Below are 47,184 nucleotides of genomic sequence, written 5' to 3' on the forward strand. Positions count from 1 at the left end.
CCCTCAACCATGAGGTCGAAGATCAGATCGACGTGCAGGTCACCGTCACGGACGCAGCGGGCACCTCGCACACGGAAGGATTCACCGTCGAGGTCACGGATACCAACGACGCCGTCACCGGCATGGATCTCTCTGGCACGCAGGTTTCGGAAAACGCGGGCGGCGCGGTTGTCGGCACCCTCTCGGCGCAGGACGAGGACGCAGAGGACACGCACAGCTATTCCGTCTCGGACGACCGGTTTGAGGTGGTCGACGGCCAGCTGCAGCTGAAGGATGGTGTCGCCCTCAACCATGAGGTCGAAGATCAGATCGACGTGCAGGTCACCGTCACGGACGCGGCGGGCACCTCGCACACGGAAGGGTTCACCGTCGAGGTCACGGATACCAACGACGCCGTCACCGGCATGGATCTCTCTGGCACGCAGGTTTCGGAAAACGCGGGCGGCGCGGTTGTCGGCACCCTCTCGGCGCAGGACGAGGACGCAGAGGACACGCACAGCTATTCCGTCTCGGACGACCGGTTTGAGGTGGTCGACGGCCAGCTGCAGCTGAAGGATGGTGTCGCCCTCAACCATGAGGTCGAAGATCAGATCGACGTGCAGGTCACCGTCACGGACGCAGCGGGCACCTCGCACACGGAAGGATTCACCGTCGAGGTCACGGATGAAAATGAAGGACCAAGTGGTCTGAGCCTGAGCTCAGAGGTCGATAACCTGGTCCAAAACGGGAGTTTTGAGAACTTTGACCTTGATACGGGGCGGTGGCGCGCCTTTCGGGAAGATGATTCCGGCGGCTGGGATACCGACACAAGCATCGAAGTGTGGGACCACATGGGGCGCACCACTGCCTCAGAAGGCGAGCAGCACATCGAGATGGATTCCGGTCGCGGGATCGACAGCATCAGTCAGACCATTCAGACCAACGAAGGTCAGGTCTACGATCTTGGCATGGATCTACGCGAGCGGCTTAGCAATGGCACGGACACCGTAGAAGTCTATTGGAACGACAACCTTGTGGGGGAGCTGAACCCCGACAGCAAGGAGTGGACCAACTTTGAGATGCAGGTGATCGGGACTGGCAATGACACGCTAGAGCTGCGGGAGGCCGCAGATCAGAATGACACCTATGGTGCGCTGGTCGACAATATTTCGGTCACTTCTGTTCAGAATGTTGTCGCCGAAAATGTCAGGGGGGCGATCATCAACCGCCTGAATTTCGAAGATCCCGACGAAGACGACACCCATATGTTTGAGGTTTCCGACGACCGGTTTGAGGTCGTAGACGGGGTTTTGCGGCTGAAAGAAACAGCGTCACTGGACTATGAAGAAGCCAGCGAAGTTGATGTGTCTGTAACGGTGATTGATTCCGGCGGTCTTAGTGCGTCAGAGACATTTACCATCGGTGTTGCCGATACAGCCGATCTTTCGGTGTCGACGGGATTTCAGGCCAGATATTTCGATGTCGATCATCACCTTGAGGAGCTTGATGACGTCGACTGGGACGCGGAGCCCACGCATCAAGAGCTTGTTTCTCAGATCGATTATGAAAACAGCGCGGATTCATTCTGGGAAGGCGGCGATACAGATACCTTTGGTGTAGAGATCAGCGGCGCAGTACAGGTCGACGAAGGCGGAACCTACAGGTTTGATCTGGGTGGCGATGACGGAGCTCAGTTGGTTGTGAACGGGCAGCCCGTCATCAAAAACGACGGGCTGCATTCCTACGAGACGAAATCGGGTGAGGTCGATTTGCCCCCGGGCACACACCACATCGAGATTAAATATTTCGAAAACTACGGCCACGCCGGGCTCAAACTCGAATGGGAAGGCCCTGGCATGGACGGGCCCGAATTGGTCACGGCGCCCGATATGTCAGAGGCACAAACCATTTCTGGCATGCCAATTGCGATGAACGTTGCTCATCCGGAAACCGAACTGAGCGATGCCACAAACCTGACAGTCGAGGGCTTGCCCGTTGGCACAGTTGTGGAGTCAAACGGACAAACCATCGTGGTAGAGGATGGTGGCAGCGCGGATCTGACTGGCTTTGACACTGAGTTGCTGACGATTACGCCGCCCTACGATTTTGTTGGGCAAGTCGATGCAACGCTCAACATGACGGACAGCACGGCCCCCGTTGGGACAACTGCGATCCAGCAGCCCATCACTCTCAACGTGAATGAGGCCCATATCACAGAGCCAAGTGCGGAACTTGTGACAGGTTTTCGTGCGGATTACCTCGATGTGGACCACAGGATCGAGACGCTGGACGATGTTGAATGGGATGCCACCCCAACCTATCAGGACCATAAGGGCGAAATTGACTATCAAAACAGCCACGACTCTTTTTGGGAAGACGGCTCAAACGACACATTTGCCACCCGGATTCAGGGCCAGGTAACGGTGGAAGAGGGTGGCAGCTATACGTTCTTCACCTCTGCAGATGATGGGGTCGTGGTCTACGCGAATGGCGAAGAAGTCGTGAAAGATGATGGCAACCATAGCTATCGCACGGACTCAGGTCAGATTGAGCTCGAACCAGGAACCCACGACATTGAAGTGCGGTATTTTGAAAACTACGGCCGCGCCGGGCTCAAACTTGAATGGGAAGGCCCGGATTCAGACGGGCGCGAGATACTGCAAGCCGATCAGGATGTCGCCGTCGACGTAAACGGCACTCTTGAGGTTGGTATTGATCTCAGCGCCGCCAGCAGTGGTGCTACAGTCGGGGTAGAGGGGTTGCCACCAGATACAATCGTCACAAGTGGCGACAAGGCAATCGTGACCGATGGGGGGTCGGTTGACCTGTCTGGGTGGAATATCAACGCTTTGGAAGTGTCTCCTCCACCTGGCTATGAAGGCGAGATTAACGGCGAGATCATTGTGAATGACACCGCGTTCAACGGCGCACCGGTGACATCCAGCAGCGACTTCTCTATCCCGGTTGGCGATACGACCTTGACTCCCGAGCCAGGTCTTCCGGACGCAGAAGTACCGGTTGCGATGTCAGATGGGGCCGCCGAAACAGCGTCAATGGACGCAGCATGGGACGAAGCACCAGATACAGATGACGGCGGTGACAGCGCCGAACCTGCAGCTGAACCCGATGTCATGGCGGAACCGGTTGTCGTCCCTGAGGCTCAAGAAGTCACACAAATCAACACGGAGACCTATGAGCGCACGGACTGGTAACGCACTCCGCTGGTGTTCATGCGTGGTGCGCCACTTTCGCATCTGCCTCGTCGCGCCCCATTAGCAGGCGCGACGGGTGCAAACGGCGCAGGCAGGCTCTTCCCGCTCTGCCTGTTACGTCTCATCCACTGAAGGCACATCAGCCGGATCAGGTCTACCGACCTGCTCAACAATATCGGGCTGATCTGCCTCCAGTTCTTCCTGATCTGCGGCCAGTGCCACGGTTTCCGGTGTGGAAATCCGCGCCAAAGGTGCCGCCTGGAACGCGCCTTTGTCATCGGGCGCCACAGCCGGTGCAAAGCGGATCCGCACAATGGCAAACAGGATCAGCAACACATGGGCAAAACCCGTGGTCAGAAACAGGCTGGACGTTCCGAAACTTGTCATCGCAAAACCAGCCACTGACGGCCCCACGATCGACCCAACCCCATAGACCAGCAGCAGCCCCCCGCTCACTTGAATGAAACTGCCGGGTTCTGCGTGATCGTTCGCATGGGCCACAATCACCGGATACATGGTGAAAACCGTCGCACCAAACAACGCCGCAAGACCCATTGCCACCAACGGCCCACCACCGCCAACGGTAATGAAAAGGACATCGGCGACCAGCGCCAGAACCGCAATGCCAAGCAAGACAACACGCCGGTCATAGCGGTCCGATGCAATGCCAACCGGCAGCTGCATAATGGCCCCCGCGAGGATCGGAATGCTGGCAAACAGCGCAATATCGGTCAGCGGCAGGCCAATCCGCGCGGCATAAACAGCGGCAAGCGTACCAAAAGACGCATTGGAAATGCCCACCATGAGAACTGCAAAAACCGCGATGGGGGAGTTTTTCCACAAGGCGGGTAGGTTCAGCGAGACCTGTGTCAGCGGGCGGGGTGTCGTTGTCGCGCTGATCGCTGTTGGCAAGAGGGCGAGACAATAAACCATTGCTGCCAAAACAAAAAAGAAGAAACCAGAGGCGTCCCCCAGGGTGAGAACCATCTGCCCGGCTGTCGTCGCCATCAAGTTGACCATAGTGTAGATGCCAAAGATGCGCCCGCGAGAAGCAGCATCGGCCCGTTCGTTCAGCCAGCTCTCGACAACCATCGCTGCGGCGGCAAAACAGAACCCGGACAAGGCGCGCACCGGCACCCACACCCAAGGTGTCACCAATAGAAGGGACATCAGAACGGCAATGGCAGCGATGGCACACATGGCACCAAAGGCACGGATATGGCCCACCTTCGCCACCAGGGCCGGCGTGCGCAGACAGCCCGCCACATAGCCGATGGCCCAACCCGTCCCCAGCAAACCAAGAGCCGCTGCACTGAAACCCTCTGCTTCACCGCGGATCGGCAGAATAAGACTGTTGACGCCTCCCGCAAAAAGCAGAAACGCGGATCCCATCAACAAGGCCGTCAAGGGCAGCAGACTTTTGACCATAAATTCCTCATCTCACTTCGTGGTCGGACGGCGCCCGCACCTCTTGAAGCAACAATACCCAATTGAAAAATCCACGCTGTTGGAAATCAAGCATATTTAACCCAGCATGGTTCTGTTTTGCCCCCTTTAAATGGCAAACCTTTGACAAGCATCAAAAAAAGCGGCGCGCCAAGGGTATGCCAGCCATGCAAAAATATCGGGGCTCGCGTAGCCGGTGCTATTCCGCTGCGGAATGATAAGATGACTGTCCCAGATATGGATCCAACAAGCTGCGCAGATCGACCCTTGCGCCGAGTTTGGTTGCAAGGAGCACGAGGCCACCCAATTTTCGCTGCACGAACAAAACGTCCATCGGAACTGCGGGTGGCGCCACCCGCTCCTCCATCAGGGCAAAGCCCTCAGCCTGAATTTCCTGGGCCAATGAGGTGTCGGCAAAGTCAAACGCCTCTCCGGTTGTCAGAGCATCGAAAACACGCGCCATCATAGCCAGGATGCGTGTTTTCTGATCCGCGCTCAGATCTATTGGCAGAAACCCCAACTGTCCCGCCGCTGTCTCCAGCGACACCTCTGAGGTCAGCCCCAGCCCCGCCCGCAGAAACTCGCGGTAGGCCATTGGCGTCTCGTCCGCGAGGGAACGGGTCGCTCCGAAATCAAGCAGGACAATACATCCGGTATCTTTCTGCCAGAGGTAGTTCGCGAAATTCGGATCACTCTGCATCACCGAGAATTCAAACAACTCGCGCAGAAACAGGGCGAAAAGGTCTCGCATGATCCCGTCGCGAACCGACTGGGCAGCGCTGGCAGCTTTTTCAATCGGCTGGCCTTGCATGAACCGCATCACAAGAACCGAGTCCGTAGACAGATGCGGACACTGTTCTGGCACAAGAAACCTGGGATCCGCCATCAGCTGCTCGCCGAACCATCCCAGTTGGTTGCCCTCGCGCTCATAGTCTACTTCTTCGTGCAACTGACGCCGCACTTCCTGCAGATACGGATCAAGATCAAAGCTGGCAGGGATCAATCGCGACGCCCGCAGCAGGCTCGCTATATTGGACAGGTCACTGTCAATGCTTTGGGCAATGCCGGGGTATTGGACCTTGACCGCAACATCACGGCCATCAGGAAGGATCGCGCGATGAACCTGCCCGATCGAGGCCGCCGCGATTGGCCGGACATCAAATCGTCGAAACCGCCTTTGCCAGCCTTCCCCCCAATTCTGATCGAGCACTTGTTTGAGTTGACGAGGCGGCATGAAGTCGGCCTCTGCCCGAAGACGCGAAAGGATAATAGCGAACTCCTGCGGAAGAATATCGCCAGCATCCATAGACAGCAGCTGGCCCAATTTCATCGCAGCGCCACGCATGGCGGCAAGCTCGGACGTGAGTTTACCAAGCGCTGCCGGTGTCAGGGCCAGCTCTCGCAGGGAGGGCCGCGCCCCGCGCAAGACCGCCTGCATGCCTCCCACGGCGACCTGGCCCGCCAGATGCGCCGCAACCCCGCCAACGCGAAACGCACGAGAAACGCGCCCTGTCGGAACCGATCTGGGCTGCATCTTGCCTGTTTTTGCTGACATACCTGCTGCTCCACCACTCAGCCTACACTGACATGCAGCTAAATCGGATAGCAGGGCCGTCAACTGGCAGAGCGCCCGAACCCAACGCACCCACAACAGCTGTTGCAGTATGTGCGCAGTCCGAACATGTAAGCACAGCTACAAATAACACAAACTTGCACCCGTCCACGGCGTTCATTTAACGCTAGATTCACCTTCTGACCTCAATACAGGAAGTCAGACTCTGTGACCGATAGGATTGATTTTGAACTTTAGTATTCTGCACCGGATCACTGCGTCTCTTTGGGCAGCCCTTGCTGTCATCTGCAGTATTCTCCCTGACTCCTCCCTGGCCCAGACGCGTCCGATCCGCGTCAGCTATAGTGAGTTCAATCCCTATTCCTACACCGACAACAACGGGACAGCGCGTGGCTACGCCATTGATCTCATCCGCCATATCGCAACAAAGGCGGGATATGATGTCAGCTTTGTCGCTGGTGGCCATCCGGCCGGGATGATGGCGGCGTTGAAAGATAGGCGCGCAGATCTGACGTCGCTTTTAGCGCTGACCCCCGCACGGCTTGAGGAGGCCATCGCAACCGACGAGATTGGCAGCTTTGACCTTACCGCGTTCGTCGCGACAGAGGGTCCGGTCGAGGATCTATCTGATCTGACGGGTGGGAACATCGGGGCGGTCACTGGCAGTTTTGCCCTCAAGGGGGCGGAAAAAGTACCCTTCGCCAATGTCGTGGAGTTTGACGAGAGCGACCACATGCTGATGCCGCTGCTCAATGGGGAAATCGATGCCATCGTGACATCGCGGGACAGCTATCTGAGACGCCTGCGCAGCGCCGGCCTTGACGGCGCGGTTGCGCCGCTTGAACCCGCACTCATTTCAAGCGCAGCCGCTCTCTACCTGCCTCCCGGCAACACCGCGCTTCAGGCAGATCTCAACCGGGTGATCCGCTCTGGCCTCGACAAGGCGCATATTCAGGACCTTCGTGAGAAATGGTTTGGGCGGGACAGTTCGCTATTCGACGATCCTATCATGATCTGGGCCGCGCGATTGGCGATATTGCTCACTGCTGTTGCAGGGTTTCTGGGGTATCGTGCGTTGGTTTATCGCGGGCGAGAGAAACAGCTGTTGCGCGCCCGCAAAGGAGACCAGCTTTTGATCAGCGCATTGGACGAGGTTGCCGCCGCGGTGGTCATTTTCGACAAAGATCTGCGGGCGGTCCACTGGAACCAGGGGATGGAGTTGATCTTTCCGCAGATGGTGCCGGGTCTGCGCTCAGGTGCGACACTGCGCAAACTGCTCACCCGATCGTACAGCGACGGGACCGTGCCACATGATATGGATGATGCCGCCATCGCCGACAGCGTGGAAACGATCATCGACGACATGCGAAATGGCCGAGATACCATTCGGATCATTCGACTCGGCGACGGGCGCGTTTTCCAAGGTCGCGATGTTCCCTTGGGCAAGGACCACTATGCCACCATCCGTGTGGAAATTACCGAACACCAGAAGCAGCAGGACACGATCAAGGACCAAGCAGATCGCTTGGTGCTTGCGAATGAACAATTGCGGACGTTCACGTCGATTGCCGCTCATGACCTCAAGACACCTCTGTTCAATCAGATCGCTCTGCTTGAATTCATCGGTGAAGACCTGACGGCCGCGGGCATCGAACTGCCGCCAGAGGTACGGGAAAATTGGGTGCAGCTCGAAAATGTCGCCCAACAGATGTTGCGGCTTGTTCAAGATCTCTCCATCTATGCCACAACCGACAGTGAGAACCAGACGGTTGAGCTGATCGCTCCCAGCGAGCGTCTGAAAGACGTGCTGCATCTGGCGCAGCCTCGCTCCGGCTTTCAGATCACGATCGACGATGACATGCCTGATCTTCTGGTCAATGCGACCGCCTTTGACATGGTTATGCGCAACCTGCTGACAAACGCGATCAAACATCACGACAAGGACTTCGGGCGCATCTCTGTGCGTGCGCGGAAAACTGACAGCGGGCTTACCCTTCTCGTGCAGGACGACGGACCCGGCATCGCCGCACCTTTCAGAGAAAAGATATTTGAGCCCTTCACACGCCTGTCGACGCAGACAGATGGGTCGGGTCTTGGACTTGCCTTTATCAAGAAAACAGTCACGAGCTGGGGCGGCACCGTGAGTGTCAAACCGGCAGAGCCGCGCGGCAGTGTATTTGAGGTGACATTTCCGCACCCAAAGGGCGGTGCACAGATCCTGCCGCTTCTTGATCCAAAGACCGCACAGGCCGGTCGGCAAGTTTCCAAAACCGGGTAAACGCTATCCTGCCAAAATTGATGCCCCGCTTTCCCCCGGAAGCGGGGTTTTTCTTGTGCCAGTCTGACAGATCCAGAAAATTTTCACCCCCGACACCCACCGAAATATCACGAAAACACGGGTGATTACGGAATAAGATCAACTTTTGTGATGACACCCTCACGATAAGTCTTTTGCAAAACAAGACAGATCTGTCCACTTTGATATCATCGAAACAAGGCAAGTCACAGTTTCTACTAAATCTGAAAAAGTGGCTACCTTTCATGATGTTAAAGGACACAAAATGAAACTGACATTCAAATCCACCGCGACCTCTGCCGTCTTGGCAGCAGCGAGCACCCTGTTTCCCACCGCGACCCTGGCAGGAGGAAGCCCGTTCTCTGTCTCCCTCAACACAACAGAAATTGATGGGTTGACCATCGCCTACCGTGAAGCAGGTGATCCCGAAAACCCAACCCTCTTGCTGCTGCATGGCTTTCCAACCTCGTCGCATATGTTCCGCAACCTGATCCCGGAGCTCGCAGACAGCTATCATGTGATCGCGCCCGACTATCCCGGTTTCGGTGCGTCAGATATGCCTGACGCGGCAAACTACGACTACAGCTTCGCAAATACCGCCGAGATCGTGACCAAGCTGATCGACAGCAAGGGCGTCGAAGACTACAGCGTCTATCTCATGGACTATGGTGCACCGGTCGGCTTCCGCATGTTTGCAGAGCATCCAGAGCGCGTGACCGGATTCATCATCCAGAACGGCAACGCCTATGATGAAGGCCTGCGGGAATTCTGGGATCCGATCAAGGCATATTGGAGCGAGCCGTCTGTCGCGAACGGCGATGCGTTGCGTGCCTTTCTGACCCTCGATGCAACGAAGTGGCAATTCACCCACGGGGTTGGGGACGTCTCCAAGGTAAGCCCCGACAACTTCTGGCATGTGCAGTATCTCCTCGATCGCCCTGGCAACCAAGAGGTCCAGTTGGAGATGTTCTTGGACTATGGCACCAACGTGCCGGAATACCCCAAATGGCAGGCTCTGTTTCGCGAGCATCAGCCCCCTGCTCTGATCGTCTGGGGCAAAAATGACTACATTTTCCCTGCCGAGGGTGCGCATCCCTACAAGGCGGATCTGAAAGACGTGGAGTTCCATCTGTTGGATACCGGCCATTTCGCGCTGGAAGAATACGGATCGGAAATTGCCAGTGAAATCCGCGACTTTCTGCAGCGCACCACGAATTGATCACAGACAACCCAGGCGTCCGCATCAGGGCGGGCGCCCACCTACAAATTTGTCCTGCTCTTACAGCTTGCAGGAAGAGGAACAAAAAGATGACCACCACTCATATCTCAACCGATCTTGGAAACCTTCGCCGCATTGCTGCCTTCTCCTCTGGTCACGAGGGGGGCAACCCAGCCGGAGTTTTAATCACGGATCACGCCCCCAACGATAGCGAGATGCAAGCCATCGCCGCAGAAGTCGGCTATTCCGAAACCGCATTTGCAAGCCCAGATGGCGACCACTGGCGCGTGCGTTATTTTTCCCCCGAAGGTGAAGTCGATTTCTGCGGCCATGCGACCATTGCGCTGGGGCGGGCCCTTAGCGATCTGAAGGGGCCGGCACGCTATGACCTGCGCATCAACGCCGGTGACATCAGCGTTGCAAGCCATACCGACGACAGCGGCAAAACTCTGATTGAGCTGCAATCCCCCCCAACACGAAGCGGCCCGGCTGAAGGGGCCGTGTTGGCCGAAGCGCTGGCGCTGTTTGACCTGTCCGAAGAGGATCTTGATCCTGCACTGCCTCCCGCCATTGCAAACGCAGGCAATGATCATCTTGTTCTCGCGCTGCGACAACGCGACCGGTTGGCCAGAATGGAATATGATCTCGCGGATGGTCGCCGCCTGATGGAACGTCACGGTCTGACCACCATCAATTTGATCGTGGCTGGAGAGCACGGGCTGTTTCTGTCGCGCAATGCCTTCGCTATTGGCGGAGTGCTTGAAGATCCTGCAACCGGGGCCGCAGCGGCCGCACTGGCGGGTTATCTGCGGGATATCGACTGGCCACTGGATTGGTCGCCAAAGGAAACCGCTGACGCTGCGCGGGCAGAGATCCGCATCGAGCAAGGCGACGATATGGGTGTTCCCTCGCGGTTGCGGGTCAGCATCAGCCCAGAGAAAGGCGCGCCCGTCGCAGTCTCAGGTCAGGCGCGCGATATCGCTTGATCTTGTGGATGGCCTGCTTGCCTGCCCGGCAGGCGGGCCACTCACGTCTTGGCGCTGCTGTCTTCCGCACGCCAAGTCAGAAACGCATTGAACAGCTGCTGTTGGGTGCTCACCCCAAGTTTGGCATAGGCATTGCGGCGGTGGGTCTTTACGGTTGGCACCGCGATGCCAAGTGTCAGGCTGATCGACAGGCTGGAATGTCCCTTCAGGATCAGCTGCATCACCTCCGCCTCGCGGGCAGAGAGCACATCCCGGCCAAACGCCTCAAGGCGGGCTGGCTCGGGCTTTGGCGCCCCGCCATGATCCTGCCCTTCCCAAAGCTGCTGAAATGCACATTCAAAAAGAGGCAAAAAGGGGCGCAGCCTGTTCAGGTGATCATCGCAAAACCCACCATCAACAGCCGGGCGCGCCATGCTCAGCTCGCCCATCGCGCCATCAGGCAGCCGCACCAAAAGGGCCAGTTCCTGCAAGCCGGCAGGCCACCCCGGTGTCCGGTACCCGATTTCTTCTTCGTTCTCGACCAGAACAGTCGCATCCGCTGAAGCAGGGTTCCAATTGTCTGGCGCAAGATCCGCCATGCGATGCAGGCCAGGCGAAACCCCGGACAGAAACGCATTATAGACGGGGTTCAGGAGGTACGTGCTCTCCACGTAAAGCTGCACAGCCGCCTTCGCAGCACCTGCCGGGTAAGTATCGGCCAGATATACCGGCTGATGGTTTTCTCGATTGATCACGCAGAAGGCCGCCGAAATCGGGATCAGCGAGGACGCTGCCGCAATCAAACCAGAGGCATCCGCGCGGCCCGAACACACCGCGGAAAAAGCGGTGTTTGCCGCATTGATATCACTGGAATCGAACAACATGCTGCGGGCTTACCTTATTGGCGTCAGGCGCTGAGGGACACGATATCATCCTTCGGGATGATAGGCAGTTTGGGATTTACTGGCGTAGGGTCTGCGAAACTTCAAGGATCCATACCATGTCCAATGCCCCTCTCGTTCTGGATGCCGCGACGGTCTCACAATATCTGCCGCATATCGACGTCCTGCAGGAAATGCGTCAGCTGTTTGTTGAACTCGGCCGCGCACAGGCAGTCCAACCTGCTCAAACACTCACCCTCTTTCCTGATGAGCGCGGTGATTTCATCACCTACCTCGGCGCCGCTGCCGGTGCGGGGGTCTTTGGTGCAAAACTCTCGCCCTATCTGGTGCAGGATGGGCCGCCGATCATCACCGCCTGGACGGTCCTGATGTCGATGGAAACCGGTCAACCCCTGATGCTATGCGATGCCGGTCAACTGACCACCGAACGAACCGCAGCGACAACGGCCCTGGCTGTGGATCATCTTGCGAAACAGGATGCCACTACGCTGGCAATTATCGGCACAGGCGCAGTTGCACAGGCCCATTGGCGGCAGGCACGCGCTCTGCGCCAGTGGGAGAAGGTGGTGGTTTACTCTCCGCGTCTAAGCCAGTCTGGCGACGTGCAGCAGATATGGAGAGACCTCTGCCCGCAGGTCACTTTTGCCAGCAGCGGAGAAGGCGCAGCCGAAGGTGCCGATGTGGTGATGCTGTGCACCTCCTCAGGCACACCTGTTGTCGACGCCGCTGTCATCGGCACAGGAACACTCGTCACGTCGATCAGCACCAATGTCGCCAGAGCGCATGAAATCGACCCCGCGTTTCTGAGTGCGGCAGACGTGTACTGCGACTACCGTCAGACCACACCAACCACAGCCGGTGAAATGCAGATCGCCGCGCAAGAGCACGGTTGGTCAGCTGACCGCGTTCAGGGCGATTTGCCGGGCCTTGCCATCGCGCAGTGCCCCACCCCGAGCGGCACGCGACCCATTTTCTTCCGCTCCATCGGCTTGGGGCTTGAGGATATTGCCGTTGCCCATGCACTCTTTCGCGCGGCGAGCGCCTGAACTCAACGAAAGGACACCCAATGCATATCGAACCGTTTGGCGTCGAAATCTGGATGAACGAGTGGGAAACCAAATGCGAATGGAATCTCGCTGAAACCTGCGTTGAAAGCATCACGATTGCCGAACTTCTTGATCTGTGCGGGCACAGCACAGAAGATCTCTCTGATCTGCTCGGCATGAAAATGACCTATGGCGCAATCGAAGGTTCTGACCGGCTTCGCAGTGCAATCGCAGATCTTTACCCCTCACAGACCGCTGAAAACGTGATCGTCACCCATGGCACCATCGGGGCGAACATGCTGGTGCACAAGGCACTGGTCAGCGCTGGCGACAGGGTCGTTGCGGTGGTTCCGACCTATCAGCAACACTACTCCATCCCTGCCAGCATCGGCGCGGATGTTCAGCAGCTAAAGCTCCGCGAAGAGGACGGTTTCCTGCCGGATCTTGATGCTCTGCGTGCCCTTGTCACAAAGGAAACCAAGCTGATTGCGATCAATAACCCCAACAATCCCACAGGTGCCCTGATGGACAGGGACATGCTGCATCAGATTGCCGAGATTGCACGCAGCGTTGGGGCTTGGGTTCTGTGCGACGAGGTGTATCGCGGCACGGATCAAGACGGCGATGGCATGACAGATTCGATTGCCGACATCTATGAGAAAGGCATTTCAACCGCCGGCATGTCCAAGGCCTACTCGCTCGCAGGACTGCGTCTGGGGTGGGTCACAGCCCCAAAAGACGTGATTGAAGCCGTCGCCATCCATCGTGACTATGACACCATTTCTGTTGGGATGATCGACGATCACTTTGCAGCGATGGCCTTGGAGAACCGCGACAAGATCCTCGCCCGCAGTCAGCTCATCACCCGCACGAACCTCGCCATTTTGGACGACTGGATCGCAGCGGAACCCAAGATCAGTTGGGTCAAACCACGTTCTGGCACCACGGCCTTGCTGAAATATGACCTGCCATGGACCTCACGGGACTTCTGCATCCGCTTGCTTCAGGAAACAGGCGTCATGTTCACTCCCGGCTCAGCGCTTGGCATGGAGGGTTATGTCCGGATCGGCTATGCCAACGGGTCCGATATCTTGCGTAGGGGCCTTGCGCTGGTGTCAGAGTTCTTGGCCCGCCACAAGTAAGCAACCGATTTGACCCGACATTTCGACGGCCTGACTGCTGCGACAGTCGGGCCGTTTTGTTTTGTGTTTTGGAACCAGCCATCGGGCTGAGGCGTTTGAACACCAAGACCTGATAACAGAAAGGCCGAAACAATGACCCATACTGCTGATCTGGGAGACCAGGCACGCGGCCACGCCGCAGATCTTGTAGGCAAAGCCAAGGAAACCGCCCATCGCTCTGTGCGCGATGCCACCGACCAGGCCCGCCAGCATGTCGCAGGCGAAGTGCACGGTGCGGCAGAAGCCGCCCAAGCAGCCGCAAATTCATTTGACAGCAACGGGATGCAGGCACAGGCGGCACAGGTGATTGCCTCGCACCTAGAGGATGCAGCCGAGCGGGTCCGGACGCTGGATGTAGAAAAAACTGTCTCAGACGTCAGCCAGTTCGCTCGCCGCAACCCCCTGCTGTTCCTGAGCGCCGCCGCGCTCGCCGGATTTGCGGCGACCCGTTTCCTCAAAGCGAGCGAACCTGACGCCGCAGCGCCGGATGGGCAGCCGATCCCAACCCCGCATATTCATGAAGGGACAGATCATGACCCGGCCTGATATCCGAAACGCCCCAGATCTGCTGTTGAACGTGCTGCGCCAGTTTTCCGATCTGTTGCGCAGCGAGGCGGAACTGGCGAAATCCGAGCTGAAGGAGAAAGCGTCGAACGCCCGCGACGGTGCAATCGCGCTGGTTGCCGCGGTCATCGTGGCATTGGTCGCCCTGCATGTTCTCGCGGCGGCATTGGTTGCTTGGATCGCAACACTGGGCATAGGTCCCGGCCTTGCTGCCCTGATTGTCGGAGGGGCACTGCTGGTCGTGTGTCTTGGCCTTCTGTTGTTTGCCAAGTCACGGCTCAGCAGCGAAGCCCTTACGCCGACACGAACCATCGAAAATGCCAAACGCGATGCCGCACGCATCAAGGAGGCTGCACATGTCCGATACTAAGAGACTTGAACAGGAACTTGAGATCAAACGCCAGAACCTGGCCCGATCCGTATCCGGTCTCAGCGATGTGATTGCGCCGCGCAATGTGGCCCATCAAATCAGCGAGACCGCCCAAGGCTATGGCGGCGAAGTCGCAGGCCAGGTGGTTCAGGCGGCTCGGCGCAATCCTGCGGGTCTCATGCTTGCTGGCGCGGGGCTTGCCCTGATGGCAACCGGCACCGGCAGCCGACCCGTCGCGACATCGCGCAAGACAATCGCCACCCCCCCGACGGAGGCATTTGTGGGATTTGATGCACGGGTCGCAAAAGCAGACGCAGCTATGAAGAAGGAGATGACAGGGATGACCGACGAAACCCTTCGCACGAACAAGATGCGCGACACATTGCAGGCAGGTCTGGACAAACTCCCGGCAAATGCCCGCAAACGCGTGCTGGATGCTCGCACCTCAGCGTTGAAAGCGCAGGAGAAAGTAGAGGCATACACCACGCGACAAGCCCGCGCAGGCAAGACGTTCTATTCCGAAAACCCCCTCGCAGTCGGCGCAATTGCCTTGGGTATGGGGGCGCTGATCGGGGCTCTCCTGCCCTCCACGAAACGGGAGGACGAACTGCTTGGCGCCCACCGCGATGCGCTAGCGGCCAAAGCAGAAGCAGCCCTGCAAGAAGAGATGGACAAGATCCATCGCCGGGCAGAGGCCAAAATTGACGAAGTTGCCTCGGCCTGATTTCTCAGGTGCTGTGAAAACGAATGCCCTCACCGCTGATCTCTGCAGCGGTGAGGCGCCCTGTTGCGTAGGCACCGGTATCAATTTCCACTCGGCCCCCGATCATTCGGGGCTCGGGAACGATCCAGTGCCCATGCACCACCCATAGACCATCAGTACGCTCGGTGCTGCGCGCTTCGGCCGCCCCCCACAACAGATCATCGCGAATCTGGTTGTCGAAACTGCGGGCAGGGTTGGCCCCTGCATGAGCCATGAAGACATTTCCACTGATCGCACCGCGCGGCAGCGCGCGCACCCAGTCTATCAGCTCCTCGCCCATTGCATCGCGCAACTGTGCCGCCGCGCGGTGGTAATCTTCAGGCGCAGAATGGGCCGTGACCCCACCGACCCCAAAACTCGCCAATGTCTGCAGACCGCCATTTTGCAGCCAAAATGCACCATTTGACGCGGGATCATCGAGAAAATCCAACAACATGGCTTCGTGGTTGCCCATGAGGGATGTGATATCCGGCCGCCCCATAAGTCGACGCAGCACTGCCGCGCTTTCTTCGCCCCGATCCACATAGTCGCCGATGCAGACAATCGGCACGCCTGGATCGAATTTTTCCATAAGAGCTGCCAGCAAACGATCACATCCGTGGATGTCGCCGATGACGTAAAACCGCAACTCAGGTGCAAAATCTGCAAATTCTTGTGGCTTCGCCCATAAATTAGTAAATAATTCCTTAATCATGAGCAGTGCTCCTTGGGGGTCTGACGCGCTGAACCGGCGAAGTGCCGGGCTAGTGTTAGGCAGGGTTGGGAGCCGTGTGAAGAACGCACTGCCAAAAAATGGCGGGCAACATTGAGGCTGGGCAGGGATGCGGGCAAGCGCATGTCTTCTATTTGGTTGTCTGAGCATGCTCGGCGGCCCACTCGTGGCGACCCGTGGTCCCGCGCAGACACTGACGACCTATGGGTCGCCCGGCCTGATCGACATGCCAACGGCAGAGGTCTTTCCTGACGGCACGCTGGCGCTGACCACCGCGAACTTTGAAAACACCAGCCGCAACACGCTCGCGTTTCAGTTTTTGCCGTCCGTTTACGGAACATTTCGCTACAGCTTTTTGCGTGACTTCGACTCCGGTGTCGGCCTCAGCCGATACGATCGCAGTTTTGACATACACTTTCAGCTTCGTGAAGAAACCGCCCGCGGACCAGCCATCGCACTCGGCCTACGCGATTTTGGCGGGACCGGCATCTATGCGAGCGAATATCTCGTCGCGACCAAACATCTGGCGCCGTCCGTTTCTGTGACGGGTGGTATCGGGTGGGGGCGTCTGGCCGGGCGCGGAGGCCAACGCAACCCCTTAAGCGTTCTTGATGGTCGCTTTGACACGCGCCCCGACTCCAACGCTGGTGGGATCGCGACAACGGGTCAACTGGATTTCGGCAACTGGTTCCGAGGCGATGCGGCCTTTTTTGGCGGGGTGAAGTGGGATGTGAATTCTCGCCTGACATTGACCGCCGAATATTCCTCTGATGATTACGCACCAGAAGCGCAGCGTGGTCTGATCGACGTTCGGTCTCCGATCAACCTTGGTGCAACTTATCGCTTCGACAACGGCGTATCTCTGGGGGGATCCTATCTGAACGGCTCCACCCTCGCCCTTCAGCTGAGCTATGCCTTCGATCCGCGCAAACCAAAGGCTCCGGGAGGACAAGGGGCAGCGGCTCCCGCTTTGCTCCCCAAGGAGCAGGTGGCACTGGCCTCCTGGAACCTGCCAGGAGATGGCACCAGCCCCGACAGCCAGGTCACGGCAGAACTGCGCCGCAACCTGAAAGGCCAGGGCCTGCGTCTGATCGGATTTTCGCAGAATAAGCACCGAACCGATGTGACAGTTGAAAACCTTCGGTATGGCGCAGGCGCTCAAGCGGTGGGGCGAACTGCCCGCGTTCTTGCCAATACGCTGCATCCTGAAATCGGGACCTTTGTCATCACGCTTGCCGAGGACGGGGTGCCGATCACCACAATCACCAGCCAGCGCGACGATCTTTATGCACTGGAAACGGATGTGGACGGCGCATGGCGCAGCCTGGCACGCAGCCAGATCACTGACGCCGCGCCGTCGATTTCAGGGCAGGATCAGGCTGCGGCTTTTCCCGCCTTCACCTACCGATTTGCGCCCTACACCCAGCTGTCGTTCTTTGATCCCGATGAACCGCTTAGATACGAACTTGGCGCGCAGCTTGAGGCAGATTTCCAACCTGCGCCCGGGTTCACTTTCTCCGGCCAGTTGCGCCAGCCTGTGATTGGCAATCTCGACAACGACACGCGCCCGTCCAATTCGGCACTGCCACGGGTTCGCTCCGATTGGGGGCGCTATGCTGCGGACTCCGATCTGCGGCTGAGCCACCTGACAGCAGATTATCAATGGCGCCCGCATGAGGATGTATTTGCCCGTGTGACCGGCGGCTATCTGGAGCAGATGTTCGGCGGGCTGTCAGCCGAGGTTTTGTGGTTCCCCGTCGGCAGCAGCCTCGCGCTAGGCGCAGAACTGAACTACGCCAAACAGCGTGATTTCGACGGCAAACTTGGTTTTCAGGACTACGACGTCATGACCGGTCACGCTTCGGTCTATTACAAAACGCGCGGGGATTATCACGTCCAGGTCGATATGGGCCGGTATCTTGCTGGCGACTGGGGAACAACCCTGACTGTGGACCGAGAGTTCAACAATGGCTTCAAGGTCGGAGCCTTTGCAACGATGACAGATGTCTCCTCTGCCGAGTTTGGCGAAGGATCTTTTGACAAGGGGATCCGGATTGAAGTTCCCGTTTCCTGGTTCACTGGCAAGCCATCCCGCAAGAAGGTGACGCAGGTCATCCGCCCTGTCCTGCGCGATGGCGGCGCGCGATTGAACGTTCGCAACAGGCTCTATGAAACGGTGCGTGACAACCGCGGCCGTGAACTCGCGGCAGGATGGGGGCGCTACGCACGATGATCTTGCCTCACCGCGCAATCCGAACCGGCTTTGTCGCCAGCGTCCTTGGCGTCTTGGCCGCCTGCACAAATGGCGAAGCAGAGGTTTTGCCGTTTCAGGCGCTGACCAGCCGGGAGGCGCCCAGCCACAAGGCCCATGTCACTGCGCTGGCGCAATCTGGACAGCCACAACTTCAGGTCAGCATCCCAAAGTCCAGCCGTGGTGGGCTCATGGTGAGAGAGACCCAGCGGAACGGGCTGACAACCTGGCTGTCCGCTGATGGCGCGAGCCTCCAGACGCGCAATGGCCTCCTGCAAGCGACCCGTGGGCTCGGCGCGGGGCTGATGGCAGTCGATGATGCGCAATCCGCTCGCCTCATTCACGCACGAGAGACCGGGCAAGCGCTACGGTTTCACAGCTTTTTGTCCGGAAACAACACGATCCAAACCCGCAGCTATCATTGCGAGATCACCGATCGTGGCGTGAGAGAGCTGACTATTGGGGATGAGACAGTCACAACTCGCCTGATGGCTGAAACCTGCGCCAACGGCGAACAACGTTTCTTGAATCTCTACTGGCTGGACGACGCAACGCATCAGTTGGTGCAAAGCCGCCAATGGTCTGGCCCATACCTCGGCAACTTAACCACACGTCTGCGGAGGGCCACATGACAGCGACCACCCCGTCCATAACGACAAGATCCGCTACCGGAGGAATACCAATGCGCCTGATGACCATGATCTGCTGCGCCGCGCTCGCTGTGGCGGGATGCTCGACAGTTTACCGCAGCTCAGACGTCATCCCCGGATCAACGGATGGCACCCAAGTGCGCGTTGTTCCCCTGACCGGTGAGACCGTCATCCAGGCCAACCGCGCGCCATATGCGCCCCAATCGCTGCCCTCTGCCTTTAGCCAAAGCGCAGGCACAGGTGCAGGGCTTGCAGGGCGCGGGGTCGGCGTTCTGCCGGATGCGCCATCCACACAGGCCGGTGCCCGCAATCAACAGCTGGTTCTGAACAGCCCTCCCCCGATTTCCCCTGGCGCCTACCGCATTGGCGTTGGTGATGTCGTGATGCTGGCGACCCCCTCGACCGGCAACACACTCGAAGCCATTTCAGGGCTTCTTGCCGCTCAGAACAGTCGCAGCGGCTATACCGTTCAGGATGATGGCTCCATCAATATCCCTGACGTTGGCCGGGTCAGAATTGCTGGCCTCACGATCGAAGACGCCGAAGAGCTGCTGTTCCAGCGGCTGGTCGAAGCACAATTCGATCCGACCTTCAGCCTTGAGATTGCTGAGTTCAACTCGCAGCGCGTCGCCATTGGTGGGGCGGTCGGCAAACCTGCGGTTCTGCCAATCACACTGACACCGCTTTACCTCAGCGAAGCGCTGGCCGCTGCCGGGAGCGTCGCTGCCGCAAATATCGATGTGACCTCGGTGCGGATTTACCGGGATGGTCAGTTGTATCAGATCCCGCTGGCTGATTTCTATTCCAGCCCCGATCTGCAGAATATCCGGCTGGTTGCCGGTGACTCGGTTTTTGTCGACAGCGATTTTGATCTCAATCGCGCCGAACGCTTCTTTGAACAGCAAATCCGGTTGAAGCAAACCACACTTGCAGCACGCGCTCAGGCTCTGAGCGAGCTGAACACAGCTGTCAGCCTGCGTCGCAACGACAACGCGGAACGGCGCGCCAATTTCGAAGCCCGCGAAGCGCTTGGTGCGAGCGACCGCGACTATGTCTACCTGACCGGAGAGGTCGACAAGCAGACACGCTATCCTCTGCCCTACGAACGGCAGGCCTCTCTGGCTGACGCGCTTTATGATGCGGGTGGCGGCATTGCTCGCGAAACCGGGGACGTGTCGCAGATCTACGTTTTGCGGGCGTCAAGCGATCCACGGGAGTTCGGCGCTGTCACAGCATGGCACCTCAATGCATCCAGTGCCGCCAATCTGACGCTGGCCACCCGGTTTGAACTGCGCCCGGATGACGTGATCTTTGTCGCCGAAAATCCCGTGACGAAATGGGGTCGAACGCTGCGCCAGATCACTCCGTCCCTCATCACGACGCCCGTCGCGGCTGCGGTCAACTAGACAAGAAGGCATCCGTCATGCGTGATCTCTTGGCTGTCACATTCGGTTTGGGCATCGCGTTAGCCGGGCTGCCCTGCCCCACGTCTGCAATTGCGCAGGAGCAGAGACAGGAAGAGCTGGATTGCGAGGATGAACGTAACGCGGAAGAAGAGGCATGCCTGTTTGTTCAGGGGTCGTCCTCGGCCGAGTTCGCCCCCTTGATTGCCCCGGTTGTTGGACTTCTGGGCCTGGCGCTGATTGCTGGCGCCGGGTCTTCTGGCTCCACCAGCACGGTGAGCACGGACTAACCGGCGATCCAGTCGGCAGCGCGCCGCAAATCTGCGAGCATATCAGCCCGCGCCTGTTTGACTGCCGCGGCATCAGACAAACGCAGAAGAAATGACGGATGCAAGGTGATCAGGACAGGCAGGCCATCGGCACGCCATTCTACCCGCCCACGTCTGTCGGTGATCGCTTTGCCTGATCCCAACAGGGCCTGCGCCGCGCTGGCGCCCATTGCAACGATGAGCCGTGGCTGAACTTGCGCGATCTCTGCGCGCAGCCAGGGATTGCAGGTGGCGATTTCATCCTGGCTTGGCTTTTGGTGCAAACGTTTGCGCCCGCGCGGCAAGAACTTGAAGTGTTTGACGGCATTGGTCACAAACGCCTCTTCCCGCTTGAGCCCCGCTTCGGCCATCAACAGATCAAACAACTGCCCCGCCGGGCCAACAAAGGGGCGGCCCACCAGATCCTCGTGATCACCGGGCTGTTCCCCAACAAACATCAGCTCAGCGGATTGTGGCCCCTCTCCCGCCACCGCCTGTGTCGCAGGCTTGTGCAGCGGACACCGGGTACAGGCGCTGATGGCAGAAGGCAGATCTCCGCCGGGGGCCTGCCAGTGGGGGTTTGCCTCTGGTAGATTTGCCTGGATCCGCTCCGCCCGCAGTGGCGGCAGGGTCGGCGCGGCCGCCGCCATTTCGCGGGCGCGTGCAGGTGCATTTGCGATCAGATCAGGAATCGCCGCCGCCTCAGGCATGTTTTTCCAATATTTCTTTGGCATCTCTGATTGCATGGCCTGAACCTTTAGCCGCGCAGGGTTAAAGATGTTGCGGAAATACGTGACCCAGAGCTGTTCGCTTGCATCGTCGGGCAACTCCGGACGGGGCTGCCCCGGTTCAAACCTCAGCTTACCGCCCTCGAAAATCGCGGACACATCCGGGGTGAGGATCCGCCAATCCATATCGGCAAATCGCCTGACAAAGAAATCAGCAGTGGGTTCGACGGTATGATGGCTTGGCTCGAACCACGCCGCAAAAGACCTGCGCGCTGCATCAGGCTCTCCAATCTCGCGGAAGCGCACGAAGGCTTTCATCTTGTGCTGGCAGCGGGACACGTTCTTTTCCATTCGCCGCAAGACGGACAGATCGGCATCACCGCGATCCTGCATGTGCGCACGGTCTGAACGCAGGCGCCACAGAAACGCATAAAGCCTTGCAAACCGGCTGGGATCACGGTGCCAAACCACCTTGTCAGCCATAGAGATAAAGCTGCGTGGCACTTTCACTTGTCCGCTTGGAGGTTTGGCCGCATCTGCCCCAAACAGATCTGGCGACGCACTGTCATCTCCCCACAGAATCTGATCGGGTGGGACGTTCTTTGCCAAAAACCCGCGCGCCGCCTCGCGCCAGGCTGTGGCGGCACCTATTTGAGGGATCTCTGCCCGATACATCAAAACAACGACAATTGCTGCGGCGGCGGCGCAAACCGCGCCCGCAGATCGACACTGTCGGTCAGCGCGCCGGGGCTCCAACCACCCGCCACCACAAAAGCACGCGCCTTTTTCATCGACGCCCCCATCCGCGCCAGATCCTCGTAGCGCAATGTCCGATGTCGACGGGTCGACAGAATGCGGGACACGGTTTTGACGCCGAACCCCGGAACCCGCAGCAGCATTTCTTTGCTGGCCCGGTTCACATCCAGTGGAAACACCGCGCGATGCGCCAGCGCCCAGGCCAGCTTTGGGTCGATATCAAGATCCAGATTGCCATCCGGCGTCACAGATGTGATTTCATCCAGCTGAAAATCATAGAACCGCAGCAACCAGTCGGCCTGATACAGGCGATGCTCCCGCTGCAAAGGCGGCGACACCAATGGCAGTTTGGCTGAACTGTCTGGAATGGGCGAAAACGCAGAATAGTAAACACGCTTCAGCTTGTAGCTGGAATAAAGGCGCGTCGACTGTCCCAACACTTTGGCATCGTTGGAACCATCCGCCCCGATAATCATTTGCGTGGACTGACCAGCCGGGGCAAACCGCGCTGGACGCTTGCCCGAGAATGACCTGTCTCCCGCAGCCTCCTTTCTCAGCCGCACATCACCCATCGCCTTGCGAATTTGGGATGGGTCTTTTTCCGGCGCATGCTCTCGCACGGCTGTATCGCTTGGCATTTCCACGTTGATGGACAGGCGATCGGCCAGCAGGCCCGCCTCCTCAATCAACTCCGGCGCTGCATCCGGGATCGTCTTGAGGTGGATATACCCACGAAAATTCTCTTCCTGCCGCAGCTTGCGGGCAATCTGCACCATGTCGGCCATCGTCGCGTCAGGAGAGCGGATAATCCCTGACGACAGGAACAGACCTTCAATGTAGTTGCGGCGGTAGAACTCAATAGTGAGCTTGACCACCTCATCCACCGTAAACCGGGCTCGCTGCACGTTCGAAGAGACGCGGTTCACGCAATAGGTACAGTCATATATGCAGAAATTCGTCATCAGGATCTTGAGCAGGCTGATACACCGCCCATCCGGCGCGTAGGCATGACAGATGCCTGTACCTTCGTTTGATCCCAGCCCCTTTCCATCCCGTGAATCCCGTTTCGTTGATCCGGAGGAGGCGCAAGATGCATCGTATTTCGCTGCATCGCTGAGGATGGCGAGTTTTTCTTCCAAAGATTGCCGAGTCATATGTTCTATATATGTTCACGCCAACGGGCGGGCAACTCAATTAGAACAAACCGGGATCAGAACCTGCTCTAACCTGCGATCTTCCCCCACAACCCTGTCCGCCTACAGGCCCAGAATGCGCCCGCGACGGCGCTGAAATTGGCCAGCACGGCAGCCGCAAGGATGCCGGAGTATCCCACCATCCAGACCCCGATCCAGGCGACTGGCACGTAAACTGCAAAGATCCGGAACAGACTAAGCCCCATTGACCACACGGCCTTGGACCTCGCATTCATCGCTGCATTGGCAGTCACCAGAATGCCATAGCCCAGAAAGCTCCAGCTCACGATTTCAAGATAGCGTGCGGTGTAACCCGCCGCCTCGCTGTCTGATGCGATAAAGCCCGCAATCGGGTCAGCAAACAGGGTGAGCAGAGCGGCCACCAGCACACCGTAGGCTGCGCAAAACATCCAACTCTGTCGCACCGCCTCACGCGCGCGATCTTCGCGCTCCGCTCCCCAGTTTTGGCCAACGACCGGTCCGATCCCCGCCGAAAGCGCAAGCAGCGGCACGATCGAGACGGACTGAACCCGCTGCGCAGCGCCAAGACCCGCCACAACCGTATCCCCAAGCATCGCCGCCGCAGCGGTCACCAGTGCCATGCCTGCAGGGTTGATCGCATTGGAAAAGGCCGCGGGCAGTCCGACCCGGATGACCTCTCGTACCGATTTGGCCAGATCACAGAACAAGTCTTCGGGCCACCAGAGCACACCTTTCTTGACTGCGTAGATATAGGCCCCGACAAGGGTAACTGACCGGGCAATCGCAGTCGCCTGCGCGGCGCCTGCCGTCGACATTTCGGGGATGGGGCCCAAGCCATAGATCAGAACCGGGTCCAACATGATATTCAGCGCCGCAGCGATGGACATCACGATGGCAGAGGTTGCACCGTCCCCATGGGCACGAAAGACCGAGTTCAAAAGGGCAGTTCCAACCAGAAACGGAAAGGACAGCGCCCAGAACGGAACGTAGGATTTGGCCTCGGCCAGGACATCGTCACTCGCCCCCATCAGGCCAAAAATCCATCCCGCACCGAACGCAAACAACACCGCGATGACCATCGCCAGCGCAACACCCAGAAGGATTGCATGCACTGACAGGCGGTTGGTCTCCGCCTCACTGTCATCGCGCCCGATGCTCTGGGAAATCGCGGCGTTCGCACCAGCGGACAGGCCGATCGACAAAGACGTCACTGCGGTGGTGATCGGGTAAATATAGCCGACCGCGGCCAATGGTGCCTCGCCCAGCTGGCCCAGGAAATATGCGTCGGCCAATCCAACGCTCAGCACTCCGAGGATACCCAGCGACATCGGGGCCGACACTGCTGCCAATGCACGCCATACCGGCCCTTGCCTGAGATCTTTGGATGCCAAACGCCTTCTCCTTTTCCTGCGCAGGCGCAGCCCTGCCGAGAGCGACGCCATAGAGAGCAGAACGCCCAAGGCACGGATTGGTTCCCCAACATTGCTGACTGGTGCTGCTTGCCTCTGTCGCTCGCATCTGTGGCTTGCCCACGTGGCAGGCGGCCTTACTTAAATCGAACAACGAAAGAATGAGACCCCCGTGCCCAGCCTGCCTGTCCGCTCTCCTCAGGAATTGCTCCATCCCCGGCCCGCCGGCCTTTACTGCCCGGCGGGAGATTTCTACATCGACCCGGTTCAACCAGTTGCGCGAGCCCTGATAACGCATGGCCACGCCGATCATGCGCGGGCCGGTCATGGCACCGTCTGGGCCAGCCGACAGACCCTCGACATCATGGCGATCCGCTACGGGGAAGATTTTTGCCAAACCCGCATACCGGTCGAAGACCGCGTGGATATCGCAGAGGTTCGGGCGACATTTACGCCGGCCGGACATGTGCTGGGGTCAATGCAAATCACGGTGGACGACGGCAACACAGCCATCACTGTTTCAGGCGACTACGCACGGGTCGACAACCCGGCCTGCGCTGCATTTGCGCTTGCGCCCTGCGATGTCTTTGTCACCGAAGCAACCTTTGGCCTGCCCGTCTTCAATCACCCCAGTCCCCAATCAGAGGTGGAAAAGCTCCTGCGTTCGGTAGCTGCTCAACCAGATCGCTGCCATCTCGTGGGGGCCTATGCGTTGGGAAAGGCGCAGCGTGTCATTGCCCTGCTACGGCAAGCGGGCTGGGATCGACCGATCTACATACATGGCGCCTTGCAGCGGTTGTGTGATTACCACATCGAACAGGGCATCGACCTGGGAGAGCTGCGCCCTGCAACAGTCAAACAAGGCAAGGACGCCTTTAAAGGGCAGATCATCCTTGGCCCCCCATCGGCCTTTGCAGCGACTTGGGCGCAGCGGTTTCCAGACCCGGTGATCTGCTTTGCCAGCGGTTGGATGCAGGTTCGGGCACGGGCAAGGCAACGCGGTGTTGAGCTGCCGCTGATCCTGAGCGACCATGTCGATTGGCCCGACCTGACCCGCACCATTCAAGACCTCTCTCCCCAAGAGGTTTGGGTGACACACGGACGCGAAGATGCGCTGGTACGCTGGTGCGAGCTGAACCAGATCAAGGCACGGCCCTTGCGTTTGGTCGGCTACGAAGAGGAGGCCGATTGATGCAGGAGTTTGCAGAGCTGCTCGAAAAACTGGCCTTCACCCCGTCGCGCAATGGCAAGATCGCCCATCTGAAACAGGCCTTCAAAACACTGCCCGACCCGGATCGCGGTCTGGCTCTTGCCGCGCTGACCGGGGATTTGGCTCTGCGCAATGTCACCCCGTCCCTGCTGCGCGGGCTTGTCGCAGACGAAACTGACCCGGAACTGTTTCGCCTTTCCTATGATTTCGTGGGGGATCTGGCGGAAACCGTGGCGTTGATCTGGCCGCACAGCACAGAACCCGAAGATCATTCGCTTAGCGAGGCAGTAGAGGAGCTGGGCAAAACCGCCAAGGCAGAATTGCCCGCACTTATCATGAGGCGGCTTTCGTCCATGACGCCAACGCAGCGCTACGCTTACCTGAAGCTTGCCACAGGCGGGTTGCGCGTGGGCGTGTCAGCTCGGCTCGCCCGGACGGCCTTGGCTCAGTTCGGCTCGGTCCCGGTCGAGGAGATCGAGGAGTTGTGGCATGGCCTTTCTGCCCCGTACCTTCCGCTTTTCCAATGGCTTGAGGGCGGGGATAAACCCGTCAACCTGGCAGCGGCCCCGTTCCGTCCGGTGATGCTGTCTACACCCACGGATCTGGACGATCTGTCAGATCATCCCCCAGTGCAATTCGTGGCGGAATGGAAATGGGATGGCATCCGGGTTCAGGCAACAAATGAAGGCGGCACGCGGCGGCTGTATTCCCGAACGGGCGAAGATATTTCCAACGCCTTTCCAGATGTTGTTGATGCGCTGAATTTCGAAGGCACGCTTGACGGCGAATTGCTCATCAAACGCGGTGACACGGTGGCCCCCTTTGGCGATCTGCAAAAACGCTTGGGTCGCAAGCGGGTAGGCAAAGCAATGTTGGACAGCCACCCAGCTGCACTGCGCGCATATGATCTGCTGCTTTGGGACGGCCGTGACATGCGCAGCCAACCGTTTGACGCGAGGCGCGCGGCCCTTGGCGACTGCATCGCAGCGCTGAATGATCCCCGCATCGACCTGTCTGCGCTGTTGTCTTTCTCCACCTGGGACGATCTGGCCCGCCTGCGGGAAAACCCGCCCGAAAGCGTCATCGAGGGTGTCATGATCAAACGGCGAGACAGCGCCTATATGGCGGGACGCAAGCGGGGGAATTGGTTCAAATGGAAGCGTGACCCAATGCTGGTGGACGCGGTCCTCCTTTACGCGCAACGCGGACACGGCAAGCGATCGGGGTATTATTCCGATTTCACATTCGGTGTCTGGCAAGAGGGTCAGCTGGTCCCCGTGGGCAAGGCCTATTTCGGCTTTACCGACGCGGAACTGAAGGAGCTGGATCGATTTGTCCGCAACAACACCACTGACCGTTTCGGCCCCGTGCGCGCGGTGAAACCTGAACTGGTTGTTGAAGTCGCCTTCGAAGGGCTGAACGCATCCAGCCGACATAAAAGCGGTGTCGCCATGCGATTTCCACGCATCAACCGGATCAGAACAGACAAACCCGCAGCAGAGGCGGGAACTTTGGAAGAGTTGAAAGCATTTCTATAGGAACCGCGCTCTGCCGCGCCGGACTGGATTGGATACCGTCATGAACTCTCGCCATCTTGCCTATCTGACATTGGTGCTCGCGATCTGTTTTGCCGCAGCGCCGCTGGTCACGTCCCCGTTCACCGGGTTCACGGCCGATCAACTGCCGAACTACCAACCGGACCCCGTAATCCAGCCAGCAGGTTGGGCATTTTCAATATGGGGTGTGATCTATCTGTGGCTGGTTGTCGGCTCAGTTTACGGGGCAATCCGGGCAAGCGATCATCCCCATTGGGATGACATGCGCAAACCCTTGGCGGTGAGCCTTCTTCTTGGCGTTTTCTGGCTCTGGGCTGCCAACACCTCCCCGATCCTGGCAACAGTGATGATCCTGGTAATGGCCGGAACCGCCATCATGGCCACCCTCCGCGCCCGTGACGAAGATCGTCTGTGGCGTCGCGGTCCCGTCGGGCTTTATGCAGGTTGGCTAACCGCCGCCTCGGCAGTCTCTGTCAGCATTGTGCTTCCGGGCTACGGCGTTGTTGCGCCCCTGACAGCGGGAGTCGTCGCGCTGTTGGTCGCATTGGGCGTTGCGCTTTGGGTGCAGGCGCGCAGTCCTGACGCCCTCAGCTATGCCGTGGCCGTATGCTGGGCGCTCGCCGGGATCTTCATCGACCAGTGGAACGGCGGTAACGTTCTTGTCCTTGGGCTGGCGGCGATCGGATTTATCATGATTGCACTACGGGCGCTGTTTGCGGCCCGTAGCTGAACCACAACACATCAGCCGCCGATCTCTTCGTGGTTTGTCAGGCATTCCGAATGATCGCGCAGAACTTCCAGAACGCGACAATCTGCGACCAGACCGCCCGCGCACTCCGAAATCATCCGTTCCAGCTCGGTCTGTAGCGCCTGGAGGCGGGCAATGCGCTCTGCAACTTGTTTCAACTGCCGCCGCGCGATGGAATCTGCATCAGAACAGGACTGACCGGGGCGGTCTGCCAGATCCAGCAGCTCGCGGATCGCCTCTAAGCCGAACCCCAACTGGCGGGCGTGACGGATAAATGACAGGCGGTCCAGGTCCGAAGCCGCATAGCGGCGCTGGCCCCCTGCTGTTCGGCCTGCCTCGGGCATGAGGCCGATCTGCTCGTAATACCGAATGGTCTGGACCTTTGTCCCGGTTCGTTTTGCCAAAGCGCCGATGCTGAACATTGCCCCTCACAAATCTACATATACTGTAGCTTTAACAGCCCCCTTCCCCCGACACCAGCCAAAGACCTTTGCCGCAATGGAAAAGGGCGACCCACGGGCCGCCCTCTGTTTCCTCGCATCTCAACCGGTGGCTAGGCCGCAGCGACCCCGGGACGTTTGCCAAGGATGATCATGCTCAGCAGGTCGTCGTCTGTCACATCGTCGATGTCGACGGTTCCAACCAGCTGGCCGTTTTTCATCACAGAGGCGCGGTCACACAGTTCCATAACCGCGTTGACATCGTGGTCGATCAGAAAGATCCCGATCCCCTGCGCCTTGAGCTGTTGGATCAACTCCGCCACCATTTGCGTCTCATGCGGGCCGAGCGCGGCTGTGGGCTCATCCATGATCAGGATCTTGGCGTTGAAATAAACCGCCCGCGCAATCGCCACCGACTGACGCTGACCACCCGACAAGGCAGAGACCGGCTCGGAGAACTTTTGAAAGTTCGGGTTGAGCCGATGCATGATCTTGCGGCACTCGGCCTCCATCGCGGAGTCGTCCACCAGCCCGAAGGGGGTGGTCAGCTCTCGTCCCAGAAACAGGTTCGAGGCTGCATCGAGGTTATCCGCCAAGGCAAGTGTTTGGTAGATCGTCTCGATGTTGTGGGCGCGCGCGTCGCGGGGGTTTGTGATTTCAACCTTGTTGCCGTTCACCCGGATCTCGCCGGTATCCATCTGATAGGCGCCCGACAGGATCTTGATAAGGGTGGATTTCCCGGCGCCGTTATGGCCCAGCAATCCGACGACCTCGCCGGGATAGAGATCGACACTGACGTGATCCACCGCCTTGATGCCTCCAAAGGAAATGGAGATGTCCTTCATTTCGACCAGCGGAGTGGCGCCAGAGGCGCGCAGTTCTTTTGCGTTGCTCATTACCGTGCCCCCAGACGTTTGCGATAGACGATGTCGATCCAGACCGCTGCAACCAACACGGTCCCAACCACGATGTTCTGGAACGGCGCGTCCACCCCGACCATGGCCATGCCCGACTGAAGGCTCTGCATGATGAGCGCGCCCAGAATGGCCCCATAGATTGTGCCAAAACCACCTGCCAATGCGGTGCCACCAATGACCGCAGCCGCAATGACGCGCAGTTCATCGAGTGTCCCGATATCATTGGAGTGATTGGCCAGACGAGCAGAGGCCACAACAGCGGACAACGCACAGAGGAACCCCATGAGGGCAAAGATCTTGACTGTCAGCATGCGGGTGTTGATGCCGGACAGTTCCGCTGCATCGGGATTGCCGCCAGTGGCAAAGATATAGCGGCCAAAACGGGTGCGACGCGCAACGATGGTCATGACCACTGCCGTGGCGATCAGGATCAGAACAGAAACGGGCAGACCATAGCCGACAACCAGACCCTCGGGCATGGTTTCCCCCTGGGCTTCCAGCATGCGCTTCAGGCGGCGAGCGGGGATCTGATAGGCGTTCAGGATCGCGACAAAGCCAAGGATGGACCCTGCGATAATCATCGCCATGACAGCCTCAGCCCAGGCGGGCTTCACCGGGAACCCATGCCCCTGCTTTGCCCGGCGGCTGTTCCAGAGCGCCGCAAGTGCAAGAACCGTCGCGACAATTCCAACAGCCCAGCTCAATGTGGTGCCAAGCGTGCCGGAGGTGCCCCCGAACACCAGAAAATTCGCGTCCAGTGGGCCAATTGTCTGACCATCGGTCAGGTACCAGGCGACGTTGCGCCAGACCAGAAAACCACCGAGGGTCACGATAAAGGCAGGGATTGTCAGAAATCCGACCATCCACCCCTGAAAGGCACCAATCGCCGTCCCAACTGCGAGACCAACGATGATGGTCAGGATCCAGGTCAGCGGGTGATTGAGCCCCATGCCAAGCATGTCGGGCAGGATCTCTGTCTGAACCACTGCCATCACTGCCGAACAGGTCGCCAGCAGGGCACCAACGCTCAGGTCGATGTTGCGTGTCACGATCACAAACACCATTCCCGTTGCCATGATGGCAACCGACACGGTTTGAATGGTCAGGTTAAAGATGTTGCGCGGCGTCAGAAAACGCCCGTCCGTCAGGATGTTGAATCCAATACAGAGGATGACAAAGGCACCGATCATACCCAATAGCCGCATGTCCAGTTCCAGCTGCTGGAACAGGCCACGTTTGCTTTGTGCGGGGATCGGCTGAGACGTGGTTTCGGTCATGTCCGAACTCCAGTGATCAGCAGTATCTTTCTAGCACGCAATGACCATAACACAGACAGGCCGATCACGCACCGGGTGGAGGATGTGGAGACCCCCAACCGGGGTCCCCACTGGAAGTATCAGTTACAGGGTGCCGGACCGTTGGTCACACCTTGGCAAAGCGCGTCCTTGGTGATCCAGCCTGCATCCACAACCACAGTCAGGTTGTCCGCGGTCACCGGGATCGGCTCCAGGAAACGGGCTGTCAGCTCGGTGCCAGAGGGAGACGTCCAGGCCGCGCCGCCGTCCACTGCGGACATGTCAGCACCTTCCGCCATTTGAACGGCAATTTCCGCAGCAGCCTTGCCGAGGTCACGGGCATCTTTCCAAACCGATACGGTCTGAGTGCCTTTTGCAACGCGGTTCAATGCGGCGTGGTCACCATCCTGGCCGGATACGGGGATGCCTTCCATGCCCTGTGCAGTCAGCGCTGCAACAACACCACCGGCAGTACCATCATTGGACGCGATGACCGCATCGACGGCATTGTCATTGGCGGTCAGGATCTGCTCCATGTTGCGCTGAGCATTCGCAGGCAGCCAGCCATCGGTATAGGCTTCGCCAACGATCTTGATGTCACCACTGTCAACGGCGGCCTGGATCACCTCCTGCTGACCGCCGCGCAGGAAGTCGGCGTTCGGATCAGTGGGCGAGCCCTTGATCATGACGTAGTTGCCACTGGGCTGGGCCTCAAGAACGGCGCGGGCCTGCATGCGACCAACTTCGATGTTGTCAAATGTCAGGTAGAACGCACGACCATCTTCGATCAGGCGGTCATAGGCGACAACCGGGATACCCTCGTCTGCAGCAGCCTCAACTGCCGGACCAATGGCCTGCGCGTCCTGCGCGAGGATGATCAGAGCGTCGACGCCCTGTGCGATCAGGCTTTCGACATCAGACAGCTGTTTGGCGGACGACGATTGCGCATCAGCCGAAACATAGGTCGCCCCCTTGGCGTCCAAAGCGGCCTTGATGGCGGCTTCGTCGGTCTTCCAGCGCTCTTCCTGAAAATTGGACCAGCTCACGCCTACGGTGATGCCGTCCGCAAATGCCATGCTGGCTGTTGCCGCAAAGGCGATGGCGGAAATTCCACTCAAAAGTTTCATTCTTAGTTCCTCCCTCGGATCTGGTTGGACTGCCTAGAGCTCCGTTCCTCTCTGAGCCTGTCCGCCTGATATCCCTAACATTATTTTTTTTGAAACTCAAATTAAATAATGTATCCTGATTGAAGGGAGCAGGTTACAGCGCATCGAAATTCGCGTAGGTAGCTGAAAAGGGAGGAAAACCGTGGCTAAGTCAGTCAAGCTGTCCCATTCGGACGAACTGCGTGAAAGCAGCCGCCAACAGGTGTTTGATGCCATTCGCGAGGCGGGGCAGATCGCTCGAATCGACATTGCGCAGGTAACACGGATCAGCCCGGCAACGGTGACAGCCATTACCGCAGACCTGATCGCAGCAGGGCTGATCGAAGAGGTAAGCCCGGACATTTCACGCGGAGCCAAACGCGGACGCCCCCGTGTCGCACTGAAAATCCGCGGCGATGCCCACACGATTGCCGGTATGAAACTGTCCCATCACGCGATTACGACGCTGATCACCGACTTTGAAGGGGCCGAGCTGGTCTGCCACGAAATCCCCCTTCCCGGCGGCCAGCTTGACCCGGATGCCCTGTGCGAAAAGATTGTCACCGCACTCGATGAAAGCTGCGCCCAGGGCGGCCTTGAGCGTCAACAGATCTCAGGCCTTGCGATCGGAATGGCTGGGGTGATGGATGCGGATCGCAATTTCGTCTACTGGTCCTCCTCGCTCAACGTGCGCAACATTGATTTCGGAAGTTACCTCGCCCGTTATCTTTCGATCCCTGTATTCATCGACAATGATGCAAACCTGGTCGCCAAGGCAGAGTTGTTGTTTGGCGAGGGGGACAAGCGCAGCAACTTCGTGGTTGTCACGGTAGAGCATGGCGTTGGTATGGGGATTGTCATCGACAATCAGATCTACCGAGGCGCGCGTGGCTGCGGCGCAGAATTTGGCCATACCAAGGTCCAACTGGAAGGAGCCCTGTGTCAGTGCGGACAGCGCGGCTGTCTTGAGGCCTATGTCGGCGACTACGCCCTTTTGCGCGAAGCCAATGTGACCAGCGGGGTAGAGCGCCACAAGGATCTTGCCTCTCTTTATGCCGCGCGTGAGGCTGGCGACATCATGGCCCAATCGACGCTTGACCGGGCCGGGCGCATGTTTGCGATGGGGCTGGCCAATGTGGTGAACATCTTTGACCCGCAGATGATCCTGCTTGCCGGTGCTCAACTGGCCTTTGGCTACCTGTCTTCAGACAAGGTCGTTCACGAAATGCGGCGATCTGTGCTGCAGGTAGACGGCCCCCTGCCAGAGGTCCGCGTCCATGGTTGGGGCAACAAGATGTGGGCCAAGGGCGCAGCCGCTCACGCAATCGAAGAAATTTCTGCCCTGCGCATCCGAGAGGTGTCTGGTCATGCGGTTTAATGCGACAACCTGGCTTTCGACTTGGGCTATCTCCGCCTCTTCGGTATTTGCCCAGGCCGCGCCCCAATTCACAGCACGTCCAGCGCCCGAACACATCTATGACGGCGGATGGGAGCATTTTGTCGGCGGGGGACTCGCATCGCTTGACTGCAACGGGGATGCCCTTCCTGATCTGGTCGCAGCAGGGGGCAGCAACTCTGCGCAACTGTTCGTCAACACAACGACCGGCCCTGGCGCCCCTCTTCAGTTTGAAAGCCAAACACCGGATACGCTGTCCCAGGTCGGACTGACCGGCGTATATCCGCTGGATATTGACGGCGATAGCCAACTGGATCTTGTCCTGTTGCGCGTCGGCCCGGATCAAATCCTGCGAGGTCTGGGGAATTGCCAGTTTGAACCGATGACAAACATCGGTTTTGACAGCGTCGACCATTGGACAACGGCGTTTTCCGCAACTTGGGAACCCGGCCAGTTTTTGCCAACATTGGCCTTTGGGACATATGTCGACAGAAACGACCCTATGGGCCCGTTTGAAAGCTGCGATGCCACGCTGCTCTACCGCCCTGACGGAGACCGCTATCGACCAGCCGAACAACTGACCCCCGGTTTTTGCGCCCTGTCCATGTTGTTCACCAACTGGCAGCGATCGGCCTCTGGCCGGGCAGACCTGAGGGTGAGCAACGACAGGCACTATTACGTCCGTGGCGGGCAGGAACAGATGTGGGAGATGACGACGCCGCCGCGTCTCTACCAGCCAGAAGACGGTTGGGCTTCTTACCACCTGTGGGGCATGGGCATTGCCTCACGCGATATGAACGGAGACGGCTTTTCCGACGTTTACCTGACATCGATGGGCGATCAGAAGTTTCAGCTGTTTGACCCGGCGGTCGGTGGCCCCGCCTATCGGGACGTCACCTACGACTACGGAACCACGGCCCATCGTCCTGCATCAGGCGGGGATGGCCGCCCGTCAACCGGGTGGCACGCGGATTTTGGCGATGTGAACAACGATGGGCGGGACGACATTTTTGTATCCAAGGGCAACGTCGAACAGATGCCGGATGCCGCAATGCGCGACCCCAATACCCTGTTGATGCAATCCGCAGACGGCCGGTTCACAGAGATCGCGGAAACCGCAGGAATTGCAACAATGCATCGCTCCCGCGGGGCCGTGCTGAGGGATCTGAATGGCGATGGACGATTGGATCTCGCGGTGGTGAACCGACGCGCTCCACTTGAGATCTTTGAAAACACAACAGCCGAGACAGGCAATTGGCTTGCGGTCGGACTGTCAGCCCAAGGCCCCAACACCCAAGCCATCGGCGCCTTTGTGGAGGTCGACGACGGCACCCGCCTGCACACCCGAGAAGTGACAGTTGGCGGTGGTCACGCAGGTGGCTCTGCAGGGGATCTCCATTTCGGCGTTGGTCTGGCGGATACGCTAAAGGTCAGGGTTATCTGGCCCAGTGGCAAAGCAACCAACTGGCAAAGCGTTGCGCCCAATCAGCGGATTGCGATAACGCCCTGATCCTGTTCGGGTCAGGGTTCTACCGGCAGGCCAGAGGGCACCTGATCCGGCACTCCTAGACGCCCTTTCGCTGCCTCTTCATCGGTCAACGCATGAAGAAACGCGACAAGCGCCGCAACCTCATCATCCCGCAGCGAAATCGGGGTAAGGTCATTTGCATCTGCAATTGCGGCCACCTCAGCCGGGTCATCCATCACGCGCCAATCAGACGCCCCTTCCAAAACCGGCAATATGGCCTGCGTCCGGTCGTAGGCACGCAACCCTGCAACCGGATCGAGATGATGGCGCACCACCCCCTCTAACGTGGCATATGCTCCGCTATGCCCATAAGGCGCCGTCAGCGACACATTGCGCAAACTCGGTGTGCGAAACCGATAGGCGTCCTCTTCTACCCCAGTCACCCGGAGCCGACCCACATCCCTTGCATGGCTCTCAAACCGTGCCGCCTTGCCCGGCCCCAATTGCGGGATCGCAATGGCATGAAATCCATTGTCCGTCTGCAACCAGCCTGAATGACAACTGCTGCACATCGCCTTACCGTAAAACAGGCCCTGCCCCATCGCCGCCTCTGCAGATAGGGTTGCCTCACCGGCCATCGCACGGTCAAAGGGGCTGTCCATCGCCCGAAATTCAAACCGGATGAAGGCCGCGAGCACATTGCCGATATCGGTAAAGCGGATTGGCGCCCCCTCCCCCAGGACCGTATCGAAACGTTGGCGATACTCCGGGATTGCCGCCACCCGACCCGCGATCAGATCCCACGCGCCACCCTCGTGGCTCAGCTGGCCCAGACGCACAGCTCGCGAAATCTCGTTCTCTCCGTAGTGCCCGGCCATTTCATCCGCCGACAGTACCGGGAACATGGCCTGCGCAGACAGGGCCGAGTCAAAGCCCGCAACCATATCGCCTTCCAGCGGGGTGCGGATGCCTGCGCCATAGTTCGGATCCGCTTCCAATCGCCCGTCATGGAACATCACATCCATGCCAGCTGCCCCAAGGTTCCACAGCGCCGGCGCATTTCGCGGAATGCGCTGTTCGGGCATGTTGTCAGGGTCGGCCTGCCTTTCCGGGCCAAGGCCCTGCCCCCCATCTCCAAGGGACAATGAAACCCCATCACCCGTCCCAAAGCGCGGATGATGACAGCTTGCACAGCTGACAGTCCGGTTGCCGGAAAGAATGGGGTCATAAAACAACAGCTGACCCAATTCCGCGACGTCCGGATCAACCGGTGAAAAAAACGGCGCAGGCCCAAGGTCCGGCACATGTGATCCGGCAAGGGCGGCATTGCTCAGAACGACGGCAACAAATGCAAAGCACGGGATTTGCCCGATCATCATGCTACCCCCGCCTTTCCGGTCTCAAAAACCAGTTCCAGTCGCTGTTGGTACGGGCTCTCTGGCGTTACCATGATCGAAGGGAAATGCGGATGATTGGGCGCATCAGGATAACCTTGCGGTTCAATGCAAAGGGCCGAAAACGGCCTGAGCTTCTGTCCGCCCCTCCCTGTTACGGCGCTTTCAAGGGAGCCCGCGGTATAGATTTGTGCGCCCGGCTGGTCAGATCGCAGGGTCAGCCCGATGTCCGACGGCGCTCTCAGCTGGGCGACATCTCTCAGACCCTGTTCTCTGTCCGCAAAAATCACATGTATGTCGCTCCCCCGCCGTTCAGGATCGAGCCTGGCAAAGCTGAGGCCGCGGCGAAAGTCGTAGCGGGTGCCTTCCACATCACAGATATGCCCCGTTGGCACACCATCGGCATCCAACTGCAGATATTGCCGCGCGTCCGATCGCAAGACGTGCTCCCAGATCCCAGCACCGTGGCCCAAGGTGTAATAATTGTGCTGAGCAAGATTGATGGGAGTCGGCCTGTCGACCGTCACGGTCATATCATAGGTCACGGTTCGCCCCTGTAGCGCAATGGTGACAACAAATTCGGCCTCGCCCGGATAGCCGTTTGCCCCATGGAGAGACACATGCCGCAGACGGGCAGACCGCGCCGTCACCTGATCCAGTTCCCAGAACACCCGGCCAAGCCCCTGAGCGCCGCCATGCAACTGGTTCTGTCCCTCATTTGGCTCCAGATGCACGACCTGCCCGCCCAGTTTCATCTGCGCGGCACCAACACGATTGGCCACCCGTCCAACAATGGCACCAAGATAGAAGGGATCGCCAAGGTAGGACTGCATGTCCTGATAGCCCAAAATCATCGGCACCCACTCCGCCCCCGACCACAGGTCGCAATGGGCCGTCACCGCGCCATAGTTCAGAACGCGGACGCGCAGGTCATCTGTCTGCAAGTCCACCCAGTTCAACAGATCCGGCGCATTTTCAGGTAGATGCGCATGCAGAGGTACAGGCATCTGGGTTTCCTGGTCGGACATACCGGGCATTTCTCCACATCGTCGCAGGCAAACTGCGCCATTTATTTTACTACTGAAATTAAATCAGCCGATCCGCTTCCTGTCAATCGCCGAGCTCGCAGCCCTGGCCCTCGGATCAGGGCTGATTCCAAGCGGACAGCCAGTTCGCAGGCCTGAATTCCCGGCTGCAATCGGAAGTTGCCGTGCCAAAAATCACAACGCGCGGAGGTGCGAATTTTGCCTCGATTTTCCACCCCAGCCGCAGCAACGCACTGATTTGGCCCAAATCTCGCCACGAATTTTAATCAAATCTTAGGAAGCGGAAGAGGTCACAGCCTAAACGGCGACAGGATCCGATCAGTCCCCGCACTGATGCCGCCGAATAGAATGATGGGGTGCAAAATGAGCAAATTCGCCGATCCAGTGCAGCTGGCGCCAGTCCAGACAGCCGCCATGCCGACCCGGCAGCGGGCTCGTAGTTTCTATGGAATCTTTGGAAAGCGACTGGTCGACGTCATGCTGGCGCTTGCGCTTCTGCCCATGATTGCCCCAGTGATAATCGGTCTGTGGCTGCTAAGCCGGCGGGACGGTGGGCCCGGTTTTTTCGGGCACACCAGGATCGGGCGAAATGGCCGAGCCTTCACATGCTGGAAAATCCGCACGATGGTTCACGGTGCAGAAGAGATTTTGGCCGACCATCTGAAAACTGACGCAAAGGCTGCACAGGAATGGGCCAGAGACCGCAAATTGACGAACGATCCCCGCATCACACGGTTTGGCGACTTTCTGCGCCGCAGCAGCCTTGATGAATTGCCCCAGATCTGGAACGTCCTGCGCGGAGAAATGAGCTTTGTCGGGCCACGGCCAATCGTGCGTTGCGAGTTGAGCCGATATGGTGCCTCTGCTGCTGCATACCTGAACCAACGGCCCGGGATCACCGGCCTTTGGCAGGTGTCCGGCCGCAATGATGTCAGCTACCAGGAACGTGTATCCCTTGATGTGGACTATCTGCACAAACGCACCTTTGGTCTTGATCTGAAACTGATCATGATGACCGGTCGTTGTGTCTTGGCCCGCACCGGACGCTGATCTTGGCGCTAAAGCGGCGTTAAGGGTTGTGTGATAGGCTCCCTGACACAGGATAAGGGCAAAGCCCTGGGCAAACCGGTTGCCCGCTGCACAGAAACAGGATCCGCGACGATGCAGAAAGGCGAAACCACAGCTGAGCTACATACCCATGTATCGCAGGGCCGTGGACGGCTGGCCCTTGCAGGGGTGTTCTGGTCATTTGTGAACATCATGGTCAGCAATGGGCTGACGGTCGTGGTTTTCCTTGTGACCTCCATGCTGCTGCAACCTGCGGATTTCGGCGCGGTCGCGCTGGCGACCTCTATCGTCGTCTGGGTGATGACACTGGTGCCCCTGCCCCTTGGCGATGCGATCATCCAGCGAAAAGACCTGCGCCCGCAACATCTTGATAGCGCGTTCTGGTTGACCATGACGATTGCAGTGGGGTTCTTTTTCGCGCTGGTTGCCATTGCACCCTTCGCGGCTGAATGGACGAACCTTCAAATCCTCGAACTTATCCTGCCCGTCCTTGCCTTGCGTATCTTGTTCGTTTCCCTTGGAAACATCCCCGCAGCGCTGATCAATCGCAAGATGGCTTTCAAACAGGTCGCGTTGCGCACAACGCTGGGGAACGGTTTGGGCGCAATCAGCTGTCTTGTGCTGGTTCTGCAGGGCTATGCGATCTGGGCGCTGATCTGGGCGCAGGTTGTCACCGCTCTTGTTGGGTGCTGCGTTGCATATTGGTCGGCGGGTTGGCGACCGGGCTTCGCGATTTCACGCAGGGCCATCACGGATTTGCGCGGCTTTACGCTCTACACGATGGGCGGTCGGTTGATCGAGCCTACCAAGATCAATCAGATTCTTCTTGGCATTCTTGCAGGGCCTGCTGTCTTGGGGATTTTCTTTTTTGCCCGCAGGATCTGCGAGATCCTTCAGGAAGTGACAATCGGAACGCTCCTTCCGGTTACGCGGGTCCTGTTTGCCAGCATGCAAACAGAGGAAGAGCGACGCCGCGACGCCTTTTTGCTAAGCAGCTTTGCCGCCGCGAGCGCAGCACTGCCGCTATTTGTGGGTTTCATCATGGTTGCCCCAACCGCCATCCCCTATGTCTTTGGCGCCAAATGGATCGCTGCCATCTACCCGCTTCAGTGCTTTGCTTTGCTGAGCCTGATGATGAGCATTGGGGTCATGCAGGCGTCCTTGGTGCGGTTTTCCGGCCATGCCGGGTGGTGGTTCTGGTTTGAACTTTCCGTCAGCCTGTCCGGATTCATCGCCATTCTCTATTTTGCAAATGAGGGGCTGAACAGCATCATGACGGCTCTTGTCATTCTCTCTGCCTGCCTGTGGCCTGTCGCGACGGCAAAAACGCTGCGCGTGTTGAACATGCCTTTGCGTACCTATGTGTTTGAGGCGCTGCGGCCCGCACTGATTTCCGCGTCAATGATGGCGATTTCCCTCTTCGCTCTGCGAGAAATGGGGCCGCCGATGTATGGCTACACGCTGCTGCTCGCACAGTTTGCTGTCGCAGTCCCGACCTATGTCGGCATGATGTTTCTTGTGGGCGGGGATCGGCTGGATCTGATCCGAGAGGTCGTCCGCCGCCGCATCGCCACCACAGCATGACGCAAGGGCCACCGGGGCTGCAAATCCCACTCATGCCCTGAACCACCAGGATATTGCGCTGACTGCGCTTTGCAAACGCCCTGTCTGTGCTCACCCTATGCAGTTGCCTCACCCAGCACAAAGCGGGCGCGAGACGGAAAGCGCACAACCATCGACCCGCAAAGGTTACCGCAAAAAGAAACGCCACCCTTTGGGGGTGGCGCCAAAATCATTCACGGCATCAATCCTGAGATCGCTCAGCCGGGCTGCGAAGCCTGTCACGCAGCTTGTGCAAGGTCACCACCTCACTGCCGGCTTCAAGATTTATTCCCCCGGTTTCGGCTGTCAGCCGCCCGACCTCGCCATAGAACTTCCCCATTGCTGCGAGGGTCTGGATCACCAGATCAAAATCCTGAAGCGACTGACGTTCTTCACGTGTTGGCGCACCGCCACGTTCAACCATCGTCAGCACGATGTCCTCGAGCTGCTGGACCTGGCCAACCAGGCGCAGCATTTCAGCATGCGACACATCGCAAAGGTCAGCAATGCTGTGACCTTTGGGCGGTGGTGTCGTTTGCATGTTCATAGACGGCCCACCACTTGTTCAATGGCCTGTTTCATGGTCGCGACCGTGAACGGTTTGCGAATGATGTTGTTCATCGCAAGACGGCGGCCAACTTCCACGATTTCAGGCGTGGGTTTGCCTGTCACCAGGATAAAACCAACCCGCTGGGTCACGCGATGCTCTCGCAGCGCTTTCAGCAGTCCAAGGCCATCCATACCCGGCATGTTGTAGTCCGACAAAACCAAGTGCACAGGGTTGGTTGTGAGCGTCTGAAAGGCAGATTGCCCGTTGTTTTCAACCATGTAGTTTTTGATGCCTAGCTCATCCAGACACTGGGTCAGGATGCCGCGGCTGGTGGACATGTCATCCACAACCATCACGCGCAGGGAGTCTTTCAAGCTCATTTTTAGTTCCTCGTTTTCTCTTTTGTTGCCGGACTACTCAAGCATTCCCACCGGCATGAGAATTCACATAAGTGGTGATCCCGGCCGTCTGCAGCGCCGCCGCAGCGGGGCCGGACATGCGCTCGGAATGACCGATAAACAGGTATCCACCAGGGTTCAGACTGCGCTGAAACGCGTGCCAGACCTTCTGCTGCGTCGGCGTGTCGAAATAGATCGCCACGTTTCGGCAGAAGATGGCATCGAACTTTCCCTTGAACGGAAAAGGTTCGATCAGGTTCAGCACGCCAAAGGTCAACAGCCCGCGCAGGTCTTCGCGAATGGTGCCGTCCTGGCCCTGAAGGGTGTAGTAGGCACTGTATTCGCGCGGGATCTGCGACAGCTCCTCGGCCGAATAGCGCGCAGATGACGCTTTTCTCACCACAACCGGGTCGATGTCTGTCCCCAGGATTTTCACATCCAGTTTCTCGACATCTGGACAGAGCTCCTTGAGCACCATGGCAATGGTGTAGGGTTCCTGCCCGTTGGAACAGCCCGCTGACCACAATCGAACCCGATCACCACGACGTGCACGTTCCAACAGGGGCGGCAGCACATCATTGCGCAGCGTGTCGAAATGATGCGGTTCCCGAAAGAACTGCGTGACATTCGTGGTCAGCAGCGACAGCAGCTCGCTGCGTTCACTGTCTGCATTCGGGCCATTCAATTCCTGCAGGTAGGATTTGAAATCCGTGAAGTTCAGCTTGCGCAGGCGACGGGCGAGCCGCGAAGACACCAGTGGCTTCTTGCTGCTCGACATCGCCAGCCCAAAATGCTTGTGGGCAAACTCGGCGATGGATTCAAAGTCCTGATCGGACAGTGTGAACCCGTCGCCGCGTGTTTCAATTGGGCTGGCAATCGTCACGAGAGCACCTGCTCTGGCACAGAGATGACGGCATCCAGGTTGATGATCCGCACCATGGTATCATCATGAGAAATGATGCCCTGGATGTAGTCCATCGTGTTCCGGCTATCGACCGGCGGGGTGTCCTGGATGTCATCTGGATTGATCGAGATAATCTCAGAGACCGACTCTGCCAGAAGACCAACGGGTTTTCCGTGGACAGAGACAACGATCACGACATTGCGCTCGCTGGCTTCGGTCTGCTGCAGACCAAAGCGCGCGGACAGATCGTAGATCGGGATCACCGCACCACGCAGGTTCATCACCCCCAAGACATCTGCCGGCGCATGCGGCAGGATGGTCACGGGCGACCAGCGGCGGATCTCGCGGATCTGCGTGATTTTCAGGCAGAACGCCTGGCCTGCGACGGTGAAGCTGACAAACTCGCTATGCTGGGCGTGCTTGATTTCAGCGTCGTCGTGTTTTGCTTCAGCTTGCGATTGCATTGTTCAGTCTCCGCTCGGTATCGAAAGCGGCTGCCGAGGGCGAAGCCGCAAGAATGCTTTCAGGGTCCAGGATCATCGCGATCTTGCCATCCCCAAGGATTGTGGCTGCTGCCACCCCGGGAATATTGCCGCAAACGCCGTCGAGGCTCTTGATGACGACCTGGCGCTGGTCATGGATATCATCCACAGCCAGAGCGCTGCGCTGCCCGGTTTCGGTTTCCACCAGAAGGTAGACGCCGGGAGGCTGATCATGATCAGGCTTATCAAGGCCCAAGGCCGCGCCGACATCACAGACCGGGACAAAATTGCCGCGGATCGACAGCAGCGTGCCGTCTGCACCAAGGTTGTTCACCATGTCATCGCTGCCGCGCATGGTTTCCACGATCGAGGTGATCGGAACCACCATCGTCTGATCGGCAACCGACACGACCATCCCGTCCATGACCGCGAGGGTCAGCGGCAGAATGATGGTAAAGGTCGACCCTTTCCCAGGGGTGGAACTAATGTTGATCCGGCCGCCGAGTGCGGTGACCGCATTTTTCACGACATCCATGCCAACCCCGCGGCCCGAGAGATTGGAGATCTCTTTGGCGGTGGAAAAGCCCGGCAAGAACAACAGGTTGTCGATCTCGCTGTCGGTCAGATCCGCGTTCTCCGGGATCAGGCCCTTGTCGATGGCAATCTGTTTGACCCGCGGACGGTTCACACCAGCGCCATCATCCTTGATTTCGATGCAGACACTGCCGGACCGATGAGACGCCGTCAGGCGGATCTCACCTGATCGCGCCTTGCCGGCGGCCTCACGGTCTTCGGGCTTTTCAACACCATGATCGACCGCGTTGCGCAGGATATGCGTCAGCGGATCGGACAGACGTTCGATGACCGTCTTGTCGACTTCGGTGTTTTCGCCCTCGGTGACCAGTTTACAGGTCTTTCCGGTCGCGGCAGAGGCTTCGCGCACGATCCGGGCCATCCGCTGAAACAGCGGCTTTACCGGCTGGGCGCGAATGGACATGACACCTTCCTGAATGTCCCGTGCGAGGTTTTTGAAGCCTTCCAGCTCCGTTTCGACATCGCGCAGATCAGCCACATCAAGATTGGCAATCTGCTGGGCCAGCATGGAGTGGTTGATGATCAGCTCGCCAACTGCGTTGATGAGGCGATCAACCCGTTCCAGGTCGACACGCAGGGTCGGGTTTGGTCCGGTTTTCGCGGTCTCAGCCTTGGGAGCTGCCGTTTTGGCAGCCGCCGGAGCAGGAGCCGGATCCGCAGCTTCCGCTACAGGCTCCGAGGCTGGGACCGGCGCCTCAAAAGGGGCCGCCACCTGATCTGCGCCTTCCTCGGGCATGACCCCGAATGCGGCATCCAGAGCCGCCAGCGCATTGGCCTCATCTTCTGCGTCGCTGTCAGATTCAATCGACAATTCACACAGCCCTTCAACAAATTCAAAGACCGATTCCACAGCCGATTTGGATTCCGTGCTGGTCAGGGTCAGTTTCCAGGTCAGATAGCTCTCGTCGGTGTCGAGCGCATCGAAACCGGGCAGTTCGCTATCATCAAGCTGCACCTCGAGTGTGCCGAGATCTGCAAGGGTCTGGAACAGGAAATACGGTTCGTTTCCAGTGCCATACATATCCTTGAGCGGGTGGAAACGAATCTTGTAGATCCGTTCCTTTTCCATCTCGATCGGGGCCGCATCAAAGGCACCGCCAAGACCCATCGGCTGGAAGACGAGTTCCTCTTCTTCCTCTTCGATGTATTCCTCAAGCGCAGAGATCAGCACATCATGATGCGCCTCATCGGTGCTGCCACCGTCACGGGCGACAGCCACCAGATCGCTGAGATGATCGCTCGAACGCAACAGGAGTTGGATCAGCTTGGTGTCCAGCTCCAACCGGTTGGCGCGCACCTCGTCAAAGACCGTTTCAAACTTGTGGGCAAAGGCAACCAGCTCGTCCAGGCCGAAAGCGCCAGCGCCACCCTTGATCGAATGGACCGCCCGAAAGACGGCATTGACCACCTCAGGGTCGTGATCGCCACCTTCGATGGCGGTCAGACCCTCGTCCATTGCTTCGAGGAGCTCTTCACACTCCTCAAAGAAGGTATCCTGAATCGAGCCGGCCATATCAGGCAGCCGCCCCGGTAACGCGCTTCAGCGCGAAGATCAAAGATGCATCGTCAAACGGCTTGGTAATCCAGCCGGTTGCGCCGGCATTACGGGCACGTGCCTTCAGCTCCGGCGCGCTTTCGGTCGTCAGAACCAGAATCGGCACCTTGGAGTTGATGTCCTCGCCGCGCAGCTCTTCGATGACGCCAAAACCATCGAGGTTGGGCATGTTGATGTCGGTGATCACAACGTCCGGCGCAACGTCCGGGTACATGTCTACACCTTCACGGCCGTCCACGGCACAGTGGTATTCAAAGCCCGCCTCTTCCAGAGCGGCGGCCAGGAGATTCCGGATGGTGCGGGAATCGTCGATTGCCAGAACTTTCGTTTTCATGCTGTTTCCTCGTCTTCAAAGCGGTTGGGCTCGAGCCCCAAAAGAGTGAGCGATTTCCGGCACCCTTCGGTTATGTTCGCGACTGCAAAACCGAGCCCTTCTGAGCGCCATTGCTGTTCAGCGCTCAAGAGCAGCTGCAGGCAGCGCGATGGCATCACGGCCACATTGCTACAGTCGATTTCCACTGCCTGAGTTCGCGCCCCCCGCAGGAAGGCAATCAACGGCTCCAGGTCGGAGAATGCGTTGGGCAGGTCCAAAATATGTTTTTGCGTTTCCGTCGTCATGGTCAGCGATTCGCACCCCCGTGGTCGGCGACAGGTTTCAAGTCGATGCGTTAGGAGTAGACTTTGGGCCTTAATATTTGATTGCCAGTGAGCACGGCTGCAGGGCATTTCCCAAAAGGATTCCGCTGCAAATTCCCCGGGCAATTTCCAAAAATTTTAGCGGATAGAAATCGCCACAACCCAGACGAATTGCTGCACTCAACCCCGGGCTGCGCGTTAACAGCGAGCGATTATTTTTTGGGCATGTCACGCATGCCCCTTACGCGCGCGCGTGAATCTAGGCGGTCAGAAATGGCGGTTTCATCCAGGTTTTTCTGATTGATTTCGCATGCAAAACCAGCGCCGTGTAAGCCTGAAATTAACTCCTGTCCGTCATGAAAGATACACTTTGGCTGCCTGCGCAGCGCGTATCGATCGAAAGGAGTTCAAGATGAAAGCTGTGCCCGCTTTTCGTCTCGCCTACAAGCTGCCGCTACTGGTTATCGGGCTTGTTCTGACCATCACCGCAATTCTGATCACGATCAGCTCCCTTGCGCTTCAACGGGCGGCCATGGACAGTGTGGAAACCCAGTTTCACGCGATGACCAACGACCGAAGCAGCGCGCTGATGGCGCTGATCGAGGGGATGAATTCCGACGCCAGAACCCTGGCGAGCAACCCTTCTACGGCAACCGCGCTGGAATGGTTCACTATGACATGGGGTGGCATTGAGGGCGATCCTGCCAAGGTTCTGCGCACCGCCTATATCGATTCGAATCCCAATCCCGCCGGGCAGAAACATCTGCTCGACCGCGGCATCGGCGATTCGCCCTATCACATGCACCACCAGCGTTTTCATGCTGGTCTGACTGCGGTGATGACCAACAAGGGTTATTACGATGTCTTTCTGATCAGCCCAGAAGGCGACGTCGTCTACTCTGTCACCAAAGAGGCTGATTATGCCTCCAACCTCGTCAACGGAGCATATGCCGATTCTGGCCTGGGAGAGGCATTCTCGGCTGCAATCAAAATGCAGTCCGGTGATGTCTACTTTGCAGATATGCGATCCTATGCCCCAAGCGCCGGAGCAGCGGCCGCATTTGTCGCCACGCCTGTTTATGATTCGGGCAAAACGCTCCGCGGTGTTCTCGCGCTGCAGGTTCCTGTCGAAATGATCACCAACATCGTGAACCCTGTCGACAGCATGAGCGAGACGCTGGATGTCTACATCGTCGGGGACGACCTGCGGGTACGAACAGATTCGCGACTGGACGGAATGCACAAAGTCCTTGAGGAAATGCCCCGCACCGATCAGGTTCTTGCGGCGCTGGAAGGCAACTCAGGCTTCTTTGCGAGTACAATTGGCGCCTCCGGCAATCCTGTCGTGGCCTATTCCGAACCGGTCCAGATGGACCGGGTGACCTGGGCCATTGTTGCAGAGCAGGACCGCGCCGAATTGCTCGCTCCTGTGGTGAATACTCGAAATCAGCTGCTGTTCATCTCACTGGGCTGCGCGGTTGTCATGTCACTTCTGGGCTGGCTGTTTGCCCGCTCCGTGACCAAACCCATCAACCGCATCTGTGGTCGAATCGCAGAGATTGCGAGCGGCAATCTGTCGGCAGAGATCCCTGAAGCAAAGAGATCCGACGAAATCGGCGATATCGGCAAACAGATGATCAGCCTGCAGGACGATCTGAAACAAGCCCGCACAGCCGAACTGGAGCGCGCCGAGCAGCAACGCCAGCAAGAGGTCGTGGTCGAACAGCTCAGTGCCGGCCTGATCCGCCTTGCGGCTGGTGATTTCTCTCAGAAAATCGAAGATGCCTTTCCTGAACATCACGAGAGACTGCGCGAGAATTTCAACTCGACCGCAGAGACGCTCAGCGCGACGGTGACGCAGGTGATCGACAC

At 58.5% G+C, this 47,184-nt stretch carries 41 protein-coding genes; 21 read left to right on the top strand and 20 right to left on the bottom strand.

Annotation, left to right across the window (positions count from 1 at the left end):
- Positions 1–3,191: PA14 domain-containing protein (locus NIT7645_RS02475; RefSeq protein ID WP_050686026.1), on the top strand; the 3,191-nt coding region annotated here is incomplete at its 5' end.
- A 114-nt stretch (positions 3,192–3,305) separates the two neighbouring features.
- Here NIT7645_RS02475 and NIT7645_RS02480 read toward each other — a convergent pair.
- Positions 3,306–4,619 carry an MFS transporter gene (locus NIT7645_RS02480; RefSeq protein WP_008563349.1) on the bottom strand — a complete coding sequence of 438 codons (1,314 nt, stop codon included), beginning with the start codon at positions 4,617–4,619 and terminating at the stop codon, positions 3,306–3,308.
- Between the two features lie 217 nt (positions 4,620–4,836).
- Positions 4,837–6,192 carry an ABC1 kinase family protein gene (locus NIT7645_RS02485; protein ID WP_050686027.1) on the bottom strand — a complete coding sequence of 452 codons (1,356 nt, stop codon included), beginning with the start codon at positions 6,190–6,192 and terminating at the stop codon, positions 4,837–4,839.
- A 244-nt stretch (positions 6,193–6,436) separates the two neighbouring features.
- On the opposite strand from NIT7645_RS02485, the gene NIT7645_RS02490 reads away from it, so the two are divergent.
- The 3 genes from NIT7645_RS02490 (at position 6,437) to NIT7645_RS02500 (ending at position 10,711) form a co-directional block, all read left to right on the top strand.
- A complete protein-coding gene (locus NIT7645_RS02490; protein ID WP_050686030.1) occupies positions 6,437–8,488 on the top strand; it encodes an ATP-binding protein in 2,052 nt (683 codons plus the stop codon).
- A gap of 283 nt (positions 8,489–8,771) precedes the next feature.
- Positions 8,772–9,725, top strand: coding sequence for an alpha/beta fold hydrolase (locus NIT7645_RS02495; protein WP_008563440.1), 954 nt, complete (start codon positions 8,772–8,774; stop codon positions 9,723–9,725).
- Positions 9,726–9,814: 89 nt separating this feature from the next.
- Positions 9,815–10,711 (top strand): PhzF family phenazine biosynthesis protein, encoded by an 897-nt coding sequence (locus tag NIT7645_RS02500; RefSeq protein ID WP_008563363.1) that lies wholly within the window; start codon positions 9,815–9,817, stop codon positions 10,709–10,711.
- Positions 10,712–10,752: 41 nt separating this feature from the next.
- Here the strand turns inward: NIT7645_RS02500 and NIT7645_RS02505 are convergent, their stop codons facing one another.
- Positions 10,753–11,574, bottom strand: a complete 822-nt coding sequence (locus tag NIT7645_RS02505) for a helix-turn-helix transcriptional regulator (RefSeq protein ID WP_008563489.1) — start codon at positions 11,572–11,574, stop codon at positions 10,753–10,755.
- 116 nt (positions 11,575–11,690) lie between these two features.
- On the opposite strand from NIT7645_RS02505, the gene NIT7645_RS02510 reads away from it, so the two are divergent.
- The 5 genes from NIT7645_RS02510 to NIT7645_RS02530 all read left to right on the top strand — a co-directional run bounded on the left by NIT7645_RS02510 (position 11,691) and on the right by NIT7645_RS02530 (position 15,477).
- Positions 11,691–12,638, top strand: a complete 948-nt coding sequence (locus NIT7645_RS02510) for an ornithine cyclodeaminase family protein (protein WP_008563488.1) — start codon at positions 11,691–11,693, stop codon at positions 12,636–12,638.
- A gap of 20 nt (positions 12,639–12,658) precedes the next feature.
- Positions 12,659–13,780, top strand: coding sequence for an aminotransferase (locus tag NIT7645_RS02515; RefSeq protein ID WP_050686028.1), 1,122 nt, complete (start codon positions 12,659–12,661; stop codon positions 13,778–13,780).
- Between the two features lie 132 nt (positions 13,781–13,912).
- On the top strand, positions 13,913–14,365 hold the full coding sequence (locus NIT7645_RS02520; RefSeq protein WP_050672644.1) for a hypothetical protein: 453 nt from the start codon (positions 13,913–13,915) through the stop codon (positions 14,363–14,365).
- Complete coding sequence (locus tag NIT7645_RS02525; protein WP_008563410.1) at positions 14,352–14,753, top strand: phage holin family protein; 402 nt, start codon at positions 14,352–14,354, stop codon at positions 14,751–14,753. The genes NIT7645_RS02520 and NIT7645_RS02525 overlap by 14 nt, the downstream gene beginning before the upstream one ends.
- On the top strand, positions 14,740–15,477 hold the full coding sequence (locus NIT7645_RS02530; RefSeq protein ID WP_008563386.1) for a hypothetical protein: 738 nt from the start codon (positions 14,740–14,742) through the stop codon (positions 15,475–15,477). The genes NIT7645_RS02525 and NIT7645_RS02530 overlap by 14 nt, the downstream gene beginning before the upstream one ends.
- A 4-nt stretch (positions 15,478–15,481) precedes the next feature.
- On the opposite strand, the gene NIT7645_RS02535 is transcribed toward NIT7645_RS02530, so the two are convergent.
- Positions 15,482–16,378 carry a metallophosphoesterase gene (locus tag NIT7645_RS02535; RefSeq protein ID WP_242656164.1) on the bottom strand — a complete coding sequence of 299 codons (897 nt, stop codon included), beginning with the start codon at positions 16,376–16,378 and terminating at the stop codon, positions 15,482–15,484.
- Here NIT7645_RS02535 and NIT7645_RS02540 point away from each other — a divergent pair.
- The 4 genes from NIT7645_RS02540 to NIT7645_RS02555 are packed head-to-tail and all read left to right on the top strand — an operon-like array spanning position 16,377 to position 20,822.
- Positions 16,377–18,461 carry a YjbH domain-containing protein gene (locus NIT7645_RS02540; protein WP_242656165.1) on the top strand — a complete coding sequence of 695 codons (2,085 nt, stop codon included), beginning with the start codon at positions 16,377–16,379 and terminating at the stop codon, positions 18,459–18,461. The two genes, NIT7645_RS02535 and NIT7645_RS02540, sit on opposite strands and share 2 nt — an antisense overlap.
- A complete protein-coding gene (locus NIT7645_RS02545) occupies positions 18,458–19,111 on the top strand; it encodes a YjbF family lipoprotein (protein ID WP_074964344.1) in 654 nt (217 codons plus the stop codon). The genes NIT7645_RS02540 and NIT7645_RS02545 overlap by 4 nt, the downstream gene beginning before the upstream one ends.
- Before the next feature lie 50 nt (positions 19,112–19,161).
- Positions 19,162–20,535, top strand: a complete 1,374-nt coding sequence (locus tag NIT7645_RS02550) for a polysaccharide biosynthesis/export family protein (RefSeq protein WP_008563472.1) — start codon at positions 19,162–19,164, stop codon at positions 20,533–20,535.
- A gap of 17 nt (positions 20,536–20,552) precedes the next feature.
- Positions 20,553–20,822 carry a hypothetical protein gene (locus NIT7645_RS02555; protein WP_037303191.1) on the top strand — a complete coding sequence of 90 codons (270 nt, stop codon included), beginning with the start codon at positions 20,553–20,555 and terminating at the stop codon, positions 20,820–20,822.
- On the opposite strand, the gene NIT7645_RS02560 is transcribed toward NIT7645_RS02555, so the two are convergent.
- The 3 genes from NIT7645_RS02560 to NIT7645_RS02570 all read right to left on the bottom strand — a co-directional run bounded on the left by NIT7645_RS02560 (position 20,819) and on the right by NIT7645_RS02570 (position 24,890).
- Positions 20,819–22,243: a UdgX family uracil-DNA binding protein gene (locus NIT7645_RS02560; protein ID WP_008563432.1), complete on the bottom strand. Its 1,425-nt coding sequence runs from the start codon at positions 22,241–22,243 to the stop codon at positions 20,819–20,821. The two genes, NIT7645_RS02555 and NIT7645_RS02560, sit on opposite strands and share 4 nt — an antisense overlap.
- Positions 22,243–23,478: a putative DNA modification/repair radical SAM protein gene (locus tag NIT7645_RS02565; protein ID WP_046212238.1), complete on the bottom strand. Its 1,236-nt coding sequence runs from the start codon at positions 23,476–23,478 to the stop codon at positions 22,243–22,245. Before NIT7645_RS02565 ends, NIT7645_RS02560 begins: the two co-directional genes overlap by 1 nt.
- A 68-nt stretch (positions 23,479–23,546) precedes the next feature.
- Positions 23,547–24,890, bottom strand: a complete 1,344-nt coding sequence (locus NIT7645_RS02570) for an MATE family efflux transporter (RefSeq protein ID WP_008563367.1) — start codon at positions 24,888–24,890, stop codon at positions 23,547–23,549.
- 190 nt (positions 24,891–25,080) lie between these two features.
- Here NIT7645_RS02570 and NIT7645_RS02575 point away from each other — a divergent pair, with 190 nt between their 5' ends.
- The 3 genes from NIT7645_RS02575 to NIT7645_RS02585 are packed head-to-tail and all read left to right on the top strand — an operon-like array spanning position 25,081 to position 28,404.
- Positions 25,081–26,100: a ligase-associated DNA damage response exonuclease gene (locus NIT7645_RS02575; protein WP_008563544.1), complete on the top strand. Its 1,020-nt coding sequence runs from the start codon at positions 25,081–25,083 to the stop codon at positions 26,098–26,100.
- On the top strand, positions 26,100–27,656 hold the full coding sequence (locus tag NIT7645_RS02580; protein ID WP_050686029.1) for a cisplatin damage response ATP-dependent DNA ligase: 1,557 nt from the start codon (positions 26,100–26,102) through the stop codon (positions 27,654–27,656). Before NIT7645_RS02575 ends, NIT7645_RS02580 begins: the two co-directional genes overlap by 1 nt.
- 40 nt (positions 27,657–27,696) lie before the next feature.
- Entirely contained in the window at positions 27,697–28,404 is a 708-nt protein-coding gene (locus NIT7645_RS02585; RefSeq protein WP_008563496.1) for a TspO-related membrane protein, read from the top strand.
- Between the two features lie 11 nt (positions 28,405–28,415).
- Here the strand turns inward: NIT7645_RS02585 and NIT7645_RS02590 are convergent, their stop codons facing one another.
- The 4 genes from NIT7645_RS02590 to xylF form a co-directional block, all read right to left on the bottom strand.
- The gene (locus NIT7645_RS02590) at positions 28,416–28,844 is read right to left on the bottom strand and encodes a MerR family transcriptional regulator (RefSeq protein ID WP_008563439.1); all 429 of its coding nucleotides are present in this window, start codon (positions 28,842–28,844) and stop codon (positions 28,416–28,418) included.
- A gap of 131 nt (positions 28,845–28,975) precedes the next feature.
- Positions 28,976–29,758: an ATP-binding cassette domain-containing protein gene (locus NIT7645_RS02595; RefSeq protein WP_008563352.1), complete on the bottom strand. Its 783-nt coding sequence runs from the start codon at positions 29,756–29,758 to the stop codon at positions 28,976–28,978.
- On the bottom strand, positions 29,758–31,056 hold the full coding sequence (locus NIT7645_RS02600) for a sugar ABC transporter permease (protein WP_008563461.1): 1,299 nt from the start codon (positions 31,054–31,056) through the stop codon (positions 29,758–29,760). The genes NIT7645_RS02595 and NIT7645_RS02600 overlap by 1 nt, the downstream gene beginning before the upstream one ends.
- A 119-nt stretch (positions 31,057–31,175) precedes the next feature.
- Positions 31,176–32,201 (bottom strand): D-xylose ABC transporter substrate-binding protein, encoded by a 1,026-nt coding sequence (xylF, locus tag NIT7645_RS02605; RefSeq protein ID WP_008563375.1) that lies wholly within the window; start codon positions 32,199–32,201, stop codon positions 31,176–31,178.
- 181 nt (positions 32,202–32,382) lie between these two features.
- Between xylF and NIT7645_RS02610 the strand changes: the two genes are divergently transcribed.
- Both NIT7645_RS02610 and NIT7645_RS02615 read left to right on the top strand, forming a co-directional pair.
- Entirely contained in the window at positions 32,383–33,597 is a 1,215-nt protein-coding gene (locus NIT7645_RS02610; RefSeq protein WP_008563509.1) for an ROK family transcriptional regulator, read from the top strand.
- Complete coding sequence (locus tag NIT7645_RS02615; RefSeq protein WP_008563549.1) at positions 33,587–35,125, top strand: CRTAC1 family protein; 1,539 nt, start codon at positions 33,587–33,589, stop codon at positions 35,123–35,125. Before NIT7645_RS02610 ends, NIT7645_RS02615 begins: the two co-directional genes overlap by 11 nt.
- Before the next feature lie 11 nt (positions 35,126–35,136).
- Here the strand turns inward: NIT7645_RS02615 and NIT7645_RS02620 are convergent, their stop codons facing one another.
- Positions 35,137–36,462 carry a cytochrome-c peroxidase gene (locus tag NIT7645_RS02620; protein ID WP_008563346.1) on the bottom strand — a complete coding sequence of 442 codons (1,326 nt, stop codon included), beginning with the start codon at positions 36,460–36,462 and terminating at the stop codon, positions 35,137–35,139.
- On the bottom strand, positions 36,459–37,484 hold the full coding sequence (locus tag NIT7645_RS02625) for an aldose epimerase family protein (protein ID WP_242656166.1): 1,026 nt from the start codon (positions 37,482–37,484) through the stop codon (positions 36,459–36,461). Before NIT7645_RS02625 ends, NIT7645_RS02620 begins: the two co-directional genes overlap by 4 nt.
- Before the next feature lie 402 nt (positions 37,485–37,886).
- On the opposite strand from NIT7645_RS02625, the gene NIT7645_RS02630 reads away from it, so the two are divergent.
- Both NIT7645_RS02630 and NIT7645_RS02635 read left to right on the top strand, forming a co-directional pair.
- Entirely contained in the window at positions 37,887–38,573 is a 687-nt protein-coding gene (locus NIT7645_RS02630; protein WP_008563381.1) for a sugar transferase, read from the top strand.
- 111 nt (positions 38,574–38,684) lie between these two features.
- Positions 38,685–40,175: an oligosaccharide flippase family protein gene (locus tag NIT7645_RS02635; RefSeq protein ID WP_050686033.1), complete on the top strand. Its 1,491-nt coding sequence runs from the start codon at positions 38,685–38,687 to the stop codon at positions 40,173–40,175.
- Between the two features lie 220 nt (positions 40,176–40,395).
- On the opposite strand, the gene NIT7645_RS02640 is transcribed toward NIT7645_RS02635, so the two are convergent.
- Genes NIT7645_RS02640 through NIT7645_RS02670 form a run of 7 tightly spaced genes read right to left on the bottom strand, consistent with a single transcriptional unit; the run spans position 40,396 to position 45,294 of the window.
- Positions 40,396–40,740, bottom strand: a complete 345-nt coding sequence (locus NIT7645_RS02640) for a DUF8776 family protein (protein WP_046212250.1) — start codon at positions 40,738–40,740, stop codon at positions 40,396–40,398.
- Positions 40,737–41,123 carry a response regulator gene (locus NIT7645_RS02645; protein WP_008563433.1) on the bottom strand — a complete coding sequence of 129 codons (387 nt, stop codon included), beginning with the start codon at positions 41,121–41,123 and terminating at the stop codon, positions 40,737–40,739. The genes NIT7645_RS02640 and NIT7645_RS02645 overlap by 4 nt, the downstream gene beginning before the upstream one ends.
- 37 nt (positions 41,124–41,160) lie before the next feature.
- Entirely contained in the window at positions 41,161–42,024 is an 864-nt protein-coding gene (locus NIT7645_RS02650) for a CheR family methyltransferase (RefSeq protein ID WP_008563554.1), read from the bottom strand.
- Positions 42,021–42,509: a chemotaxis protein CheW gene (locus NIT7645_RS02655; protein WP_008563422.1), complete on the bottom strand. Its 489-nt coding sequence runs from the start codon at positions 42,507–42,509 to the stop codon at positions 42,021–42,023. Before NIT7645_RS02655 ends, NIT7645_RS02650 begins: the two co-directional genes overlap by 4 nt.
- The gene (locus tag NIT7645_RS02660) at positions 42,493–44,634 is read right to left on the bottom strand and encodes a chemotaxis protein CheA (RefSeq protein ID WP_008563425.1); all 2,142 of its coding nucleotides are present in this window, start codon (positions 44,632–44,634) and stop codon (positions 42,493–42,495) included. Before NIT7645_RS02660 ends, NIT7645_RS02655 begins: the two co-directional genes overlap by 17 nt.
- A 1-nt stretch (position 44,635) precedes the next feature.
- Positions 44,636–45,010 carry a response regulator gene (locus NIT7645_RS02665; protein ID WP_008563341.1) on the bottom strand — a complete coding sequence of 125 codons (375 nt, stop codon included), beginning with the start codon at positions 45,008–45,010 and terminating at the stop codon, positions 44,636–44,638.
- Positions 45,007–45,294, bottom strand: coding sequence for an STAS domain-containing protein (locus tag NIT7645_RS02670; RefSeq protein WP_008563477.1), 288 nt, complete (start codon positions 45,292–45,294; stop codon positions 45,007–45,009). The genes NIT7645_RS02665 and NIT7645_RS02670 overlap by 4 nt, the downstream gene beginning before the upstream one ends.
- Positions 45,295–45,724: 430 nt before the next feature.
- Here NIT7645_RS02670 and NIT7645_RS02675 point away from each other — a divergent pair.
- Positions 45,725–47,184, top strand: a 1,460-nt coding sequence (locus NIT7645_RS02675; RefSeq protein ID WP_131724142.1) for a cache domain-containing protein, incomplete at its 3' end; no start/stop codon positions are given.

The sequence above is a fragment of the Phaeobacter italicus genome (assembly GCF_001258055.1).
GTDB lineage: Bacteria > Pseudomonadota > Alphaproteobacteria > Rhodobacterales > Rhodobacteraceae > Phaeobacter > Phaeobacter italicus.

Coding starts and splice junctions, on each gene's coding strand:
- NIT7645_RS02515 (WP_050686028.1), top strand. CDS start 12,659: ATGCATATCGAACCGTTTGGCGTCGAAATCTGGATGAACGAGTGGGAA.
- NIT7645_RS02670 (WP_008563477.1), bottom strand. CDS start 45,294: ATGACGACGGAAACGCAAAAACATATTTTGGACCTGCCCAACGCATTC.
- NIT7645_RS02555 (WP_037303191.1), top strand. CDS start 20,553: ATGCGTGATCTCTTGGCTGTCACATTCGGTTTGGGCATCGCGTTAGCC.
- NIT7645_RS02560 (WP_008563432.1), bottom strand. CDS start 22,243: ATGTATCGGGCAGAGATCCCTCAAATAGGTGCCGCCACAGCCTGGCGC.
- NIT7645_RS02665 (WP_008563341.1), bottom strand. CDS start 45,010: ATGAAAACGAAAGTTCTGGCAATCGACGATTCCCGCACCATCCGGAAT.
- NIT7645_RS02595 (WP_008563352.1), bottom strand. CDS start 29,758: ATGAGCAACGCAAAAGAACTGCGCGCCTCTGGCGCCACTCCGCTGGTC.
- NIT7645_RS02485 (WP_050686027.1), bottom strand. CDS start 6,192: ATGTCAGCAAAAACAGGCAAGATGCAGCCCAGATCGGTTCCGACAGGG.
- NIT7645_RS02600 (WP_008563461.1), bottom strand. CDS start 31,056: ATGACCGAAACCACGTCTCAGCCGATCCCCGCACAAAGCAAACGTGGC.
- NIT7645_RS02530 (WP_008563386.1), top strand. CDS start 14,740: ATGTCCGATACTAAGAGACTTGAACAGGAACTTGAGATCAAACGCCAG.
- NIT7645_RS02585 (WP_008563496.1), top strand. CDS start 27,697: ATGAACTCTCGCCATCTTGCCTATCTGACATTGGTGCTCGCGATCTGT.
- NIT7645_RS02625 (WP_242656166.1), bottom strand. CDS start 37,484: ATGCCTGTACCTCTGCATGCGCATCTACCTGAAAATGCGCCGGATCTG.
- NIT7645_RS02520 (WP_050672644.1), top strand. CDS start 13,913: ATGACCCATACTGCTGATCTGGGAGACCAGGCACGCGGCCACGCCGCA.
- NIT7645_RS02620 (WP_008563346.1), bottom strand. CDS start 36,462: ATGATGATCGGGCAAATCCCGTGCTTTGCATTTGTTGCCGTCGTTCTG.
- NIT7645_RS02590 (WP_008563439.1), bottom strand. CDS start 28,844: ATGTTCAGCATCGGCGCTTTGGCAAAACGAACCGGGACAAAGGTCCAG.
- xylF (WP_008563375.1), bottom strand. CDS start 32,201: ATGAAACTTTTGAGTGGAATTTCCGCCATCGCCTTTGCGGCAACAGCC.
- NIT7645_RS02645 (WP_008563433.1), bottom strand. CDS start 41,123: ATGAGCTTGAAAGACTCCCTGCGCGTGATGGTTGTGGATGACATGTCC.
- NIT7645_RS02535 (WP_242656164.1), bottom strand. CDS start 16,378: ATGCTCAGACAACCAAATAGAAGACATGCGCTTGCCCGCATCCCTGCC.
- NIT7645_RS02615 (WP_008563549.1), top strand. CDS start 33,587: ATGCGGTTTAATGCGACAACCTGGCTTTCGACTTGGGCTATCTCCGCC.
- NIT7645_RS02545 (WP_074964344.1), top strand. CDS start 18,458: ATGATCTTGCCTCACCGCGCAATCCGAACCGGCTTTGTCGCCAGCGTC.
- NIT7645_RS02660 (WP_008563425.1), bottom strand. CDS start 44,634: ATGGCCGGCTCGATTCAGGATACCTTCTTTGAGGAGTGTGAAGAGCTC.
- NIT7645_RS02635 (WP_050686033.1), top strand. CDS start 38,685: ATGCAGAAAGGCGAAACCACAGCTGAGCTACATACCCATGTATCGCAG.
- NIT7645_RS02525 (WP_008563410.1), top strand. CDS start 14,352: ATGACCCGGCCTGATATCCGAAACGCCCCAGATCTGCTGTTGAACGTG.
- NIT7645_RS02550 (WP_008563472.1), top strand. CDS start 19,162: ATGCGCCTGATGACCATGATCTGCTGCGCCGCGCTCGCTGTGGCGGGA.
- NIT7645_RS02510 (WP_008563488.1), top strand. CDS start 11,691: ATGTCCAATGCCCCTCTCGTTCTGGATGCCGCGACGGTCTCACAATAT.
- NIT7645_RS02505 (WP_008563489.1), bottom strand. CDS start 11,574: ATGTTGTTCGATTCCAGTGATATCAATGCGGCAAACACCGCTTTTTCC.
- NIT7645_RS02500 (WP_008563363.1), top strand. CDS start 9,815: ATGACCACCACTCATATCTCAACCGATCTTGGAAACCTTCGCCGCATT.
- NIT7645_RS02565 (WP_046212238.1), bottom strand. CDS start 23,478: ATGACTCGGCAATCTTTGGAAGAAAAACTCGCCATCCTCAGCGATGCA.
- NIT7645_RS02655 (WP_008563422.1), bottom strand. CDS start 42,509: ATGCAATCGCAAGCTGAAGCAAAACACGACGACGCTGAAATCAAGCAC.
- NIT7645_RS02480 (WP_008563349.1), bottom strand. CDS start 4,619: ATGGTCAAAAGTCTGCTGCCCTTGACGGCCTTGTTGATGGGATCCGCG.
- NIT7645_RS02630 (WP_008563381.1), top strand. CDS start 37,887: ATGAGCAAATTCGCCGATCCAGTGCAGCTGGCGCCAGTCCAGACAGCC.
- NIT7645_RS02640 (WP_046212250.1), bottom strand. CDS start 40,740: ATGAACATGCAAACGACACCACCGCCCAAAGGTCACAGCATTGCTGAC.
- NIT7645_RS02580 (WP_050686029.1), top strand. CDS start 26,100: ATGCAGGAGTTTGCAGAGCTGCTCGAAAAACTGGCCTTCACCCCGTCG.
- NIT7645_RS02495 (WP_008563440.1), top strand. CDS start 8,772: ATGAAACTGACATTCAAATCCACCGCGACCTCTGCCGTCTTGGCAGCA.
- NIT7645_RS02540 (WP_242656165.1), top strand. CDS start 16,377: ATGCTCGGCGGCCCACTCGTGGCGACCCGTGGTCCCGCGCAGACACTG.